The sequence below is a fragment of the Stenotrophomonas sp. Steno-C15 genome (assembly GCF_056393265.1).
Window position 1 is genome coordinate 1 of the sequence record NZ_JBWJPF010000026.1, and the last position, 50,952, is coordinate 50,952.

42 protein-coding genes and 1 riboswitch are annotated in these 50,952 nt (G+C 67.7%); of the genes, 16 read left to right on the plus strand and 26 right to left on the minus strand.

Features of this window, described 5'->3' with window-relative positions:
* The 4 genes from AC06FB_RS16225 to dusA form a co-directional block, all read right to left on the minus strand.
* The coding region (locus tag AC06FB_RS16225) for an ATP-binding protein (RefSeq protein WP_478053893.1) at positions 1–1,420 on the minus strand (1,420 nt) is incomplete at its 3' end.
* Positions 1,421–1,445: 25 nt separating this feature from the next.
* Positions 1,446–2,129 carry a response regulator transcription factor gene (locus AC06FB_RS16230; protein ID WP_053520384.1) on the minus strand — a complete coding sequence of 228 codons (684 nt, stop codon included), beginning with the start codon at positions 2,127–2,129 and terminating at the stop codon, positions 1,446–1,448.
* Between the two features lie 73 nt (positions 2,130–2,202).
* A complete protein-coding gene (locus AC06FB_RS16235; RefSeq protein ID WP_053520383.1) occupies positions 2,203–2,577 on the minus strand; it encodes a hypothetical protein in 375 nt (124 codons plus the stop codon).
* A 212-nt stretch (positions 2,578–2,789) separates the two neighbouring features.
* Entirely contained in the window at positions 2,790–3,821 is a 1,032-nt protein-coding gene (gene dusA / locus AC06FB_RS16240) for a tRNA dihydrouridine(20/20a) synthase DusA (protein WP_262218889.1), read from the minus strand.
* A gap of 159 nt (positions 3,822–3,980) precedes the next feature.
* On the opposite strand from dusA, the gene AC06FB_RS16245 reads away from it, so the two are divergent.
* Together AC06FB_RS16245 and AC06FB_RS16250 are read left to right on the plus strand one after the other, a co-directional pair.
* A complete protein-coding gene (locus tag AC06FB_RS16245; RefSeq protein ID WP_283219748.1) occupies positions 3,981–4,961 on the plus strand; it encodes a cation diffusion facilitator family transporter in 981 nt (326 codons plus the stop codon).
* Between the two features lie 110 nt (positions 4,962–5,071).
* Complete coding sequence (locus AC06FB_RS16250) at positions 5,072–5,497, plus strand: organic hydroperoxide resistance protein (protein WP_049464150.1); 426 nt, start codon at positions 5,072–5,074, stop codon at positions 5,495–5,497.
* Between the two features lie 202 nt (positions 5,498–5,699).
* Here AC06FB_RS16250 and mmsB read toward each other — a convergent pair whose 3' ends face one another.
* From mmsB to AC06FB_RS16275, 5 genes are read right to left on the minus strand one after another with little or no spacing between them, the layout of a single operon-like run.
* A complete protein-coding gene (gene mmsB / locus AC06FB_RS16255; RefSeq protein WP_065174196.1) occupies positions 5,700–6,590 on the minus strand; it encodes a 3-hydroxyisobutyrate dehydrogenase in 891 nt (296 codons plus the stop codon).
* On the minus strand, positions 6,587–7,756 hold the full coding sequence (locus AC06FB_RS16260) for an enoyl-CoA hydratase/isomerase family protein (RefSeq protein WP_065174195.1): 1,170 nt from the start codon (positions 7,754–7,756) through the stop codon (positions 6,587–6,589). Before AC06FB_RS16260 ends, mmsB begins: the two co-directional genes overlap by 4 nt.
* Entirely contained in the window at positions 7,753–8,550 is a 798-nt protein-coding gene (locus AC06FB_RS16265) for an enoyl-CoA hydratase (RefSeq protein WP_053520138.1), read from the minus strand. The genes AC06FB_RS16260 and AC06FB_RS16265 overlap by 4 nt, the downstream gene beginning before the upstream one ends.
* The gene (locus AC06FB_RS16270) at positions 8,547–9,701 is read right to left on the minus strand and encodes an acyl-CoA dehydrogenase family protein (RefSeq protein WP_440210885.1); all 1,155 of its coding nucleotides are present in this window, start codon (positions 9,699–9,701) and stop codon (positions 8,547–8,549) included. The genes AC06FB_RS16265 and AC06FB_RS16270 overlap by 4 nt, the downstream gene beginning before the upstream one ends.
* A gap of 26 nt (positions 9,702–9,727) precedes the next feature.
* Entirely contained in the window at positions 9,728–11,233 is a 1,506-nt protein-coding gene (locus AC06FB_RS16275; RefSeq protein ID WP_053520140.1) for a CoA-acylating methylmalonate-semialdehyde dehydrogenase, read from the minus strand.
* Positions 11,234–11,351: 118 nt separating this feature from the next.
* On the opposite strand from AC06FB_RS16275, the gene AC06FB_RS16280 reads away from it, so the two are divergent.
* Positions 11,352–12,713, plus strand: a complete 1,362-nt coding sequence (locus AC06FB_RS16280; protein ID WP_219631758.1) for a helix-turn-helix domain-containing protein — start codon at positions 11,352–11,354, stop codon at positions 12,711–12,713.
* 340 nt (positions 12,714–13,053) lie between these two features.
* On the opposite strand, the gene AC06FB_RS16285 is transcribed toward AC06FB_RS16280, so the two are convergent.
* Positions 13,054–14,901, minus strand: a complete 1,848-nt coding sequence (locus tag AC06FB_RS16285) for a patatin-like phospholipase family protein (protein WP_197600125.1) — start codon at positions 14,899–14,901, stop codon at positions 13,054–13,056.
* A 141-nt stretch (positions 14,902–15,042) separates the two neighbouring features.
* Positions 15,043–15,272, plus strand: a riboswitch (cobalamin riboswitch).
* Positions 15,273–15,491: 219 nt separating this feature from the next.
* Here AC06FB_RS16285 and metE point away from each other — a divergent pair.
* The 3 genes from metE to pncA all read left to right on the plus strand — a co-directional run bounded on the left by metE (position 15,492) and on the right by pncA (position 19,206).
* Positions 15,492–17,789, plus strand: coding sequence for a 5-methyltetrahydropteroyltriglutamate--homocysteine S-methyltransferase (gene metE / locus AC06FB_RS16290; RefSeq protein ID WP_065182035.1), 2,298 nt, complete (start codon positions 15,492–15,494; stop codon positions 17,787–17,789).
* A 63-nt stretch (positions 17,790–17,852) separates the two neighbouring features.
* Entirely contained in the window at positions 17,853–18,524 is a 672-nt protein-coding gene (locus AC06FB_RS16295) for an epoxyqueuosine reductase QueH (protein ID WP_053518569.1), read from the plus strand.
* Positions 18,525–18,579: 55 nt separating this feature from the next.
* Positions 18,580–19,206: a bifunctional nicotinamidase/pyrazinamidase gene (pncA, locus tag AC06FB_RS16300; protein WP_065174191.1), complete on the plus strand. Its 627-nt coding sequence runs from the start codon at positions 18,580–18,582 to the stop codon at positions 19,204–19,206.
* 22 nt (positions 19,207–19,228) lie between these two features.
* On the opposite strand, the gene purU is transcribed toward pncA, so the two are convergent.
* Positions 19,229–20,080 carry a formyltetrahydrofolate deformylase gene (gene purU, locus AC06FB_RS16305; protein ID WP_053518573.1) on the minus strand — a complete coding sequence of 284 codons (852 nt, stop codon included), beginning with the start codon at positions 20,078–20,080 and terminating at the stop codon, positions 19,229–19,231.
* 113 nt (positions 20,081–20,193) lie between these two features.
* Between purU and AC06FB_RS16310 the strand changes: the two genes are divergently transcribed.
* On the plus strand, positions 20,194–21,105 hold the full coding sequence (locus tag AC06FB_RS16310) for a LysR family transcriptional regulator (RefSeq protein ID WP_128987914.1): 912 nt from the start codon (positions 20,194–20,196) through the stop codon (positions 21,103–21,105).
* Positions 21,106–21,108: 3 nt separating this feature from the next.
* On the opposite strand, the gene AC06FB_RS16315 is transcribed toward AC06FB_RS16310, so the two are convergent.
* The 3 genes from AC06FB_RS16315 to AC06FB_RS16325 all read right to left on the minus strand — a co-directional run bounded on the left by AC06FB_RS16315 (position 21,109) and on the right by AC06FB_RS16325 (position 23,583).
* On the minus strand, positions 21,109–22,209 hold the full coding sequence (locus tag AC06FB_RS16315; protein WP_080375304.1) for an NADH:flavin oxidoreductase/NADH oxidase: 1,101 nt from the start codon (positions 22,207–22,209) through the stop codon (positions 21,109–21,111).
* A 122-nt stretch (positions 22,210–22,331) separates the two neighbouring features.
* Positions 22,332–23,138, minus strand: coding sequence for an NAD-dependent protein deacetylase (locus AC06FB_RS16320; RefSeq protein ID WP_065174189.1), 807 nt, complete (start codon positions 23,136–23,138; stop codon positions 22,332–22,334).
* Positions 23,139–23,181: 43 nt separating this feature from the next.
* Complete coding sequence (locus AC06FB_RS16325) at positions 23,182–23,583, minus strand: acyl-CoA thioesterase (RefSeq protein ID WP_478053894.1); 402 nt, start codon at positions 23,581–23,583, stop codon at positions 23,182–23,184.
* A 91-nt stretch (positions 23,584–23,674) separates the two neighbouring features.
* Between AC06FB_RS16325 and AC06FB_RS16330 the strand changes: the two genes are divergently transcribed.
* Positions 23,675–24,310: a LysE family translocator gene (locus AC06FB_RS16330; RefSeq protein WP_322523068.1), complete on the plus strand. Its 636-nt coding sequence runs from the start codon at positions 23,675–23,677 to the stop codon at positions 24,308–24,310.
* Between the two features lie 144 nt (positions 24,311–24,454).
* On the opposite strand, the gene AC06FB_RS16335 is transcribed toward AC06FB_RS16330, so the two are convergent.
* A complete protein-coding gene (locus tag AC06FB_RS16335) occupies positions 24,455–25,474 on the minus strand; it encodes a ribonucleotide-diphosphate reductase subunit beta (RefSeq protein ID WP_005420683.1) in 1,020 nt (339 codons plus the stop codon).
* A gap of 106 nt (positions 25,475–25,580) precedes the next feature.
* Positions 25,581–27,983 (minus strand): ribonucleoside-diphosphate reductase subunit alpha, encoded by a 2,403-nt coding sequence (locus tag AC06FB_RS16340; RefSeq protein WP_065182038.1) that lies wholly within the window; start codon positions 27,981–27,983, stop codon positions 25,581–25,583.
* A gap of 560 nt (positions 27,984–28,543) precedes the next feature.
* Here AC06FB_RS16340 and AC06FB_RS16345 point away from each other — a divergent pair.
* Positions 28,544–29,353, plus strand: coding sequence for a DUF2884 family protein (locus AC06FB_RS16345; protein WP_065174187.1), 810 nt, complete (start codon positions 28,544–28,546; stop codon positions 29,351–29,353).
* A 67-nt stretch (positions 29,354–29,420) separates the two neighbouring features.
* Here the strand turns inward: AC06FB_RS16345 and zapE are convergent, their stop codons facing one another.
* Together zapE and AC06FB_RS16355 are read right to left on the minus strand one after the other, a co-directional pair.
* A complete protein-coding gene (zapE, locus tag AC06FB_RS16350) occupies positions 29,421–30,521 on the minus strand; it encodes a cell division protein ZapE (protein ID WP_053518589.1) in 1,101 nt (366 codons plus the stop codon).
* Positions 30,518–31,189, minus strand: coding sequence for an alpha/beta hydrolase (locus AC06FB_RS16355; protein WP_053518591.1), 672 nt, complete (start codon positions 31,187–31,189; stop codon positions 30,518–30,520). The genes zapE and AC06FB_RS16355 overlap by 4 nt, the downstream gene beginning before the upstream one ends.
* A gap of 43 nt (positions 31,190–31,232) precedes the next feature.
* Between AC06FB_RS16355 and AC06FB_RS16360 the strand changes: the two genes are divergently transcribed.
* Complete coding sequence (locus AC06FB_RS16360) at positions 31,233–32,090, plus strand: EamA family transporter (protein WP_053518593.1); 858 nt, start codon at positions 31,233–31,235, stop codon at positions 32,088–32,090.
* Positions 32,091–32,227: 137 nt separating this feature from the next.
* Here AC06FB_RS16360 and AC06FB_RS16365 read toward each other — a convergent pair whose 3' ends face one another.
* The 3 genes from AC06FB_RS16365 to AC06FB_RS16375 form a co-directional block, all read right to left on the minus strand.
* Positions 32,228–33,673, minus strand: coding sequence for an ExeM/NucH family extracellular endonuclease (locus AC06FB_RS16365; RefSeq protein ID WP_065174184.1), 1,446 nt, complete (start codon positions 33,671–33,673; stop codon positions 32,228–32,230).
* A 200-nt stretch (positions 33,674–33,873) separates the two neighbouring features.
* A complete protein-coding gene (locus tag AC06FB_RS16370) occupies positions 33,874–34,392 on the minus strand; it encodes a c-type cytochrome (protein ID WP_053518595.1) in 519 nt (172 codons plus the stop codon).
* Positions 34,393–34,591: 199 nt separating this feature from the next.
* Positions 34,592–35,209, minus strand: a complete 618-nt coding sequence (locus AC06FB_RS16375) for a TetR/AcrR family transcriptional regulator (protein ID WP_053518597.1) — start codon at positions 35,207–35,209, stop codon at positions 34,592–34,594.
* Between the two features lie 155 nt (positions 35,210–35,364).
* On the opposite strand from AC06FB_RS16375, the gene AC06FB_RS16380 reads away from it, so the two are divergent.
* Genes AC06FB_RS16380 through AC06FB_RS16390 form a run of 3 tightly spaced genes read left to right on the plus strand, consistent with a single transcriptional unit; the run spans position 35,365 to position 40,157 of the window.
* On the plus strand, positions 35,365–36,528 hold the full coding sequence (locus AC06FB_RS16380; RefSeq protein WP_053518598.1) for an isovaleryl-CoA dehydrogenase: 1,164 nt from the start codon (positions 35,365–35,367) through the stop codon (positions 36,526–36,528).
* Positions 36,529–36,537: 9 nt separating this feature from the next.
* A complete protein-coding gene (locus AC06FB_RS16385) occupies positions 36,538–38,148 on the plus strand; it encodes a carboxyl transferase domain-containing protein (RefSeq protein WP_164151115.1) in 1,611 nt (536 codons plus the stop codon).
* A gap of 26 nt (positions 38,149–38,174) precedes the next feature.
* Positions 38,175–40,157, plus strand: coding sequence for an acetyl/propionyl/methylcrotonyl-CoA carboxylase subunit alpha (locus AC06FB_RS16390; protein WP_322523066.1), 1,983 nt, complete (start codon positions 38,175–38,177; stop codon positions 40,155–40,157).
* Positions 40,158–40,163: 6 nt separating this feature from the next.
* Here the strand turns inward: AC06FB_RS16390 and AC06FB_RS16395 are convergent, their stop codons facing one another.
* On the minus strand, positions 40,164–41,333 hold the full coding sequence (locus AC06FB_RS16395) for a putative peptide maturation dehydrogenase (protein WP_478053895.1): 1,170 nt from the start codon (positions 41,331–41,333) through the stop codon (positions 40,164–40,166).
* Between the two features lie 118 nt (positions 41,334–41,451).
* On the opposite strand from AC06FB_RS16395, the gene AC06FB_RS16400 reads away from it, so the two are divergent.
* Positions 41,452–41,736 (plus strand): NHLP-related RiPP peptide, encoded by a 285-nt coding sequence (locus AC06FB_RS16400; protein ID WP_053518604.1) that lies wholly within the window; start codon positions 41,452–41,454, stop codon positions 41,734–41,736.
* A gap of 7 nt (positions 41,737–41,743) precedes the next feature.
* On the opposite strand, the gene AC06FB_RS16405 is transcribed toward AC06FB_RS16400, so the two are convergent.
* The 4 genes from AC06FB_RS16405 to aceB all read right to left on the minus strand — a co-directional run bounded on the left by AC06FB_RS16405 (position 41,744) and on the right by aceB (position 48,654).
* A complete protein-coding gene (locus AC06FB_RS16405; protein WP_478053896.1) occupies positions 41,744–44,260 on the minus strand; it encodes a putative peptide modification system cyclase in 2,517 nt (838 codons plus the stop codon).
* Positions 44,261–44,276: 16 nt separating this feature from the next.
* A complete protein-coding gene (locus AC06FB_RS16410; protein WP_478053897.1) occupies positions 44,277–45,317 on the minus strand; it encodes a GGDEF domain-containing protein in 1,041 nt (346 codons plus the stop codon).
* A 357-nt stretch (positions 45,318–45,674) separates the two neighbouring features.
* On the minus strand, positions 45,675–46,967 hold the full coding sequence (gene aceA / locus AC06FB_RS16415; RefSeq protein ID WP_053518608.1) for an isocitrate lyase: 1,293 nt from the start codon (positions 46,965–46,967) through the stop codon (positions 45,675–45,677).
* 64 nt (positions 46,968–47,031) lie between these two features.
* Positions 47,032–48,654: a malate synthase A gene (gene aceB / locus AC06FB_RS16420; RefSeq protein WP_053518609.1), complete on the minus strand. Its 1,623-nt coding sequence runs from the start codon at positions 48,652–48,654 to the stop codon at positions 47,032–47,034.
* 109 nt (positions 48,655–48,763) lie between these two features.
* On the opposite strand from aceB, the gene AC06FB_RS16425 reads away from it, so the two are divergent.
* Together AC06FB_RS16425 and AC06FB_RS16430 are read left to right on the plus strand one after the other, a co-directional pair.
* Positions 48,764–49,732 (plus strand): LysR family transcriptional regulator, encoded by a 969-nt coding sequence (locus tag AC06FB_RS16425; RefSeq protein WP_164151111.1) that lies wholly within the window; start codon positions 48,764–48,766, stop codon positions 49,730–49,732.
* A 308-nt stretch (positions 49,733–50,040) separates the two neighbouring features.
* Positions 50,041–50,949, plus strand: coding sequence for a LysR family transcriptional regulator (locus AC06FB_RS16430; protein ID WP_053520468.1), 909 nt, complete (start codon positions 50,041–50,043; stop codon positions 50,947–50,949).
* Positions 50,950–50,952 lie beyond the last annotated feature (3 nt).

Genomic DNA, 50,952 nt, shown 5'->3' on the forward strand with positions numbered 1-50,952 from the left:
GGCCCGGCGGCAGACGCACTTCGAAGCGGGCGCCTTCCAGTTCGCTGGAACGGCCGACCGCCAGTTCGCCGCGGTAATCCTTGATCAGGTCCTGCACGATCGACAGGCCGATGCCGTGGCCCTGCACGCGTTCGTCGCCACGTACGCCACGCTGCAGCACCTTGCCGATATCGTCCGGCGCGATACCGGGGCCGTCGTCGTCCACGGCCAGCAGCAGGCCGGCGCGGCGTGCATTCGGTGCCGGCAGGGGCTGCGCGGTCAGCAGGACACGGCGCTTGGCCCACTTGAAGGCGTTTTCCAGCAGATTGCCCAGCAGTTCCTGCAGGTCACCCGGCTCGCCATGGAAGCGCGCGGCCGGATCGATGTCGAACTCGCACAGCACGCCCTTGGCGGCATAGACCTTTTCCAGGCCCCGCACGATCTCTTCGGCGTTGGACTCGATCGGCAACGGTGCGGAGAACAGCTTGTGGCCCGACGACGCAGCGCGCGCCAGCTGATAGGACACCAGGTTGTTCATGCGTTGCAGCTGCACGTCCAGCTCTTCGCGCAGCGCGCCATCACCGGCACCGCTGTCCATCTGCGTGCGCAGCACCGCGATCGGCGTTTTCAGGCTGTGCGCAAGATCCGCCAGGGTGTTGCGCTGGCGTTCGAGGTTCTCGCGCTCACTCTCGATGAAGGCATTGATGCTGTCGGTCAGCGGTTCCAGCTCGCGTGGGTGGCGCTCGCTCATGCGCTCGGTCTCGCCGCGCTGCACCTTGGTCAGCTCGGTGATCACGCGACGCAGCGGACGCAGGCTCCACTGCAGGATGACCGTCTGCAGCAGCAGCAGGATCAGGCCGATGCCACCCAGGTAGAACCAGACACGGCTGCGGAACACCCGCAGCTGCGCACCGAGCGCGCGCGAGTCTTCCATCACGTAGATGGTGTACGGGAACTCGGTGGCGGGATCGGCATCGGCGTCCCACACCAGGCCCAGGCCGTAGCGGTACACCGAGCCCTGGCTGCCGTCGATCTGGATCATCGGCAGCGGGCCTTCGAACACCTCCTGGCGTGGCGCAAGCAGGCCGCCGCCGACGGTGGGCAGCATCGGGCCTTCGGCCGACATCGAATTGCCCTTGCCGTCCGGCATCACCACCTGCAGGTAGAGACCGCTGCCGGGCACGTCGAAGCGCGGGTCCGGTGGCTGCTCGCGGATGTACAGCGAACGGTCGCGGGTGAAGTCGATGCCGGCCGCATAGGCAGTGGCGTAGTTCTTCAGGCGCTCACGCAGGTTGGCCTTCGCCGTATCGGCGAAGGCGGCGTCGAGCGCGTAACCGGCCAGGGCCAGGAACGCGACCAGGCCCACGGACGCGGCGAACAGCTGGCGCGCCTGCAGGGAGCGCGGCCGCCAGCGTCGGAAGAACCACAGACGGCCGGACATCGTGCAATCGCCAGGGTGAGCCGGCTCAGCCCTCGTTGCGCGGGATCGCGAAACGGTAGCCGCGGCCGCGCACGGTCTCGATCGGCTTCAGTTCACCGTCCGGGTCCAGCTTCTTGCGCAGGCGGCCGATGAACACTTCCAGCACGTTCGAGTCGCGGTCGAAGTCCTGCTGGTAGATGTGCTCGGTGAGGTCGGCCTTGGAGACCAGTTCACCGGCATGCATCATCAGGTACTCCAGCACCTTGTACTCGTAACTGGTCAGGTCGACATTGCTGCCGGAGACGCTGACCGTCTGCGCGGCAAGATCCAGTGCGACCGGGCCGCATTCCAGCGTCGGCTTGCTCCAGCCGGCGGCGCGGCGCAGGAGCGCGTTGACGCGGGCCAGCAGCTCTTCGACGTGGAACGGCTTGACCAGGTAATCGTCGGCGCCCTGCTTCAGGCCCTCGACCTTGTCCTGCCAGCTCGACCGCGCGGTCAGGATCAGCACCGGGAACTTCTTGCCCTCGTCACGCAGCGCCTTGATCAGCTCCATGCCCGACATCTTGGGCAGGCCGAGGTCGATGATGCCGACGTCGAACGGGACTTCGCGCCCCATGTAGAGGCCTTCCTCGCCGTCCTGCGCAGCATCGACGGCAAAGCCTTCGCGCTTGAGCCGGGCTGCCAGGGTCTCACGCAGCGGGGCTTCGTCTTCGACCAGAAGGATACGCATGAACTCTCCCTAGTGTCCTGGGTGTGGCCCGGAGGCCAGTGGGGTACGGGTTGATAGCGACAACTATCCCTGTTCAGGGGTTATCGCCGCGTAGTGAAGACATATCCGACCGCGGCGTGCGCGGCTGTGAACGCGACGGGGCGGGGTCGTCCATGTAGCGGACCCGGCCCCGGTCGTCCATGTACTTGACCCGGTTGATGTCACGACCATCGAACGGCACCCGTTCGGCGCCCAGGATGTGGCCACCGGTGGTGCGCTGCACGCGGCGCACGGCATCGGACAGCGAGCGCTCGTCGCCACGGCCTCCCCGCTCGCTCCGCTCCATCATCTCCGCCCGGCCGTGTTCCGCACGCGGGGGCTGCTGTGCCATTGCCGACGACAGCGGCGCAGCCGCCAGCACCACGCAGGTGGCCAGGGCAATGCGGCAATGGAGGGGAGCGGAAGACATCGATGCGATCCTAGCCGAGCACGGCGATTCGTTCAAAAGTCGTAAATCCGGGAACCGGGTGCGGGACCCGGTCTTTACAATTCCTTTGCAAATTCTTGGTTTGGGGCAGTGAATCCGATCTGAACTTTTCCGGGCGAACCGCAGGTTTGTTCATCTAAGTGAACATTCGGGACGAATCGGCCGGCGTTGTCAAGTCAGGAATGTGACGGACGTCACGCAGCGGCACGGTCAGCGTCGCGCTCGGTGACGGCAAGGGCCTGTTCGACCAATGTCCAGTCGGCGCCTGGACGGTGCGCACCCTCGCTCAATACCTGGCGGAACGCGCGCCCACCGGGCTGCCCATGGAACAGGCCGAGCAGGTGACGGGTGATGTGCTTCAGGGCCATGCCCTCGCCTAGACGGGCCTCGACATACGGGCGCAGCGCGCGCAGCAGGTCCGCGCGCGACCGCAGCGGCGTACCGGTGTGCAGCGCTTCCAGCTGATGCAGCAGATAGGGATCGTGGTACGCGGCCCGGCCCAGCATCACGCCATCGACATGGCCGGCCTGGGCCTGCACGGCTTCGATGCTGGCCAGGCCACCGTTGAGCACCACCGGCAGTGCGGGCCGCTCCTGCTTCAGGCGGTAGGCCCAGTCGTACTTCAGCGGCGGAACCTCACGGTTCTCCTTGGGCGACAGGCCCTTCAGCCAGGCATTGCGCGCGTGCACCACCACCATCGCTGCACCGGCAGCGACCTGGCGATCGACGAAGCTGGCGAACGCCTCGTACTCGTTGTCCTCATCCACGCCCAGACGGCACTTCACGGTCACCGGGATGTCGACCGCATGGACCATCGCGGCCACGCATTCGGCCACCAGCACCGGCTCGCGCATCAGGCACGCGCCGAAGCGGCCCGCCTGCACGCGATCGGACGGGCAGCCGCAGTTGAGGTTGACCTCGTCGTAGCCCCAGTCCGCGGCGATGCGCGCGGCCTGCGCCAGCAGGGCCGGATCGCTGCCACCCAGCTGCAGGGCCAGCGGCTGTTCGCTGCGGTCGAAGCCGAGCAGGCGCTCGCGGTCACCATGGATGACCGCGTTGGCGTGCACCATCTCCGTGTACAGCCGCGCCCCGGGAGCCAGCACGCGGTGGAACACGCGGCAATGGCGGTCCGTCCAGTCCATCATCGGGGCGACGGACAGGCGCAGGGAATCGGCGTAACGGGCGGTGGCGGACGTCATCGGGGCGTTGATCGTGGAGACTGGCATTGCCAGTGAGATCAATAGTTTACACCGGGCTGCTGAATGGCACCGGAGATCAGCCGATCGGCGGATTCGCCCGCAGCGCCCGCCCTATCCACCCGCGGGTCAGGACCCGACGGTACGTACCAGACCCTCGCCGCGGCGAATCCGCGCACCGGACAGCGCATGGCTCCGCTCTACAATCGGGTCATGGCTACCGATCGCCCGCACTTCTTCGACCCCACCACCGAGCAGGGCGTGCTGCGCCTGTCGATCGCCGGCGCACTGCTGCTGGCGCTGACTGCGGTGGTGTTCGGCCTGCTGGCCAATTCCTCGCTCATCATCTTCGATGGCATCTACGGGCTGATCGATGTGGTGATGACCTGGCTGTCGCTGCTGGTCGCGCGCCTGATCGCGCTGTCGACCAGTACCGATGCGCTGCAGTCGCGCCTCAACCAGCGCTTCACAATGGGCTTCTGGCACCTGGAACCGATCGTGCTGGGCGTGAGCGGCACGCTGATGATCGGTGCGGCGCTGTATGCACTGGTCAATGCCGTGGACGCGCTGATGTCCGGCGGCCGCCACATCGCGCTGGGGCCGGCGATGATCTTCGCCGCGCTGTCCCTGCTGGCCGAGGCAGCGCTGGGCGTGTTCGTGCTGCGCGCCAACCGCCGCATCGGTTCGGAGTTCATCGCGCTGGACGCGAAAAACTGGATGATCGCGGCCAGCATGTCGGCCTGTTATCTGGTCGCCTTCCTGGGCGGCGCGCTGGTGCGTGGCACTGCGTGGGACTGGATCGGGCCGTACATCGACCCGGCCATCCTCGCCTTCGTCTGCGTACTGGTGATGATCGCGCCGCTGGGCACGGTGCGGCGGGCATTGGCCGGCATCCTGCTGGTGACCCCACCGGAGCTGCAGGCCCACGTGGACGCGGTGGCGCGCACGATCGTCGCCAGGCATGGCTTCGTCGAACACCGCAGCTATGTGGCGCAGGTGGGACGTGGCGAGCAGATCGAGCTGTTCTTCGTGGTCCCGGCCGATGATCCGCCGCGGCCCCTGCGGGAGTGGGACCAACTGCGTGACGAGATCGGCGATGCACTGGGCGAAGCCTCGCCGGACCGGTGGCTGACGATCATGTTCACCACCGATCGGGAATGGACGATCTAGACAGGCAGGACGATCGGTCAAATTTCTCAGACGGTCTGTCACCCATCGTCCTTGGAAAGCGGGCAAAGTAGGCTCCAACGCACTACCACCCACTGACCAGGAGCATCCCGATGTCCATCGAAAAGGTTCTGTACACCGCCCAGGCGACCTCCACCGGCGGCCGTGAAGGCCGTTCCGTCTCCTCCGACAACGTGCTCGACATCCAGCTGTCGACCCCGCGCGAGCTGGGCGGCGCGGGCGGCCCGGGCACCAACCCGGAGCAGCTGTTCGCCGCCGGCTACTCGGCCTGCTTCCTGGGCGCGCTGAAGTTCGTGGCCGGCCAGGCCAAGGTCGCGCTGCCGGCCGACACCACCGTGACCGGCAAGGTGGGCATCGGCCAGATCCCGACCGGCTTCGGCATCGAGGCCGAGCTGACCATCAACGTGCCGGGCGTGCCGCGCGAGCAGGTTGAAGCGCTTGTGCAGAAGGCGCACATCGTGTGCCCGTACTCGAATGCCACCCGCGGCAACATCGACGTGACGCTGATCGTCGCCTGATGAGGGCGGGGTCGGATCCCTTTGCAACGGCAAAGGGCTTCGACCCCAGCAGCTAAATGGGGTCAGATCCCTTTCGCGTTGCGAAAGGGATCTGACCCCGGGGCTCCAAGCGCAAAAAAAAATGGGCGGATGCCGGTCGAAACCAGGCATCCGCCCATCCCACCCCGGGTGGGCCCCGGCACGCGGCCGGGGACGCATTCGCTTACTTCTCGCTGGTGATGAGCTGTACGACGCTGGAGAAATCCAGCTTGCCGCGCCCGGCCTGGTGATTCATCGAATACAGGTTGCGGGCCACTTCACCCAGCGGGATCGAGGCACCGACACTCATCGCCGCTTCCACTGCCAGGCCCATGTCCTTGAGCATGAGGTCACTGCCGAAGCCGCCGCTGTAGCCACGCGAGGCCGGCGCATTCTCCAGCACGCCCGGCCACGGATTGCACACTTCGGTGGCCCAGCTGCGGCCGGTGCTCACCGCCATCATCTGCGACAGCACCTTCGGGTCCAGACCGTGCGCCACGCCCAGTGCGATGGCCTCGCCGGTGACGGCCATGATCACGCCCAGCGCCATGTTGTTGCACAGCTTGGCCACCTGGCCGGCACCACTGGCGCCAACGTGGAAGATGTTCCTGCCCATCGCCTGCAGCACCGGGCGCGCACGCTCCAGTGCATCCTCCTCACCACCGACGATGAAGGTGAGGGTGCCGGCCTGGGCACCGGCCGTGCCGCCGGAAACCGGCGCATCGATCATCTGCAGGCCGCGTGCGGCCGCCGCTTCGGACACCTTGCGGGCGCTGGCCGGAGCGATCGTGCTGCAATCGATGACCAGCGCGCCGGCCGGAATCGCGGCGAGAATGCCGTCATCGCCGAGGTACAGGCCTTCGACGTGGCGACTGGCCGGCAGCATCGAGATCACCACCTCGGCGTCGGCCAGGGTGTCACGTGCTGACGACGCGGCACCGGCACCGGCGTCGACGGCGGCCTGCACGGCGGCCGGCACCAGATCGAACACGCGCACGGTGTGGCCGTTCTTGACCAGATTGGCGGCCATCGGGCCACCCATGTTGCCCAACCCAATGAATGCAATGCGGCTCATGCCAGGCTCCTTTCAGCGGCAGGGGTACCCAGGTCGGCCAGCGGATGCGCGGCATCGGCCCAGGGCGAAGCGAAGAACGTATCGGCCCACAGGGCGCTGGCTTCGGCCAGCGTGGCCGGGTTCCACGACGGCGTGCGGTCCTTGTCGATCAGCAGCGCACGGATGCCTTCGGCGAAATCGCCGTGGGCAGCGCAGTGCAGGGCGACGATGTATTCCAGGCGGTAGACCGCAGCCAGATCCTGGCCCGCACTGCGGCGCTGCAGCTCGAACGCCAGCCGCGCCGAACCGGGCGCGCCGGCCGCGAGGGTCTTCTGGGCGGCCTGCAGCCAGGCATCCTCGGTCTGCAGGTGGGCGATGCCTTCGACGATGGCATCGAGGTCATCGCCGTCGCACAGTGCGTCGACCTTCGCCGCGTTGGCCAGCAGCGGACCGGTCGCGGCATCGCTGGCATACGATTGCAGCAGGTGGCCCAGGCGCTCGTGGTTGCTCGCGGCGTCGCGCGACCAGGCCACCTGCAGCAGTGCATCGAACACATCGCTGCGGCGCGCTTCGGCCACGTGCACGTCGGCCAGGCCGGCATAGATCGCATCGCCCGGGTTGAGCAGTGCACCGGTCAAGGCCAGGAACAGGCCACCCTTGCCCGGCACGCGCGGCAGCAGCCAGCTGCCACCCACGTCCGGGAACAGACCGACGGTGATCTCCGGGAACGCGAGCTTGGAGCGCTCGCTGACCACGCGGTGGCTGGCACCGGACATCAGGCCGATGCCCCCTCCCATGACGATGCCATGGCCCCAGCACAGGATCGGCTTGGCATAGGTGTGGATGAGGTAATCCACGCGGTACTCGACGTCGAAGAACTCGGCCGCGTAGTCGTTGTCGCGGATATCGCTGCGGCCGGCCTCGCGGAATGCACGCATGCTCTGGTACAGGCTGTGCAGGTCACCGCCGGCGCAGAACGCCTTTTCACCGGCGCCCTGCAGCACCACCATCGCGATGCCGTCGTCGTCGGCCCAGGCATTGAGCTGCTTCAGCAGCAGGTGCGCCATCGGCAGCGAGAAGCCATTGAGCGTGCGCGGCGCGTTCAGCGTGGCGATGCCGATGCGCGCGCCATTGCCGGCCACGCGCTCTTCGAACAGGACCGGCGCTTCGTCGGCGACCGTGGTCATGCGTTCTTCCACTGCGCGGCGCGCTTTTCCAGGAAGGCGTTCACGCCCTCGACCTGGTCGGCGGTATCGAACAGATCGACGAAGGCCTCGCGTTCGGCCACCAGCGCCGAGGCGTGGGTACCGGTGCGGGTGGACTGCACCAGCGTCTTGCAGGCCGCGATGCTGGTCGGGCTCTGCTTGCCGGCCTTCTTCGCCCATTCCAGCGCCAGCGCCTTGGACTCGCCCTTGCCGACCTTCTCCTCGGCCAGGCCGATGCGCAGCGCGGTCTCGGCATTGATGCGCTCGCCCAGCAGGATCATGCGCTTGGCCCAGCCCTCGCCCACCAGCCGTGGCAGGTTCTGGGTACCACCGGCGCACGGCAGCAGGCCGACGGTGGCCTCCGGCAGCGCGACCTGGGCGTGGTCTTCGATGATGCGCAGGTCGCAGGCCAGCGCGCATTCCAGCCCGCCGCCCATCGCATAGCCGTTGATTGCGGCGATCGACACGCCGCGGAAGCCGGACAGCGCCTCGAAGGCTTCGCCGAAGCGGCGTGCGGCCTCGCGCGCGGCGGCCTTGTCGCCGGAGGCGAACTGGTTCAGATCCGCGCCGGCGGAGAAGAACTTCTCGCCATCACCGGTGATCACCAGCGCGTAGATGTCTCGGTCCGCATTGAGCGCAGCCACCAGGTCGCGCAGCGCGGACAGGCTGTGCACGGTCCAGGTATGCGCCGGCGGGTTGTGCAGGGTGACCACGGCGGTGTGGCCATCGGCCTCGACCTTCAGGCCCACGTGCTCCTGGGTACGCCAATCCTTCATCGCAGTTCCTCTTCGGTGTTGAGCAGGTGACGGGCAACGATCACCCGCATGATCTCGTTGGTGCCTTCCAGGATCTGGTGCACGCGGCAGTCACGCAGCAGGCGTTCGATCGGGTATTCGCGGATGTAGCCGTAGCCGCCGTGGATCTGCAGCGCTTCGTTGCAGACAGTGAAACCGGCATCGGTGGCGAAGCGCTTGGCCATTGCGCACCACACGTTGGCGTCGCTGGCGCCAGCATCGAGCTTGCGCGCGGCGGTATGCACCATCTGCCGGGCGGCCACCAGCTGGGTGACCATGTCGGCCAGCTTGAACTGCAGTGCCTGGAACTCGGCCAGCGCCTTGCCGAACTGGCGACGCTCGCCCATGTAGCGGCGTGCGGCATCCAGCGCGCCCTGCGCGGCACCCAGCGAACAGGCGGCGATGTTGATGCGGCCGCCATCGAGTCCCTTCATCGCCAGCTTGAAGCCACCGCCTTCCTCTCCCAGAAGGTGGCTGACCGGCACGCGGACGTTCTCGAAGGTGATGCCACGGGTGGGCTGGCTGTTCCAGCCCATCTTCTCTTCCTTGCGGCCGAAGCTGATGCCCGGCAGGTCCGACGGCACCGCGATGGCGCTGACGCCGCCGGCACCGGCACCGCCGGTGCGCGCCATCACCACTAGCAGTTCGGTGGCGCCGGCGCCGGAGATGAAGGCCTTGGCGCCGTTCAGCACGAAGTGGTCGCCATCGCGCACGGCGGTGGTTTTCAGCGAGGCGGCATCGGAACCGGCGCCCGGTTCGGTCAGGCAGTACGAGGCCAGCTTGATGCCCGCCGCCAGATCGTTGCCCCACGCGTCGCGCAGTGCCGGCTGACCCCATTTGGACACCATCCACGAGGCCATGTTGTGGATGCTGATGTAGGCCGCCGTCGAGGGGTCGACACTGGCGAGCTCCTCGATGACGACGGCGGCGTCCAGCCGGCTCAGGCCGCTGCCGCCCACTTCCGGGTCCATGTACAGACCGCAGAAGCCCAGTTCACCGGCCTTGGCGATCGCCTCGCGCGGAAAGATGCCCTCCGCATCCCATCGCGCGGCGTGCGGCGCCAGTTCGGCCAGTGCGAAGTCGCGGGCGGCCTCGCGGTAGGCCTGCTGCGCTTCTTCTAGTTCCGTCGTCATCGAGTGGCTCATGGCTGCTCCTGCCGTTACTTCAGGCTGATCGTGGTGTTGACGCCGTGGCTCAGCGTCTCGTCATCGAACCAGCGCGCGGTGACGGTCTTGGTCTGGGTGTAGAACAGCACCACCTGCTTGCCGTACGGGCCCAGGTCACCCAGCTTGGAGGCGCGCGAACCGGTGAAGGAGAACAGCGGCACCGGCACCGGGATCGGCACGTTGATGCCGACCTGGCCGACGTCGATGTCTTCCTGGAACCTGCGCGCGGCGGCGCCGGACTGGGTGAACAGTGCGGTGCCGTTGCCGTTCGGGTTGCTGTTGACCATCGCGATGGCGTCTTCCAGCGTTTCCGCTTCCAGGATCACCAGCACCGGCCCGAAGATTTCTTCCTGGTAGATGCGCATGTCGGTGGTGACACCGGCAAAGATGGTCGGGCCGACGAAGTTGCCCTTCTCGAAGCCATCGACCTGCGGATTGCGGCCATCGAGCACCAGCTGCGCGCCCTGCTCCACGCCCGAGGCGATCAGGCCTTCCACGCGCTCGCGCGCGCTGCAGGAAATCACCGGGCCGACATCGGTACCGGACACGGTGCCACCGCTGACCTTCAGGGTCTTGGCCTTGGCCACCAGATCCTGCACCCAGCCGCGCGCTTCACCCACCAGCACCAGCGTAGAGGCCGCCATGCAGCGCTGGCCGGCGGCACCGAAGGCGGCACCGACCATCGCATTGAGGGTCTGCTCCTTGTTGGCATCCGGCAGCACCACGGCGTGGTTCTTGGCGCCCATCATGCACTGCACGCGCTTGCCGGCCAGCGACGCACGGTTGTACACGTGGGTACCCACGCGGGTGGAACCCACGAAGGAGACCGCCTTGATGTCCGGGTGGTCGCAGATCGCGTTGACTACTTCCTCGCCACCGTGGACCACATTCAGCACGCCCTTCGGAATGCCGGCTTCCAGCGCCAGTTCAACCAGGCGCATGGTGACCATCGGGTCCTGCTCGGACGGCTTGAGAATGAAGGTGTTGCCGGTGGCGATGGCCATCGGGAACATCCACAGCGGAATCATCGCCGGGAAGTTGAACGGGGTGATGCCGGCGCACACGCCCAGCGGCTGCATGATCGTGTAGGTATCCACGCCGTTGGCCACGTTGTTGGCCAGCTCGCCCAGCTGCAGGTTGCCGATGGCGGCGGCGTGCTCGACCACTTCCAGGCCGCGGAACACATCGCCTTCGGCATCCGGCAGGGTCTTGCCCTGTTCGGCGGTGAGGATGTGCGCCAGCTCGCTCATGTTCTCGCGGATCAGCTGCTGGTACTTCAGGAAGATGCGCGCACGGGTGCCGATCGGGGTCTTGCGCCAGGTCTTGAACGCTTCCTTGGCGGCGGCCACGGCAGCGTCCACTTCAGCGGTGGTGGCGAACGGGACCTGGGCCAGCACGTCCTGGGTGGCCGGGTTGATCACGTCCTGCCAGTGGGAGGTCGCCGATTCGACGAACTGGCCATCGATCAGCATGCGGATACGGGGCGCTGCAACAGTCATGACGACATCCAGGGGTGCGAAAGATGCTTGGCATTATTCACAGCCGCCGCCTCGATTTCCGGCCTGAATCCGCTTAATCTGGCCAACACCCCTCACGATTCCTGTTAATTCTGTGAATCTGCCGTCTTCACAGCGCCAGCTGGGCCTGCGCCTGCTGCGCCTGCGCGAGCAGCGCGGCTACAGCCAGATCGACCTGGCCCGCGCCCTGGGCCTGTCTGCCAGCTACCTGAACCAGATCGAGCGCAACAAGCGCCCGTTGACGCCCGCCGTGCAGAAGAAGCTGGGGGAGGTGTTGGGCGACGTTTCCGCCCTGTTCGACGAGGATGAACCCGCGGCATTGCAGGAATCATTGGCCGAAACCCTGCGGGACCTGGGGCTGGCCGACGTCAGTGCCACCGAGCTGCGGGCACTGGCCGGCAACCTGCCGCAGGTGAGCCGGGCGCTGCTGGACCTGCATCGCCGCCACCTGGCGTTGCGGGAACATGCCGCCGCACTGGAGTTCCAGCTGGGCGAACCCGGTGCCGGCAGCACCCTGCCGGCGGGCGACCAGGTGCGCGAGTTCTTCAACCGCATGCACAACCACATCCCGGAGCTGGATGAGCTGGCCGAGCGGTTGTTTGCCGAATGGGGACTGTCGCCGGGGCACGTCGCCCCGCGCCTGCGCCAGTTGCTGGCCGATCGCCACGGCGTGCTGGTGGAAGTGACTGCCTTGCAGGCCGGGCGCGAGAAGCGCCACTACGATGCCGGTGCCCGCCGGCTGTGGCTGCCGGACTACCTGGAGCCGGGCCAGCAGGCCTTCCAGATGGCCGCCGAACTGGCACTGCATGGCTACCTGCCGCAGATCGATGCGGTGATTGCCCGCGCCGGATTCAGCGACGAGGCGCGCATCGCGCAGGCGCGCATCGGCCTGTCGAACTATTTCGCCGGGGCCCTGGTAATGCCCTACCTGCGCTTCCTGCGTGCGGCCGAAGCCAGCAGCTACGACATCGAGCTGCTGGCGCACCAGTTCGGTGTCGGCTTCGAAGCAGTCTGCCACCGGCTGAGCACGCTGGCCCGCCGCAGCGCGCCCGGCCTGCCGTTCTTCTTCATCCGTGTGGACCGCGCCGGCAACGTCTCCAAGCGTCACTCGGCCACCGACTTCCACTTCTCGCAGGTGGGTGGCTCATGCCCGCTGTGGATCGTCTACGAGGCGTTCAACCAGCCCGGCCGCATCCTGACCCAGACCGCGCGCATGCCCGATGGGCGGCGCCACTTCTGGCTGGCACGGCAGGTCAGCAGCGGCCCGGTTGGTCACGGCCAACCACGCAAGACCTTCGCAGTAGCGCTGGGCTGCGACCTGCAGCATGCCGAGCGGCTGGTGTATTCGCTGGGGCTGGATGTGCAGAGCCCCGGCAATTCGGTGTCGATCGGCCCGGGTTGCCGGGTGTGCCCGCGCGAGGACTGCATGCAGCGCGCGTTCGCGCAGTTGCCGGGGCGATAGGGTTGGCTCGGCAGGGCTGCGCCCTGCACCTGCACAGGCCTAAGCAACGGCAACGGCAAAAGCTGGCATTCCGTGGGATGGCGGGGCGGGTCCGGTTGCGGGGGACGGCGCAAGTACGTCCATGTAGCCTCGGTCGCGCCATCCATGGCGCTCACGCCCCCGCAACCGGACCCACCCCGCCTTCGACAGATCTCCGCAAGCTGTCAGAACGACGCATTGCCCTGGTGGGTGTCGACCTTGGTCGACACGGTTGAATCCTGGCGATGAGCCACCGCAGGGATCAGATCGTGCCGACCAAGGTCGGCACCCGCCGGAACAGTTCAATCGGCTGCGGCAGCGGTCAGTAGATCGGCGTCACCTTCATCTGCGGCAGCGGCCGTGGTGCGCCGTCGGTGAGGTCCGGGCCGAGATCCTCCCAGCTGCGGCCCTGCTCCACCATCAGCCCCCACAACTGCTGTGACGCCAGCCGCTTGTCCTCCGAGCCCAGCTTGTACGACGGTGGCGACGGCACGCCGGCAGCCACCATCGTGTACGCCGCCCGATAGGCCAGCACCTGCTGCGCGGGATCGTCGGTACGCGCCACTTCCAGCGTGTAACGCTGGTAGGCCGAGGCCAGGTTGCGCCAGCGGATCCAGTAGTGATTCTCGAAGGAGAACGCGCAGAAGCGCGCACCGGCCAGGCTGCCCTTGTCGGCGATGCGGGTCAGCACCTCCTGCGGCATGTCCAGGTTCATGCCGCCCTCATCACCCTGCAGGGTCACGTGCACGATGCGGTCGCGATAGCCCGGAGCACGCGCCTGCAGCAGGTCGCGCCAGTTCTGCATGGTTGCCACCACCGCGAACAGGAAACGGCCAAGCTCGCCGGCGGCCACCGGCGCGGCGATGGACTGGTAGGTGCGTTGCCAGCCATGACGGTTTTCGCTGGGCAGGAACACCGATCGCTCCAGCGCCTGCCGTGCATTGCCGCCGGAGCTGACCTCCTCCGCATGCTGTGGATAGACCAGGTTGATGGCGAAGGTCGGCCAGCGCGGAAGCGCCGCGTCGAACAGATGGATCGGGAAGTTGCTGCTGATGCCCCCATCGGAGAACCAGCAGATCCGGAAGGCGGTGATCACCGGGCCGCAGGCCTGGCCGGCACTGGTCAGCCCCTCCATGCTGTCGGCCACGTTGTGTTCCGGATCGGAGGCGGTCGCTCCAGGCTCGCAGCGGCGCTCGCGGCGCGAGGGCTCATGCAGCGGCACTGCGCTGATCAGCAACGGGAAACTCAGGCTCATCCGCGTTGCCACCAGTACCGGCAGCTGCGGCCCCTGCGGCAGGCGGTAATAGAGTCGTCCATCCACGCCCAGCGGCGGACCCGCATGGTTGACCAGCCACTGCACCACGCTGGCCGGGAACAGCTGGTCGAACTCTTCGCGCAGGAACCAGAACTGCGCGCCGCCCAGCGGCAGCGTGCGGGGTTCGTTGTGCGATACGCAGGTGGTGATCATCTGCAGGGTGATGGCATGCGGGCTGTCCGGCTCGTCGGCATAGCGCGGCGCATCGTGCAGGTCGGCAAAGGTAAGCGGCACATCGGCCGGCTTGCCTGACAGCTGCTGCAGGCAGCCGTGCAGCCATTCCGTCAACGCCGGCCGGCGCGCGTCGCTGCCGAGGCCGCTGCACAGGCCCAGCAGATTGCGTCGTGCCACCCGCGCGACCCGCAGCGCGGCCCCGGCCACGCCAGCGCCGTAGGCGCACAGCAGGGACGGCAGCAACGTTGCCGCCACTCCACTCCAGCCGCCGCCCCACGCGCCCAGCGCAAGCAGCAATGCCAGCGACACCAGCACTTCCAGCGGCGCGATCTGGAACACGGCGATGGCCAGGCACAGCTGCTTGCGGGGCCAGCCTGCATTGCCGGTCAGCACCACCAGCAGCCGATAGGCTGCACGCGCGCCGCGCGCCGGCTGGAACAGACCGTAGATGAACCCGCGCCGCGACAGCTGCGCCGACACCGCCGACAATCCACCGTACCCGGCATCGCCGGGCAGCGACTCGCCCGCCTGCTGGCGGCGATCACCATAGGCCGCCGCCGCCGCCACCGCGGCGGCGATGGCGCCTGCCGAGGTGCCACCGATGCTCTTGAAGCGATACTCGCGCGCCAGCGCCAGTACCGCATTGGGGTACACGATGCCGCTGGTGATGCCACCTTTCATGACCAGATCGCAGTACTTCGCCGCCACACGTCACCTCCCGTCCGTCGGTTGCCAGTATCGCAAGCCGGCCTCTCACTGCCTGAGAAAGGTGCCACATCCCGGTGGTGTGATGCCGGGCCTTGACCATTGCTGCCAACCGGCCTACCTTGTGCACGCCGAAGGTATTCATCTCTTCATGCGAATGAAGGGATGAATTTAAACGGGAATCCGGTGAAGGCGCTTCGCGCGCCCATTCCGGAGCTGCCCCGCAGCGGTGAATGGAAACGAATCCTGCCAACAGCACTGGGCTCGCGCCTGGGAAGCGGCAGGTAGTAGGTGGGCTGCGGCCCGCGTCCAACAGCCCGAATACCGGCCCCGGCCGGGGGACACGACCGTCCCCTGACTCGACCTGGAATCTCCGCGGGGAGGTTGCCGGGGCCGTCGTCGTCCTGCGCCTGCAGGGTGCGCGGCCACGTGCGTCCTTTTCACGGCATCCGGTTCGCCCGCGGGGGCGAAGGTCGCTGGCAAGACGCCCGTGGGCCGGCAACGGCACGCGTCGTCCTGCGGTTCCTTCGTTCCTCAATGCCGACATGCAATGAGGACACGCTGCAATGACCACTGTTACCAACCTGGGCTTTCCCCGCATCGGCGCCAAGCGCGAACTGAAGCGGGCGCTCGAACGCCACTGGGCCGGCGAGGACGACGCCGCCACCCTGCAGGCCACCGCCGCGGCGCTGCGTGCCCGGCACTGGCAGCTGCAGATCGAGGCCGGCGTCGATGTACCGCCGAGCAACGACTTCAGCCTGTACGACCAGGTGCTCGACACCGCATGGCTGTTCGATGCCATTCCCGAACGCTACCGCGAACTGGCCGCGCACGATCCACTGGCCGCCTACTTCGCCACGGCCCGTGGCCTGCAGCGCGATGGCATCGACCTGCGCGCGCTGGAGATGACCAAGTGGTTCGACACCAACTATCACTATCTGGTGCCGGAACTGCACGCGGGCCAGGCCTTCGCCCTGCGCGGTGACAAGCCGCTGGCCGAGTTCAACGAGGCCAGGGCGCTGGGCATCCACACCCGTCCGGTGCTGCTGGGGCCGGTGAGCTTCCTGCTGCTGTCCAAGACCACCGACGGCAGCGCCGCGCTGGACCTGCTGGATGCCCTGCTGCCGGCCTATGTGCAGCTGCTCGGCCAGCTGGCCGACGCCGGTGCGGACTGGGTGCAGCTGGATGAGCCGCTGCTGGTGCAGGATCTCGACGCCGGTGCGCAGGCAGCCTATGAGCGCGCCTATGCCCGGTTGGCCACGGCACGGCGTCCGAAACTGCTGGTCGCGACCTATTTCGGTGCGCTCGAGGACAACCTGGCGTTGGCCACCGGCCTGCCGGTGGACGGACTGCACGTGGACCTGGTGCGCGCGCCGGAGCAGCTGGACGCCGTGTTGAAGGCGCTGCCGGCCGAGCGCGTGCTGTCGGCCGGCCTGGTCAACGGCCGCAACATCTGGCGCACCCATCTGGACAACGCACTGATCCTGGCCCGGTTTGCCCAGGTGGACCGCGGCGCCGACCGGCTCTGGCTGGCACCGTCCTGTTCCCTGCTGCACACGCCCGTGGATCTTGCGCTGGAAAAGAAGCTGGATGACGAACTGAAGGGCTGGCTGGCGTTCTCCCGGCAGAAGCTTCAGGAACTGCGCCTGCTGGCCGACGCGCTCGATGGCAGGGCGGATGCGGAAGCAGGCCTGGCTGCCAACCGCGCTGCACTGGAGGGGCGTCGTCGCTCGCCACGCGTGCACAACCCGGCCGTGGCCGCACGCCTAGCCGCGCTGACCGTGGCCGATGCGCAGCGGCACACCGCCTACCCGCAGCGCCGCATCGCACAGCATGCGGCGCTGCAGCTGCCGCTGCTGCCCACCACCACGATCGGTTCCTTCCCGCAGACGCTGGAGGTGCGCGAGGCACGCGCCCGGCACAAGTCCGGCAAGCTGGGCCTGGCCGAGTACGAGGCCTTCCTGGAACAGCAGACCGCGCATGCGGTACGCGTGCAGGAAGCGCTGGGCCTGGACGTGCTGGTCCACGGCGAGTTCGAGCGCAACGACATGGTCGAGTACTTCGGCGAGCAGCTGGAAGGCTTCGCCTTTACCGGCAACGGCTGGGTGCAGAGCTATGGCTCGCGCTGCGTCAAACCGCCGGTGATCTTCGGCGACGTCAGCCGCCCGCAGCCGATGACGGTGCGCTGGTCCAGTTACGCGCAATCGCTCACCGACAAGCCGATGAAGGGCATGCTGACCGGTCCGGTGACGGTACTGCAGTGGTCGTTCGTGCGCGACGACCAGGAACGCGATGTGACCTGCCGGCAGATCGCGCTGGCCCTGCGGGACGAAGTGCAGGACCTGGAAGCAGCCGGCATCGGCGTGATCCAGGTGGACGAGCCGGCCATCCGCGAGGGGTTGCCGTTGCGCCGCGCCCACTGGCGCGCCTACCTGGACTGGGCGGTGGAATCGTTCCGCATCAGTACCAGCGGCGTGCGCGATGCCACCCAGATCCACACCCACATGTGCTATTCGGAGTTCAACGACATCATCCACTCGGTCGCAGCGATGGACGCGGACGTGATCTCGATCGAGACCTCACGCTCGCGCATGGAACTGCTGGATGCCTTCGTGAAGTTCAACTATCCCAACGAGATCGGCCCGGGCGTGTATGACATCCACTCCCCCCGCGTGCCGGACAAGGCGGAGATGGTGGACCTGCTGCGCAAGGCGCTGGCCGTGCTGAAGCCGGAGCAGCTGTGGGTCAACCCGGACTGCGGGCTGAAGACCCGTGGCTGGCCAGAAACCCGCGCTGCACTGCAGGCGCTGGTTGCCGCCGCAGTGGAACTGCGTGCCGAGCACACCGACGCCCGCGTCGCCTGACCTGTCTCTCCACCCCGATGCACGGGCCGCCGCCGTTGCCGGCGGTCCGTGCGGTACCTGACGATGACCGAGCTCCAACGCCCCACCCTGTCCCTGCCCGCCGACGGCAAGCGCCTGCTGCTGCATTCGTGCTGTGCGCCCTGCTCCGGCGAAGTGATGGAGGCGATCACCGCCTCCGGGATCGACTACGCGATCTTCTTCTACAACCCCAACATCCATCCGGTGAAGGAATACGAGCTCCGCAAGCAGGAGAACATCCGCTTCGCCGAGCAGCATGGCGTCCCCTTCATCGACTGCGACTACGACACCGACAACTGGTTCAGCCGCGCGCGCGGCATGGAGAACGAACCCGAGCGCGGAATCCGCTGCACGATGTGCTTCGACATGCGCTTCGAGCGCACGGCGCTGTACGCGCATGAGCACGGCTACGACACCATCAGCTCGTCGCTGGGCATCTCGCGCTGGAAGAACATGGCGCAGATCAATGACTGCGGCATCCGCGCCGCGGCGCGCTACGAGGGCCTGCAGTACTGGGATTACAACTGGCGCAAGGGCGGTGGTGCCAGCCGCATGATCGAGATCAGCAAGCGCGAGCGGTTCTACCAGCAGGAGTACTGTGGCTGCGTGTACTCGCTGCGCGATGCCAACCGGCACCGCCGGGAGACCGGCCGCGAGCGGATCCGGATCGGGCTGCTGTATTACGGCCAGGACAACGAAACGCCGCAGGGCGATTGACGTGTGGCGAGGGGGCGGCCACGCTGGTCGCCTCTTCCGCCGCGCTGGAACGTCCATGCCCACCCTGCCCGCCACTGTCGCCCTGCTGGTGATCGATCTGCAGCCGGACTTCATGCCCGGTGGCGCGCTGGCCTGCGACCGCGGCGATGCGCTGGTCGCGCCGATCGCGCAGCTGCTGGCGCAGCGCCGCTACCGCACCGTGGTGGCCACCCAGGACTGGCATCCCGCGGACCATGCTTCGTTCGCCAGCCAGCACCCCGGCCATCGTCCGTTCGAAACGATCCTGCTGCATGCGCAACCGCAGACCCTGTGGCCGGACCACTGCGTGCAGGGCAGCGCCGGTGCCGCCCTGCATCCGCAGGTGGACTGGAACATGGCCGACCTGATCCTGCGCAAGGGCACCCGCCAGCAGGTGGATTCCTACAGCGCCTTCCGCGAGAACCACGGCCCCGATGGCGGACGCCCCGCCACTGGCCTGGCCGGCTGGCTGCATGAGCGCGGCATCGACGAGGTGCACGTCTGTGGCCTGGCCCGCGACTACTGCGTGCTGTGGAGCGCGCAGGACGCAGCCACGTCCGGCTTCAGGGTGAAATTCCTCTGGGACCTGACCCGGCCGGTGACCGAGGCCAACGACGGGATGGTGCGCGAAGCACTGGGCACTGCGGGGATCGGGATCCTCTGACGCACGTCCGGCCGGGCAGGTATCAGCGGAACACCACCGTGCGGTGCCCGTTGAGCAGGATGCGGTGCTCCACATGGCGGCGCACGGCACGCGCCAGCACCTGCGATTCGGTATCGCTGCCCAGGCGTACCAGGTCGCGCGGCGTCATCGCATGATCGACCCGGGCCACGTCCTGTTCGATGATCGGACCTTCGTCCAGATCCTCGGTGACATAGTGCGCGGTGGCGCCGATGATCTTGACCCCGCGCGCGTGCGCCTGGTGATAGGGCTGCGCGCCCTTGAAGCTGGGCAGGAAGCTGTGATGGATGTTGATCGCCCGGCCGGCCAGCGCGCGGCACAGGGTGGGTGAAAGAATCTGCATGTAGCGCGCCAGCACCACCAGGTCGATACGCTCGTGTTCGACCAGATCGATGATCTGCTGCTCCTGCACCGCACGCGTATCCGCGTTCACCGGCAGATGGTGGAACGGCACGCCGTAGGACGCAGCCAGCGGTGCGAAATCGGCATGGTTGGACACCACTGCCGCGATATCCACTTTCAGTTGCCCGCTGTGCGCGCGGAACAGCAGGTCATTCAGGCAGTGGCCCTGCTTGCTGACCAGCACCAGCAGGCGCGCACGACGCCGACCGTCCTGCAGCTGCCAGTCCATGCCGAACTCGCGGGCCAGTGCTGCCATGGACGCATGTACCGTGTCCAGGGGCAGGCTGGCGTCGCGGTCGAAATGCACGCGCAGGAAGAACCGGCCGCTTTCCTCGTCGCCGAACTGCTGGGCGTCGAGGATGTTGCAGCCATGATCGAACAACAGGCCCGACACGCGGTAGACGATGCCGGTACGGTCGGGGCAGGACAGGGTGAGGATGGAATCGGGTCGCATCCTGCAAGTGTAGGGCAGCACCCCGCCCGCGTGATCCATTGTCACCGATGCAACGAACCACTTCGGACAGTTCCAAGTGATCGTGGCCGTCTTTCGTGGCACGCTGGCGGGTCATGAACCTGTTGCAGCTGATCCGCAGCTTCACCCGCACCGCAGACACCGGCAGCATTGCCGCTGCGGCCCGCAGCCTTGGCATCAGCGCCACCGCCGTCGGCCAGAACATCCATCGCCTGGAGGCACACCTGGGCGTGCGCCTGCTGAACCGCAGCACGCGCCAGCTGGCGCTGAGCGAGGCCGGTGCGCTGTACCTGGCGCAGGTGCGCCATATCGAAACCGATCTGGCGCGGGCGCAGGCCCTGGTTACCAGCGGTGACATCGAGCCGGCCGGGCCATTGCGCATCGCCAGCAGCCGCGCGTTCGGCCGCCACGTGCTGGCGCCCCTGCTGCCTTCACTGCAGCAACGCTATCCGCAGCTGCAGCTGGAACTGCGGCTGTCCGACCGGGCCGTGCAGCATGGTCCGGAGGCGGTCGATGCCAGCATCCGCATCGGTGCGCAGCTGGAGGACGGCGTCGTGGCGCGGCCGCTGGCACGCATTCCCTTCGTCTTCTGCGCCTCGCCTGCCTACCTGCAGGCGCATGGCTGGCCACAGGAGCCGTCCGATCTGCGCGGCCATCGGGGTGTGCTGCATCGTTTCCCCACCGATGGGCGGCCTCTGCGCTGGGGCCTGCGCAAGGGCGACCAGCGCGCGGATGCGCCGCTGCCGCCCGGCATGGTGTGCGATGACATCGACGCGCTGGCCGAACTGGCCGCGGCCGGTGCCGGCATCACCCGGCTGGCGGCCTTCGTGGCCGATCCCTTTCTGCGCGATGGCCGGTTGCAGGCGGTGTTCGGCGCGGACAGCGCATGGCGCCCGGAACCGATGGAGGTCTATTTCTGCGTCAGCGACCGCCGCGACTTCACCGCCAGGATCCGTGCGCTGTTCGATCACCTGCAGGCCGGCCTGCCGCCGGCCTGGCGGGCATGACCTTCAGCGCGGGGTGAACACGCCGCGTGCCTCACGCGGCTCGCAGCGCAGGTACTGCGCGGCCGGCACTACGCTGTCGCCCAGCGCGGCTGCCGCGTGCCAGGGCCAGCGCGGGTCGTAGAGGATGCCGCGGGCCAGGGCGATGGCATCGGCGTGGCGATGACGCAGGATCGATTCGGCCTGCTCCGGTTCGGTGATCATCCCCACCGCGATGACCGGCATGCGCACCTTGGCCTTGATCGCGGCCGCGAACGGCACCTGGTAGCCCGGCCCGACGCTGATCTTCTGGCGCTCATCCAGGCCGCCGCTGGAGACGTGCAGGAAATCGCAGCCACGCGCGTCCAGCACCTGGGACAGCGCTTCGCTCTGCAGCAGATCCCAGCCACCGTCGACCCAGTCGCTGGCGGAGATGCGCACGCCGACGGCCACCTTGTCGGACACTGCCGCGCGCACGGCATCGAATACCTCTACCAGCAGGCGCAGGCGATTGGGCAGCGAACCCCCGTAGCCATCGGTGCGCCGGTTGCTCAGCGGTGACAGGAACTGGTGCAGCAGATAGCCGTGCGCGGCATGCACTTCGATCAGTTCGAAGCCCAGGCGTTCGGCGCGCACCGCGCTGGCGGCGAAGGCAGCAACGATTCCCGCGATGCCCGCCTCATCCAGTTCCTGCGGCGCTGGATCGGCAGCATGGAACGGCAGCGCTGACGGCGCCACCGTGGTCCAGCCACGTGCATCATCGGCCGGCAGCTGGCCACCGCCGTCCCAGGGACGCTGTACCGAGGCCTTGCGGCCGGCATGGCCCAGCTGGATGCCCAGCGGCATCGGCGACCAGCGCCGCACGCTGGCCAGCACGTGTGCCAGCGCAGCTTCGGTACCGTCATCCCACAGGCCGAGGTCGGCCCAGCTGATGCGTCCACGCGGCTCAACCGCCGTCGCTTCCAGGATCAGCAGGCCGGCACCGGATTGCGCCAGGTTGCCCAGATGCATGGCATGCCAATCGCTGGCGCGCCCGTCTTCGGCGGAATACTGGCACATCGGCGCGATGACGATGCGGTTGGACAGGGTCAGGCGGCCGAAGGTGATCGGCGAGAACAGCTGGCTCACGAGGGGTGCAGGGACGGGCAGAGGGGGGTGCGTATTGCACCGCTGCAAGGGCGGCGAATCAACCATGTGGATGGATCGCTGTTTCGCGGTGGCGCTGCATGCTCGCCGGGCATGGCCTGGCGCTACCCGATGACGAACCCGGCCAGCGCTTCAGCGCAATCGCGCTCGTCCTTGAACTGCAGCAGGTCGTCGGCACGGGTGCGGCCACGGTTCACGGCAGCCACCGGCAATCCGGCCTTTGCTGCGGCCTGCACGAAACGAAAGCCGGAATAGACCATCAGCGAGGACCCCACCACCAGCACGGCATCGGCCTGCTGCAGGTGCTCATGCACTGCCGCCACGCGTTCACGCGGCACGTTCTCGCCGAAGAACACCACGTCCGGCTTCAGCAGGCCGCCACAGGACGGACAGTCGGGCACCACGAAGGAGGAAAAATCGGTCTCCAGATCAGCGTCGCCGTCGGGGGCGATGCCGGCCTCGAGCGTGTCCCAGCCGGGATTGGCGTCCAGCAGGCGCTGCTGGAACGCTTGGCGACCGCTGCGGCGCTCGCAGCCCATGCAGCGCACCAGGTCCAGCCGCCCATGCAGGTCGATCACGTTCCGGCTGCCGGCGCGCTGGTGCAGGCCATCCACGTTCTGGGTCAGCAGCAACTGCACCTTGCCTTGCTTCTCCAGCGCGGCCAGCGCCTGGTGGGTGCCGTTGGGCTGGGCCAGGCCGAAGCGCGGCCAGCCCAGCAGGCTGCGTGCCCAGTAGCGCTGGCGGGTGGCGGCCTCGCCCATGAATGCCTGGTAGGTGACCGGCGGCGTGCGTTTCCATTGGCCATCGGTATCCCGGTAATCGGGGATTCCCGAGGCCGTGCTGCAGCCAGCGCCGGTCAGCACGAACAGGCGCTGGGCGCGGTCGATGAAGTCGGTCAGCGGCGGGGTCATGCCACCCAGATGGGGGCAGCACGGCGCCCCCACAAGCGCCGGCTCAGGGCGCCGGCAGCGGCGGTACCGCGATCGGCTGGCCCGCCTCGTCCAGCGCGATCATCACGAAGTGGCCGCGCGTGCAGAGCCTGCGCTCGCCGCTGTGCAGGTCTTCGGCAATCAGTTCCACCTCGACCCTCATCGAGCTGCGGCCGACCTCGACGATGCGGCCGATCGTTTCCACCATCTGGCCGATGCGGATCGGCAGCTTGAAGTCTACCTGGTCGCTGCGCGCGGTGACCACGGTGCGGCGCGAGTAGCGGGCGGCGGCGAGGAAGGCGGCCTTGTCCATCCACGCCAGCGCCTGGCCACCAAACAGCGTGCCCATATGGTTGGTATGGTTGGGAAAGACGATTTCGGCCATGCGCACTTCGATCGGTGGCACGGTTTCAGGGATCGGGGTCATGGGTAGGGCTTCGGTGTGGGGTGCGGCAATGTTAAGCCAGGCCCCGTACAGGCAGCGCTACACTGCGCCACGCCCACTGCCAGGACTGCCCATGCCCGCGACCTCCGATCTGCTGGCGTTCGCCCTCATCTCGCTGGGCATGGTGCTCACGCCCGGGCCGAACATGATCTACCTGGTCTCGCGCTCGATCTGCCAGGGCCGCCGCGCCGGCCTGGTCTCGCTGGGTGGGGTGGTGCTGGGTTTCGTGTTCTACATGCTGTGCGCGGCGCTGGGCATCACCGCCCTGCTGATGACGGTGCCGTTCGCCTACGACGCGCTGCGCATCGGGGGGGCGTTGTACCTGCTGTACCTGGCCTGGCAGGCGCTCAAACCCGGTGGCCGCTCGCCGTTCGCGGTGCGCGACCTGCCGCAGGACACCCCACGCAGATTGTTTGCGATGGGCTTTCTGACCAATCTGCTGAACCCGAAGATCGCGGTGATGTACCTGTCCCTGCTGCCGCAGTTCCTGCATCCGGACGGACACGGCAGCGTGCTGATGCAGTCGCTGGTCCTGGGTGCTACCCAGATCGTGGTGAGCCTGAGCGTGAACGCGGTGATCGTGGTGCTGGCCGGCAGCATCGCGGCATTTCTCGCCGCGCGCCCGAGCTGGCAGGCGGCACAGCGCTGGCTGATGGGCACGGTCCTGGCCGGGCTGGCGGTGCGCATGGCGGTGGAAGGGCGGCGGTAGCGCCGGGCCATGCCCGGCGAAGGCGCAGCGCGGTCGACGCTGCGCGCAGCCCCGGACGGTACCCGCCGGGCATGGCCCGGCGCTACCCACAAAAAACCCCGGCATCGGCCGGGGTTTTCGCTGCGACAGGCCTGACCGGACGGGTCAGAAGTTCATGTCGAAGGCAACTTCGCCCTGCACGCCGACCTGGTAGGCCGAAACGCGGCGTTCGAAGAAGTTGGTCAGCTCCTGCACGTCCTGCAGTTCCATGAACGGCAGCGGGTTGCGCACGTTGTACTTCTTTTCCATGCCCAGCTTGGCGAAGTGCTGGTCGGCGCAGTGCTGCAGGTACTGGCGCATGTCGCGCGTGGAGATGCCCGCCACGCCGCCGGACAGCACGTCCTCGGCGAACTGCACTTCGCATTCGATCGCTTCGGCCAGCATGTCGTACACCTGCTGCTTCATCTCGTCATCGAACAGGTCCGGCTCTTCCTCGCGGACCACGCGCACCGACTCGAACGCGAACTCCATGTGGGCGCTTTCGTCGCGGAACACCCAGTTGGTGCCCGAGGCCAGGCCCGGCAGCAGGCCGCGCGAACGGAAGTAGTACACGTAGGCGAACGCAGCAAAGAAGAACAGGCCTTCGATGCAGGCGGCGAAGCAGATCTGGTTGAGCAGGAACTGGCGGCGCTGTTCGCGGGTCTCGATGCGGGTCAGGTCCTGGATCGAGTCGATCCACTTGAAGCAGAAATCGGCCTTCTTCTTGATCGAGTCGATGTTCTCCACCGCCGAGAACGCCTTGGCGCGCTCTTCCGGGTCCGGCAGGTAGTTGTCGAGCAGGGTCAGGTAGAACTGCACGTGCAGCGCTTCTTCATACAGCTGGCGCGACAGGTACATGCGCGCTTCCGGCGCATTGAGGTGCTGGTACAGGTTCAGCACCAGGTTGTTGGACACGATCGAATCGCCGGTGGCGAAGAACGCGACCAGGCGATGGATCAGGTGGCGCTCACCCGGCGACATCTTGCTGTGCAGGTCGGTGATGTCGATCTGGAAATTGATCTCTTCCACCGTCCAGGTGTTCTTGATCGCATTCCGGTACATGTCATAGAACTGCGGGTAGCGCATCGGGCGCAACGTCAGTTCAAAACCGGGATCGAGCAGCATCTGCTTGGGCTTGTCGGCCATGGGTGTTTCCTTGTCTTCTCGGGTCAAAACGCCGGGCATGGCCCGGCGCTACCTTGTCATTGCGCAGCCGGGCCGAGCCCGGCTCCATCTACGGCACAGCGCGCGATTACTGGCAGGCCTCGCAGGCTTCCGGGTTCTCCAGCGAGCAGGCGATGGCTTCGTCCGGGCTGAACACCTTGGCCGGGGCCGCGTTGCTGACCGTGGTCTTGGCGATCTTGGTGGCCGGACGCGAGCGCAGGTAGTAGGTGGTCTTGATGCCCTGCTTCCACGCGTACATGTACATGGACGACATCGCGCCGATGTTCGGGCTTTCCATGAACAGGTTGAGCGAGGCCGACTGGTCGATGAAGGCGCCACGCTCGGCGGCCATGTCGATCAGCGAACGCATCGGCAGTTCCCACGCGGTGCGGTAGACCTCACGCAGGGTTTCCGGAATCTGCGTCAGGCCGGCGATGGAACCTTCGGCCAGCTTGATGGCATCGCGCATGTCGGCGGTCCACAGGCCCAGCTTCTTCAGCTCGTTCACCAGGTAGCGGTTGACCTGCAGGAAGTCACCGGACAGGGTTTCGCGCTTGAACAGGTTGGACACCTGCGGCTCGACGCACTCGTAGCAGCCGGCGATGGAGGCGATGGTCGCGGTCGGGGCGATCGCGATCATCAGCGAGTTGCGCAGGCCGTGCTCCTTGATGCGGGCACGCAGGGCATCCCAGCGCGCGGTGTCTTCCGGCACCACGTTCCAGGCGTCGAACTGCAGTTCGCCACTGGCGGCACGGGTGTCGTTGAACGACGGGTGCTTGCCGCGTTCCTGGGCCAGCTCGGTCGAGGTTTCCAGCGCGTGGAAGTAGATCGTCTCGGCGATCTTCTTCGACAGGGCACGGGCTTCGGCGCTGTCGAACGGCAGGCGCTTGCGGAAGAACACGTCCTGCAGGCCCATGCAGCCCAGGCCGACCGGGCGCCAGCGCAGGTTGGCGCGGCGGGCGGTTTCGATCGGGTAGAAGTTCAGGTCGATGACACGGTCGAGCTGGCGCACGGCCAGGCGCACGGTCTCGGCCAGCTTCTCGAAGTCGAACTCGTTGTGCTCGTCGAAGTGGTTGCCCAGGTTGATCGAACCCAGGTTGCACACCGCGGTTTCATCGTTGGAGGTGACCTCCAGGATTTCCGTGCACAGGTTGGACAGGTGGATCACGTTGCCCGGACGCAGGGTCTGGTTGCTGGCGCGGTTGCACTTGTCCTTGAAGGTCATCCAGCCGTTGCCGGTCTCGGCCAGCGTACGCATCATGCGGGCGTACAGCTTGCGGGCGGAGATGGTGCGGTTGGCCTTGCCCTGGGCTTCGGCCTGCAGGTAGGCCTGCTCGAAGGCTTCGCCGAACAGATCGGTGAACTCCGGCACGACGCGCGGATCGAACAGCGACCATTCCTGGTCGGCCTCGACGCGCTTCATGAACAGGTCCGGCACCCAGTTGGCCAGGTTCAGGTTGTGGGTACGGCGGGCTTCGTCACCGGTGTTGTCACGCAGCTCGAGGAAATCCTCGATGTCGGCGTGCCAGGTTTCCAGATATACGCAGGCCGCGCCCTTGCGCTTGCCGCCCTGGTTCACCGCCGCCACGGACGAGTCCATGGTCTTCAGCCACGGCACGATGCCGTTGGAATGGCCGTTGGTGGACTTGATGAGCGAACCACGCGAACGCACGCGGGTGTAGCTGACGCCGATGCCGCCGGAGAACTTCGACAGCTGGGCGATATCGCCGTACTTGGCGTAGATCGACTCCAGCGAGTCCTGCGGCGAATCGAGCAGGAAGCACGAGGACAGCTGCTCGTGGGTGGTGCCGGAGTTGAACAGGGTCGGGCTGGACGGCAGGTAGTCCAGGTTGCCCATGCGCTTGTACAGCGCCAGGGTCTCGGACACGTCCTCGCTCAGCGCGCTGGCGATGCGCAGGAAGAACTGCTGCGGGGTCTCGATCACCTTGCGGGTGTGCGGATGGCGCAGCAGGTAGCGGTCGTACAGGGTACGCAGGCCGAAGTAATCGAAGTTCAGGTCCAGCGAGATGTCGATCGCATCGTTGAGCTTGCGCGCGTTGGTCTGCACGAAGTTCAGCAGGCGGTCGTTGATCAGGCCGACTTCATGGCCACGGCTGACCGACTGCGAGAAGGCATAGATTTCCTGGCCCGACACTTCCTTGGCGATGTAGTTGGCCAGCAGGCGCGCGGCCAGACGGCCGTACTCGGGTTCTTCACCGATCAGCAGGGCGGCGGTGCGGATGGACAGCTCGTCCAGTTCGCGGGTGGTGGCGCCGTTGTACAGGCCGGAAATGGTGCGGGTGGCCACGCGCATCGGATCGACGGCGTGCAGGCCTTCGGAGGAACGCTGCACCGCACGCACGATCTTGTTCAGATCCACCAGTTCGGTCGTGCCATTGCGCTTGGTCACACTCATCGCGTTGGCCGTCGGCGGCGACGTCAACAGGAACTCGCTTTCCTTTTCGATGGTGGCGCTGGTTTCGGTGGTCACGGCGTGTGTCCTCTTGGCGTGATGGGGTGGTTGCAGGTGCATCGGTGGCGCGGCCCAGGACATGACGGCCCAGGATGGCAGCTGGGCGTCGCAGGAGGTGAGACCTGCGCCTGCCGCTGCCGTGACGGTCGCCGACGGGTATCGCTGTGGACGGGGGTGCCGCGTGGCTCCCGCCTCTGCGCCTTCCCCGTTGTCCTTGCGACGTGGGGTCGCTGCGACCGATGGCCACAAGATAGTGGGGGTGGTGGGGTCCGTCAACGCCAAATGTAGTGAAATTCGGCAATCCCTTGCGCCGCAAGGATCGTGCCATCGGCGCCCGGATCGGACGCTTTGGACCTGCCGGAACGGGCCGCGCAGTCAAGACCGGAACGCGTCATTCCGGCGGTACAACGGCGTGCGGAAACAGAACAATGACAGCTTCACATGACAGTAACGGAATGACCAAGGGACAACCCTGTGGATAGAAGGTGGGCAGCCGGTGGACGGCGTGACTTTCGGCCGATGACGGACAGGCCGGAGAGGCGGACGCTGGGCTCTGGCGACTGGAAAAGGAATGTCCAATGGACCTGCGACTGCCTGCCCTGGCAGTGCTGTCGGCGCTGTGCATCATGCCGGCGCAGGCGGCCGACGCGCCGAAGCTGCACGCGGACCAGTGTGGCATCCGCACGGACTATGACGTGCTGGTGGACAGCGGCGGCATCTGGCTGCGACACGGCCCACAGGCGCCGCACGAGGTGGTGTTCCACGATGGTGTGCTGAGCCTGGATGACACGATCGTGCCGGTCAGCGACGCCGATGCCGCCCGCCTGCGCCAGCTGGAGGCCGGCGCGCGCCGGTTGATGCCCGCCGCCACGGCATTGGCGCGCGATGTCAGCCAGCTGAGCTTCGACGCGCTCGATGGCGTCTACGAGAGCCTGACCGGCACCGCCAACAGCCGCAAGGTCAGGCGCCTGCGGCGGCAGGCGGATGACTGGATCGAGGGGACGCTCGGAAAGGGCTACTGGGAACAGGCGACCTTCGGTCCCGGATTCGAGGCGAAGGTGCAGGACATGGCCGAGACGCTGTCCGGCTCGATCGCCCGCAGCGTGCTCTGGCAGGTCTTCACCGGCCGCAGCGACGCCATGGAGGAACGTGCCGAGCGCCTGGATGCCGAGCTGGACCGGCGCCTGGAAGCCGGTGCCCAGCGTGTGGAGGCCAGCGCGATGGCGTTGTGCCCGCTGGTGCGTGCGCTGGCCGATACCCACGATGCGCTGGAAGTGCGTTACCAGGGCCAGCCGCTGCGGCTGCTGGAGCGCAGCGACAACGGCCTGCAGGTGTCGACCGGGCCGGATGAGCGGCCGCAGGGCAACGCACTGGCGCCCAGCCGGTAACGTCGAGCTGCCGCTGCAGCGCCTGCGCGCGGCTGCCCTTCCGGCAGATCGTGCAGCTCCCGGGCCCTCACGCCCGGTGCGGGGTACCCAGGTATTCAGCGCTCTGCATCTCGATCAGGCGCGAGGCGGTGCGCTCGAACGCGCCCTGCAGGCGCTGGCCGGTGTACAGCTCGACCGGCGAGGTGCTGGCGGTGCAGACCAGGTTGACGTGGCGGTCGTACAGTTCGTCGATCAGGTTGACGAAGCGGCGCGCGGCGTCCTCGTTCAGGCGATCGAAGGCGGGAATGCCGCCCAGCAGCACCGTATTGAACTCGTGTGCGATCTCGATGTAGTCCGATGGGCCGCGCGGGCCTTCGCACAGGGCGGCGAAGTCGAACCAGGCGATGCTCTTGCCCCGGCCGCGGACCGGAATCTTGCGGCCTTCGATCTCGATGTTGCCGGCCTTGGCGGGCTGACCACCACTCAGTTCGTTCCAGCGCGTGGCGAGCCAGTCGTCGCTATCGGCGGCCAGCGGCGCGCGGTACACCGGCGAGCGGGTCAGCGCGCGCATCCGGTAATCCTCCGTGCCTTCGGCGTACAGCTCGACGCAGAAGCGCTGCAGCAGGCTGATGGCGGGCAGGAAGCTCTCGCGCTGCAGGCCATTGAGATACAGGTTCTCCACCGCCGTATTGGAGGTGGTGACCAGGGTCACGCCCTCGGCGAACAGGCGTTCGAGCAGGCGCGCCAGCAGCATGGCGTCGCCGATGTCGGTGACGAAGAATTCGTCCAGCACCAGCACGCGCAGGTTGCTGCGCCATTCCTGGGCGATCTTCGCCAACGGGTCGCTCTGGCCCTGGTGCTCGCGCAGGCGCTCGTGGACGCTGCGCATGAAACGATGGAAGTGGGTGCGGTACTTCTGCTTGATCGGCAGCCCGTCGTAGAACAGATCCACCAGGAAGGTCTTGCCGCGGCCGACACCCCCCCAGAAATACAGCCCCTTGACCGGCTCGGGCTTCTTCCAGAACGAGGACAACCGGTCCAGCCAGCCGTCGTCGGCGTTGTCCAGCAGGCCCACGTGGATGCGGTCCAGCTCGGCCAGCGCCGCGTGCTGGGCGGGGTCGTCCTGCCAGTCACCCCGGGCAACCCCGGCCGCATACCGCTGCGACGGGGTCAACTCGACTGCACTCATGCCGCTGCGCCCAGCCAGTGCTTGACGCCGTGGGTCAACGCACCACGCAGGTCGATCAGCTTGCGATGGAAGAAGTGGCTGGTGTCGGGCATCCGCACCAGCTCATGCGGAGCCTGCAGCGCGTCCAGCCACTGATAGACCGCCTGCGGGTCGACGATCTCGTCCTGCTCGCCCTGGATCACCAGCCAGCGGGCCGGTGGCTGCACGCCGTCGAAATCCCAGCGGCCGGCCGGCGGCGCGATCGAGATCAGCGCCTCTGGCTGCAGCGTGGCGGCTGCCTTCAGCGAAACGAACGCACCAAAGCTGAAGCCGGCCAGCCACAGGCGGTCGTCGGGGCGCTGGCTGCGCACCCAGGCGGTCACGGCCTTCAGGTCATCCTGCTCGCCCACGCCGCCATCGAAGGTGCCCGCCGAACCACCGACGCTGCGGAAGTTGAAGCGCACCGTGGCGATGCCCAGCTCGCGCAGGGTGCTGGCGGTCATGGTGACCACCTTGTTGTGCAGGGTGCCGCCCTCGGTGGACAGCGGATGGCAGACGATGGCCACGATCGGCTGCACCGGCACATCGGCCTTGGGCAGGTCGACGACCACTTCCAGCGGGCCGGCCGGGCCGTCCAGTTCGAGGCAGGTGGTTTCGCCAGGGGCGACGGGGAACGAAGGCTTGTGCATGGCACCATGATACCGTCCCCCGCCCCTGCCCTGTGCCCGCCCCATGCTCTACCTGTCTTTGGCCGTGATCTGCAGCGTGCTGGTTTCGGTGTTGTTGAAGGTGGCCGGACGCCGCCAACTGGATGTTGCGCAGATGGTCACCTGGAACTACCTGGTGGCCGCGACCCTGACCGCCGTGGTGCTGCAGCCGCCGCTGGACGCACTGCGCGCGCCGCATGCCCCGTGGCCGTCGCTGCTGGCGCTGGCGGTGGTGCTGCCCTCGATCTTCCTGGTGCTGGGCCGCGCGGTGGCGGTGGCCGGCATCGTCCGCAGCGACGTGGCGCAGCGGCTGTCGCTGCTGCTGTCACTGGCGGCGGCGTTCCTGTTCTTCGGCCAGACCGCCACGCCGTGGAAGCTGGCCGGGCTCGGCCTGGGCCTGCTGGCGATGGTGGCCATCAGCCTGCGCCCGCGCGGCCCGGCGGTGGCGTCCTCGCCGGGTGGCTGGGGCTGGCTGCTGGGCGTGTGGGGCGGCTTCGCGGTGGTGGACGTGCTGCTCAAGCAGGTGGCGCTGTCCGGCACGCCGTCGATGGCGGCGGTGCTGGCCAGCTTCAGCGTGGCCTTCGTACTGATGCTGGCATTGCAGCTGTGGCGGCACTTCAGCGGTCGCAGCCGGCTGGCCTGGCACAACCTCGGCGCGGGTGCGCTGCTGGGCCTGCTCAACGGCGGCAACATCCTGTTCTATGTGCACGCGCACCAGGCGATGCCGGACAGCCCGGCCACGGTGTTCGCCGGCATGAACATCGGTGTGGTGGTGCTGGGCGCGCTGGTGGGCGTGTTTGCCTTTGGCGAACCGACCACGAAGTGGAACCGGGCCGGCCTGGCGCTGGCAGTGCTGGCGATCGGATTGATCGCCTGGGGGTGAGTACGGCCCGAAAGGTCGGATCCCATTCCAACGGAATGGGCTCTGACCCCACGTGCGGCCCACGCGTTCATGGCCCGGCGATGCATCGGGGTCAGAGCCCATTCCGTTGGAATGGGATCCGACCCCGGCGTTGGGCATTACTTGTCGAAGCCCAGCAGCAGCGGGTCGTGGTCGGAACTGCGCCATGGGCCGGGCACATTGCGCCCCTGGTAGCCGCTGGCGTCCTGCTCGTCGGCATTGCTGTGCCATTCGGCGGCGCCCGCCAGGCGGCGGGCCATGGACGGACTCAGCAGGGCGTGGTCGAGGCGGCCGCTGTAGCCGTTGTAGACGTAGCTGTAGGGATGTTCGACCTTGGCCACCTTGAAGGCGTCCTGCCAGCCCAGCGTGTGCAGCGTGCGGATCGGATCCTCCATCGCATAGGCGTTGAAATCGCCCAGCATCACCACATCCTTCACCTTCAGGCGCGCGGCTTCGGCCTGCACCCACTGGTTGAGCTGGCGGGCCGATTCGACGCGCGTCGCATTCCAGCAGCCCTGGCCATCGTTGCGGTCGGCGTCGGCACCGCTGGCGTCGCGGCACCCCTTGGACTTGAAGTGGTTGGCGACCACCATGAACGGCGCGCCCTTGCCCTGGAAAGCCTGTGCCAGCGGTGCGCGGCTGTGCTCGGCAAACGGGCCATCAAGCTTGGTCAACGGCGGGCCCAATGTCTTGAACGCACCGCGCTTGTAGATGATGCCGACGCGGATGGGATTGGTGCCGGGGCCTTCGCCCGGATCGACCGCCACCCATGCGTCGTCCGGCCCGGCGTGCGGCCGGTCATTGAGCGCGGCCAGCAGTTCGGCAATGGCCGACTGCGGTCCGTAGCCATCGTTCTCCAGCTCCATCAGGGCGGCGATGTGGGTATCGAGTGCATTGATGGTGGCGACCAGCTTGGCTACCTGGGCCTTGTGCTCCTCGAGCGTGCGGGCACCGCGCAACGTCGGGAAGCCGCCGCCCTGGCCGTCGCCATTGAAGTAGTTTTCCAGGTTGAACGCCGCGATACGCAGGCTGCCAGGCACCTCCGGCACCGCCGGCCGCTGCAGTGCGGGCAGGCTCAGCGTGCCTTCGACCCGCAGCTGGGGGCGGCCCTGCGCGTCCACGCGGACAGTGCCTTCCACATTGCGCAGCAGCATGCCGGTGCGCAGCACCGGGTTGCCCGGCAGGTAGGCCACGCTGCCCGGATCACGCACGTCGCTGCCATCGTCCAGGACCAGGCGGCGGCGCAGGTTGTCAGCCATCACCTGTTCGATGCCGGCGGTGCCTGGCGCGGCCACTTCGGTCGGCTGCCACAGGCGACCGCCGAAGGCGACCGTCAGCTGGCCGGAGCGTTCCAGAGCGTCGGTGCCGGCCAGGGTCAGCGGCGCAGCGATGCGCACACGCTGGCCGTCCAGCGCGCGCCAGTCGGCCGGCGCGGTGGCCAGTACAACGGTGGAGTTGCGTGGGGTGGACGTCGCCGGGGCCGGCATGGCCTGCGGCTGGGCCTGGGCAAAGGCAGATGCCGGCAGCAGCAGGGACAGGACGAGAACAAGGGAACGGCGGCGCATCGACGGGCAGACTCCACGGAATGGGGGCACAGACTAACCCCGAAATACGAACGCCCGACTGCAGCCCGGCGATCTGCCCAGGTGGGCAAAGCCCCGGGGGCCGTCGACGACGGGATCGCAGCGCCGGGCCCATGCCCGGCAGCCGCCCATGCAGGTGGAGCAGAGGCTGCCGAGGGCAGGCCCGGCGCTGCGGAAAGGCCCTACTTCAGGTTGCCCAGCATCCAGTCCACGGTGGCGTGGATCTGTTCCTCGGTCAGCGCCGGGTTGCCGCCCTTGGGAGGCATGATGCCGCCGTCCGGGCCGGTGTAGCCCTCGATGGCGTGCTTGTAGAGCGTGTCCTTGCCCTGCGTGATGCGCTGGTCCCAGTGCGCGCGGTCCAGGGTCGGCGCCTGGCCCACCCCGGTGGTGTGGCAGGCGGTGCACAGGTTGTCGAAGATGACCTTGCCATCGGTGGTGCCGCCGTAGGCCACCTGCGAGGCGGCCTTGGCCAGCGCGGCCGCCTTGGCCGCCGCCTGCGCGGCTGCACCGGTACTGCCGGCGTACACCGCTCCGGTCGGCGCGATGCGCTGTTCGGTGCGTTTGGCCGCAGTGGGCGACACCTCGGGCGGAATCCGGGTGTGCAGGAAGGCGGCAAGGAAGATCAGACCCAGAGTGATGGCCATCAACAGCGCGATCACCATGGAGAAGCGTTTCAGGAACTCCAGATCGTAATTCCGCACTCTTCGTTACCCCTGGCTGGTAGTCGTTGGACCACGGCTGAGCGACTGCGTGATGGGCCGAGTATAGAACGCGTCCTGCGCGCGACAACAGGCGTCAATGCTGGTGCGGCGCAACATGCCGGGGGCTGGGGTCAGATCCCTTTTGCGCCGCAAAAGGGATCTGACCCCAGCAACACAAGCCACCGGGCATGGCCCGGCGCTACCGATTTACCGGTGCGCCGATGGCACGCAGGCAGAAGCTGCAGATGGCGTCGACCAGCGCATCCTCGTCGCGATGCGCTTCACGGCTGGGCGCGGTCGGGCCGACCATCGCTTCGGTGAAGGCACCGACCAGGCACGCGGCCGCCACATGCGCATCCTGCGCAGGCAGTTCGCCGGCGGCCACGCCTTCCTCCACCAGGCGCAGGAACACATCACCGAAGGCACGGCGGCCGCGCATGCGCTCGGCTTCCACGTCCGGATCGACCGGTTCGACGATGAAGGCGTGGGCCAGCCCCGGACCCGCCAGGGCGCGACGCACGAAGGCGGCGATGGCCAGCCGCAGGCGCTCGCTGGCCGCCTCCGGGCCGCTGGCGATGCGTTCCATGATCGCCACTTCATGGGCCACCGCCGCGTTGAGCACCTCCACGAACAGGTCGGCCTTGGAGGGGAAATGACGGTATATCAGGCCGGTGGAGACCCCCGCCTGGGTTGCCACGGCGGTCACCGGGGCGTTTCGCCAGCCGCCGGTGGCGACCCGTTCACGGGTTGCCAGCAGGATCCGCTCGCGGGCCCCGGCCAGGCGTTCTTCCATCAGTGCAGAGCGTTTGTAGGCCATGTTTTGATTCTGGTTTCAATTTTTGAATTTGTGTTCACTTCTTTCCCGAACCCCGTTACGCTGGGGCCTCGCCCGTGCCGGCGCGGTCCTGGAAACCATTGCCGGCAAGCCCTGGGTGCGTCCATCCCCCACTTTGCCGCCGTGGAGCCGCTGTAATGCACGTGCCATCCCTGAACTTCGATCTCGGTGAAGAGATCGACCTGCTGCGCCAGAGCGTGGCCCATTTTGCCGCCGCCGAGATCGCGCCGCTGGCGGCCGAGGCCGATGCGACCAACCAGTTCCCGCAGGCACTGTGGCCGAAACTGGGCGAACAGGGCCTGCTCGGCCTTACCGTCGAGGAAGAATACGGCGGTACCGGCATGGGCTACCTGGCCCACGTGGTGGCGATGGAAGAGGTCTCGCGCGCCTCCGGCGGCATCGGCCTGTCCTATGGCGCGCACTCCAACCTGTGCGTGAACCAGCTGCGCAAGAACGGCAGCGAGGCGCAGAAGCAGCGCTTCCTGCCCGACCTGTGCAGCGGCGCCAAGGTGGGCGCACTGGCGATGAGCGAACCCGGCGCCGGTTCGGACGTGGTATCGATGAAGCTGCGCGCCGACAAGCGTGGCGATCGCTATGTCCTCAACGGCAACAAGATGTGGATCACCAACGGCCCGGACGCCGATGTGCTGGTGGTCTATGCCAAAACCGACATGGACGCCGGCGCCAGGGGCATCACCGCCTTCCTGGTTGAAAAGGGCATGCCGGGTTTCTCCACCGCGCAGAAGCTGGACAAGCTGGGCATGCGCTCCTCGCCGACCTGCGAGCTGGTGTTCCAGGACTGCGAAATTCCCGAAGAGAACGTGCTCGGCAGCGTCGGCGGTGGCGTGCGCGTGCTGATGTCCGGCCTGGACTACGAGCGCGTGGTGCTGTCCGGCGGCCCGCTGGGGCTGATGGCTGCGGCCATGGACGTGGTGATGCCGTACGTGCACGAACGCCACCAGTTCGGCGAAGCGATCGGCAGCTTCCAGCTGATCCAGGCCAAGATCGCCGACATGTACGTGGGCCTGGGCGCCTGCCGCGCCTACGTGTACGCCGTGGCGCGCGCCTGCGACCAGGGCCGTACCACCCGCCAGGACGCGGCCGGTGCGATCCTGTACGCCGCCGAGAAGGCCACCTGGCTGACCGGGCAGGCGATCCAGATCCTCGGTGGCAACGGCTACATCAACGAGTACCCGACCGGCCGCCTGTGGCGCGACGCCAAGCTGTACGAGATCGGTGCGGGCACGTCGGAGATCCGCCGCATGCTGATCGGCCGTGAATTGTTCCAGCGCACTCTGTAAGGCCACCCCATGACCGTCCTGAACAGCCAGCTGCAACCGGGCAGCGACACGTTTGAAAGCAACCGCGCGGCGATGCAGGCCGTGGTCGACGATCTGCACGCCACCCTCGCCCGCACTGCCTTGGGCGGCAGCGAGGCGGCACGCGCCAAGCACACCGCGCGCGGCAAGCTGCTGGTACGCGACCGCATCGACGCCCTGCTCGATGCCGGCAGCGCATTCCTCGAAATCGCGCCGCTGGCTGCTCATGGCATGTATGACGATGCCGTGCCGGCAGCCGGCGTGGTCGCCGGCATCGGCCGGGTCAGCGGCGTGGAGTGCGTGATCGTGGCCAACGATGCCACGGTCAAGGGCGGCACCTATTACCCGATGACGGTGAAGAAGCACCTGCGTGCACAGGAGATCGCCGAGCAGAACCACCTGCCGTGCATCTATCTGGTCGACTCCGGTGGCGCCTTCCTGCCGCTGCAGGACGAGGTGTTCCCCGATCGCGACCACTTCGGCCGCATCTTCTACAACCAGGCCAACCTGTCCGCGCAGGGCATCCCGCAGATCGCCTGCGTCATGGGCAGCTGCACCGCCGGTGGCGCCTACGTGCCGGCGATGAGCGATGAAACGGTGATCGTGCGCGAGCAGGGCACCATCTTCCTCGGCGGCCCGCCGCTGGTGAAGGCGGCCACCGGTGAAGTGGTGACGGCCGAGGAACTGGGCGGCGCCGACGTGCACACGCGCATTTCCGGTGTGGCCGACCACATGGCCGACAACGACCTGCAGGCGCTGGCACGGGTCCGCGCGATCATCGCCCAGCTGAACTGGCGCAAGCCGGAACCGGCGATGGCGATGCAGCCGCCGGAGGAACCGTTGCTGCCGGCGCACGAACTGTACGGCGTGATCCCGGCCGACACGCGCAAGCCCTACGACGTGCGCGAGGTGATCGCACGCCTGGTCGATGGCTCGCGCTTCGATGAGTTCAAGCCGCGCTATGGCGCCACCCTGGTCACCGGCTTCGCCCATCTGAACGGCTACCCGATCGGCATCATCGCCAACAACGGCATCCTGTTCTCCGAGTCCGCGCTGAAGGGCGCGCACTTCATCGAGCTGTGCACCCAGCGCGGCATCCCGCTGCTGTTCCTGCAGAACATCACCGGCTTCATGGTCGGGCGCAAGTACGAACAGGGCGGTATCGCCAAGGACGGTGCCAAGCTGGTGATGGCGGTCGCCTGCGCGAAGGTGCCCAAGTTCACCGTGGTGATCGGCGGCTCGTTCGGCGCCGGCAACTACGGCATGTGTGGACGGGCCTATTCGCCGAACTTCCTGTGGATGTGGCCCAACGCACGCATCGGCGTGATGGGTGGCGAACAGGCCGCCAGCGTGCTGGCCACGGTACGTCGCGATGGCATCGAAGCCAAGGGCGGGCAATGGCCCGCCGAGGAAGAGGACGCGTTCAAGGCGCCGATCCGCGAGCAGTTCGAGCAGCAGGGCCACCCGTACTACGCCAGCGCGCGCCTGTGGGACGACGGCGTGATCGATCCGGCCGATACCCGCCGGGTATTGGCCCTGGCGCTGTCGGCCAGCCTCAACGCCGCCCCGCAGCAGACGCGCTTCGGCGTGTTCCGCATGTAACCCGCGCCATGACCGAGCCTGTCGCCATGTTCACCAAAGTCCTGATCGCCAACCGTGGCGAAATCGCCTGCCGCGTCATCGCCACGTGCCGCCGCCTCGGCATCGCCACCGTGGCGGTGTATTCCGATGCGGACCGCAATGCCCGCCACGTGCGCCTGGCCGACGAGGCCATCCACATCGGACCGGCCGCCGCACGCGAGAGCTATCTGCGCGGCGAGGCCCTGCTCGACGCCGCACGCCGCAGCGGCGCGCAGGCGATCCATCCCGGATACGGCTTCCTGTCCGAGAACGCCGACTTCGCCGATGCCTGTGCCGCCGCCGGCATCACCTTCATCGGGCCGCCGGCCAGCGCGATCCGCGCGATGGGTGACAAGAGCGCGGCCAAGGCCTTGATGGCCAAAGCCGGCGTGCCGCTGACGCCGGGTTATCACGGTGACCAGCAGGCGCCGGACTTCCTGCGCGCGCAGGCCGATACGATCGGCTATCCGGTGCTGATCAAGGCCAGCGCCGGCGGTGGCGGCAAGGGCATGCGCAAGGTCGAACGCAGCGAGGACTTCATCGATGCGCTGGCCAGCTGCCAGCGCGAGGCCGCCTCGGCGTTCGGCAACGACCACGTGCTGGTCGAGAAGTATGTCGAGCGACCGCGCCATATCGAGATCCAGGTGTTCGGCGACAGCCACGGTGATGCGGTCTACCTGTTCGAGCGTGACTGCTCGGTGCAACGCCGGCACCAGAAAGTGCTGGAAGAGGCCCCGGCACCGGGCATGAGTGCCGAGCGCCGCGCGGCGATGGGCCAGGCGGCGGTCGACGCTGCACGCGCCGTGGGCTACGTCGGCGCGGGCACGGTGGAGTTCATCGCCGGCCCGGACGGTGATTTCTACTTCATGGAAATGAACACCCGGCTGCAGGTCGAGCACCCGGTCACCGAGTTCATCACCGGTACCGACCTGGTGGAATGGCAGCTCCGCGTGGCCTGTGGCCAGCCACTGCCGCTGCGCCAGGACCAGCTGGCCATCCACGGCCACGCGATCGAAGCACGGCTGTACGCCGAAGATGCCGACCGCGGCTTCCTGCCGTCCACCGGTACCCTGCGCCGCCTGCGCCTGCCGGCTGCTTCGGCCAACGTGCGCGTGGATACCGGCGTGGAGGAAGGCGACGCCATCACGCCGTATTACGACCCGATGATCGCCAAGCTGATCGTCTGGGATGTGGACCGCGACAGCGCATTGCGCCGCATGAGCCAGGCGCTGGCTGACTGCCAGGTGGTGGGCGTGACCACCAATGCCGGTTTCCTGCGCCGGCTGGTCCACACCGATTCATTCGCGCACGCCCGGCTGGATACCGCACTGATCGAACGCGAGCAGGCCGCCCTGAGTGCCGTCGGTGACAGCGACGATGCACTGTGGCAGTTGGCCGCGGTCGCCGCGGTTGCCAGCACGGCCGACGCCGGCAGCGACCCGCGCGACCCCCATTCGCCTTGGCGCGCACAGGATGGCTGGCGCCTGGGTGCGCCCGCGCCCCGCGTGCTGCCGCTGCAGCAGGGAGAGCGCCGGCACGTGCTGAAGGTGTGGGCACAGGCCGATGGCTGGCGTGTGCAATGTGATGATGCGGCCCCGCAGTCGGTGCTCGGTCGCCTCGACAGCCAGCACCTGACGGTGCAGCTGGACGGCCGTCGCTGGTCACTGCAGCTGCTGCGCGAGGGTGACCAGCTGTATCTGTTCGGCGCCGATGGCCAGCACCGCTTCACCCTGCACGACCCGGTCGGCGAGTCGGAGCATGCGGTGGCCGATGCAGGCAGCCTGCTGGCGCCGATGCCCGGCAGGATCGTGGCCACGCTGGTCGAGGCCGGTGCCCAGGTCAAGCGCGGCACGCCGCTGGTGGTACTCGAGGCGATGAAGATGGAGCACACCCTGCAGGCACCGGCCGACGGCACAGTGAAGGGTTACCGGGCGAAGGCCGGCGACCAGGTCGGGGACGGCGCGGTGCTGGTCGACTTCGAAGCGACCTGAGCCACGCTACGGCGTGATCCTGGCGGGCCAGACACGGCCCGCCGGGTCCATCTCCGAGGTCTGCATCGTTGCCGCGCGCCAGCCGAAGCCGCATACCGCCAGCGCGCCTTCCGCCATCGGCTGCAGGGCAAGCGCGCGCGCGGCCTCGGCCTCGTTGATGGCCGCCGTGACGAACGCGCCCAGGCCCTGTGCGGTGGCCGCGCTGTAGAACGCCTGCGAGATGTGCCCGGCGTCGAGCATGACCGCACGGTAGGCCTTGGCGTGGTTGCGGTACTTCCAGAAGGTGCGCTCGAAGCGGCACACCAGTACCAGCAGCACGTGGGCATCGGCGAACCAGTGCTGGCCCGCCAGAAGGCGCAGGCGGAACCCTGCGGGATCGTCGGGCTGCACCGGCAGCGGGGCCAGTTCATGCGCGACTGCGTGGTAATGGTAGAGCCCCGGCGCCAGGCCCTGCACGTCGCGCACCATCAGATAGGCTTCCAGCGGATGCAGGCTGCCGGCCGAGGGCACGTTCTTCTTCAGGAACCGCACGTCCGGATCGGTTTCCACCTGTCCCTGCGCCATCAGCACCTGCTGCAGCAGCCGTGCCAGCAACGGCAGCGGCAGCGGGCGGGTCGCGTCGAAGTTCCGGCAGGTGGCACGCGCCTGCAGCAGTTCCTGCATCGGATCATCATCGCAGCGGGGCAGCGCAAGCGCGCCGGGCTGGCGTGGCGGCGCCTCCGGCGGCGGATTGCCGAAGCTGCGGACCAGGTCGCGCGCGGTCACCAGCTGCTGACGCTGCATGTCCGCGCTGCTGTCCACGCCATCCCAGCAGGATTGCTGGTAGTGCAGCGCCGACAGCGGCCACCAGTGGCTGTCGCGCACGCGCTGCTCGGCCGCACAGGCCTCGGCATGGGCCGGATCGTCGCTGACCAGCAGTCCCTGCTGCAGCAGCGCCAGTACGCGGCGGCGGCAGGCCGCATCCTCCGGCATCGGCTGCCAATGCTCGGCGCTGCAGGCCAACAGCCAGGCGCAGCTGTCTGCATCGATCTCGCATGCCGAAGGCAGGTGGGCGGTACGCACCTGCAGCCGCTGCTCGAAGGTCACCCCGGTGCCGCCGGCCATCAGGTCGGCCAATGCAAAGGCCGGGCGTTCGACCGGCTCGACGAACAGTGTCCGGCAACGGCGGAATCTCATCGGCGTGCAATCGAAAGGCCTGCGGGGGCGCCGATCATAGCGCGATGCACGTGCCTGCCATCAACTTCGCACGATCGCCGCCGATACTTCCATTTTCCCAGCCCGTCGGTTGCACGCCATGTCTTCTTCACCGCTTCCCACCCACGTCGTCCAGCAGCTGCTGGAACGCCTGTCCAGCGACGATGACTTCCGCAAGGCTTTCGCCGCTGATCCGGGCCAGGCACTGCTCGATCTGGGCGCCGATGAAGACTGCGTGCGCGCCTGCCATACGCCGCTGGCCACGCTGGGCAGCAAGGCCGAGTTCGCCAAGGCCGCTCCGCGCCTGCGGGAGCTGCTGGACGCGCGTGCCTCGTTCACCGTGCCGTTCCTGTTCGAGGATGGCCTGCCCGGCCTGGATCGATAGACCGGCCTCAGGGCGCGGCCACCGTGCCCTTGTCAGGCATCACTGCGGCGGCGCGGCCTGCCGCCAGCCGCTGCACATCCATCGCGTTCAGCGGCAACAGAGCGTAGTCACCGGTGTCTTCAGCAAATGCCAGGCCGGCGTGGCGCTGCAGCCACGCCGCCTGCCGTGCGACCGCGGCCTGGTCGCCGCGCGCGGTCACCAGATCCAGCTGCAGCACCCGCCACTGGAACAGGTTCGCCGACGGCTGCTGCGCCAGCAGGTCCTGCGCCTGGTCCAGGTTACCCTGGTCGAAGGCCATGCGGGCACGCAGCAGGTTCCAGAGCTCGCGCAGACGCGGATCCGCGTCGCGCTCGGGCAGGGCCTGCAGCGGGTCCCTGCGCTGCATCACCACCGATGCGTGGCCTGCGCGCGCGGCATGATAGGCCGCCGCCAGGGCGATGAATGCATTGCGGCGCGCTGGTGCAGGATGGCGGCGGTCGACCGCGGCCAGCGCCCGGTCCAGCACACGCAGGTATTCCTGCGCCGTCACGTGGTCGCCTTCCTGTTCGCGCCAGGCCAGTGCCTGCAGCGCGTAGATGTCGCACAGCCCACCAACCGTCGTGCACTGGGCAGCCACCTGCCGCATGTCGGTGGCTGCCTCGTGCGCGCGCTCCTGCATGGCCAGTACCGCCGCGCGCAGCATGCGCGTCCCCGGTCCCGATACGGGCATCGCCGCAAAGCCGGCATTGGCGGCCTCGAAATCACCGGCCAGCGCGGCGATCACCGGCTCCATGCCATCGCCATTCCAGCCCGGATGAAGGCGTGCGCCACGCAGCGCCGCTTCGGCTGCGGCGACTTCGCCACGGGCCAGCTGCACCCGCGCCACGAACACCAGCACCAGCGCACGCCGTGAATGCTGGCGGGCCAGCAGCGGCTGCGTTGCGGCCAGGGCACCGTCATAGTCGCCCTGGGTGTACAGGATCTTGGCGTAGTTCATCCAACCGGCCGGGTCGTCCGGGTACAGCTCGGTCAGCAGGCGCCACTTGTCGGCGATGCGCATGGGCGGTGCGCCTGCGAAATCCGCTGCCCACGCGTCCAGGTACAGCTGGTCGCGTGCGGTCAGGTGGGCACGCTGGCTGACCGCCTTGCGGTACAGCGCAGCGGCCTGCTCCAGGTTGCCCTTGGCGTGCTGGATGGTCATCTGCCCCACATAGGCAAAGGCGAATGCGGGATCGAGCCGGGTGGCCTGCTCGTAGAACATCAGTGCGTCGTCGTAGCGGGCGGCCGCCGTGGCATCGACGCCCTTGGCGTAGGCATGCAGGGCATCGAGATTGGCCGTCGCCACGGTGGGCAGCGGTCGCTGATCGCGACCGACATCACGCAACGCTTCGCCCAGGTCGGCGCGCAGCGCCGCCACCACGTGGTCGGTGGAGGTCAGGATCGATTCCAGGCCTCGACCATCGGCGTAGCGCGTATACACGGTCTGCCCGCTGCGCGGATCGACCACTTCGACACTGACCCGCACCTTGCCGTTGAGCTCGAGCACGCTCGGTACCAGCACCGCGCGCGCGCCGTCGCGCAGGGCCACCTCGATGGCCAGGCCTCGGTCCAGCCGTGCCTGTGGCGAGCGCTGCATCAGCTGCAGGGTGTCGCGCACCTTCAACTCGCTGAGGATGTTGACGAAGCGTGACTGACCCAGGCTGATGTACAGCGCCTGCTCCAGGCTGCTGTCCAGCTGCGGATAGGCGGTGGTGTTCTGCACCGCGGCCAGGATCACCCAGTCCCGTTCGGCGAAGGCGATGGCCGGCGCCGGGCGCAGCAGCATCCACAGCAGCACGCCCAGCGTCACCGCCAGCGCGGCCTCGGTGACCACAGCCGCGGGACGCCGCCACAAGGGTAGATCGCGCCATGCCTTCTCGCCCGAGCGCGGTCGACGCAGCGGCGCACTGCCACGCAGGCCGATCTCGAACACATCCTGGCGCTCGGTGATGCCCTTGAAGCGCCAGCGCCCATGGTGCTTCCAGCGCAGCGCCTCGCTGGCCCAGGGCAGCGTGGAGGTAGCGCGCCGTGCCATGTGCTCGGCGGTGGCCGACAGCAACACCTGGCCCGGCCAGGCCAGCTGCATCAGCCGCGCCGCCATCGGCTTGGCCAGGCCCTCCACCTCCACCGGCTTGGCGCCATGGGCCATTGCTTCGGCACTGTTGTTCCACAACAGCACGTCGCCGACATGCAGGCCCGCACGCGCGCGCAGCACGATGCCGCGCTCACGCCCCAGCGCCTCCACCGCAGTCTGGTAGGCCAGGGCAAAACCGACGCCATCGATGGTGCGCTCGAACAGTACGAACAGGCCGTCGGAACGGTCGATCAGCTGCCCGTTCCAGCGCTGCTGCAGACCCAGCACCAGACGGTCATGCTGCTGGAACAGCTCGGCCGCCGCCACATCACCGATCCGCTCAACCAGCTGCAGCGAATCGCACAGGTCGGTGAACAGCAGCGCGCGCAGCTGCTGGTTGTGTGGCGCCGACGTTCCTTTGTCGCCCTTCATCACCGGTGTCTCCGCTCTAGTGCCCGTCCGGCACGTCCACCCAGCGCAGGCAGTTGCCGCCATCGCGCTTGGCCTGGTACAGCGCGCGGTCCGCGCGCGCATACCACTCGCTCCAGTCCGCATCCGGCGCCAGCAGGCTGGCGCCGATGCTCACCAGGCTCACATGGGGCGTGCCATGGCTGCGTTCGAGCAGGCCATGCACCGCGCTGAGGATGAACTCGGCGGCATGCTGCACGATTTCGTGGGTGCCGCGCCGCAGGATGAGGCAGAACTCATCGCCGCCCAGGCGGCAGGCCAGGTCGTGCTCGCCGGCCATCGAGCGCAGGATGTTGCCCATGCTCTGCAGCACCCGGTCGCCGGCCTGGTGGCCGTGCCGGTCGTTGATCTGCTTGAAGCGATCACAGTCGATCAGCAGCAGGCCCTGCGGTGCGCCCCGCCCATCGGCCCGGCACTCCTGCAGGTACAGGGTCAGCCCGCGGCGGTTGTGCAGCCCGGTCAGCTCGTCGGTACGCACCAGCTCGCGGGTGTGCGTGAGCTGGTGGGTGGTGATGTACAGATTGTCGAGCGCCGTTTCCAGATCGTGGTTGCGGCGCCGAAGCTGGCTGATCAGGGCCTGCTCGTTGGTCAGCACGCGCATGATCGTACGGCGCAGGAAGTAGGCCACCAGCCCTGGATCGGCATCGACCAGGCGCTGGAAATCGGCCGGCCCCAGTTCCAGCACCTGGCAATCGACCAGCGCACGTGCACCGGCACTGCGCAGGTGATCGCCGACCAGCAGGCCCAGCTCGCCGAAGAACTCCTGGTGGCCGAGGACCTTGATCACCAGATCCTCGCCGAAATCCAGTTCGATCCGGCCTTCCAGGATCACGTACATGCGCTCGCCACGATGGCCGCGCTGGAACAGCCACTGCCCGGCTTCGAGCCGGCGCGGCCGGCCGAATCTGGCGAACAATGCGACCTCGGCATCGGACAGCAGCGCATGCACGATCTCGGCCATCGCCACATGGGCGATACCGGTCGTTGCATCAGTGTTCTCGGCCGCACCCCTGCCGGTCATTCCCTGCACCCGCCGCCAGCGTCCCCTGGTGAGCCGCGGAGCATAGCACCGCTTTAAAGTGTGCGCCCTATCTCATTTTTACGAATCGACAGCCGGTAGGTGCGTGGAGACCGGGGGCTGCACCTTGGGAGCACGACTGTCCGTAAAAATTCCTGCCGGATCAAGCTGATGCCCGTCTTCACAGGGTTTGGGCCAAGTTTCATGGCGAGGCGTGCGCCCGATTGACGCGGATGCCATGCGGGACCGGGCCGAGGGGATACAACAACGCCGGCAGGTCCCCCGACCGGCCGGCGTTGTCTGGCCCTTCCCTGGCCACCCTGAGCGGTGTCGGCAGCCGATCGCACGGCCACCGTTGGATCAGGCCGCGCGTTCGCTGTGGAACTGCTCTTCTTCGGTCGAACCGGTCAGCGCGGTGGTGGAGGACTGTCCCTGCTGGATCGCCTGGGTGACCGCGTCGAAGTAACCGGTGCCGACCTCGCGCTGGTGCTTGACCGCGGTGAAGCCGCGTTCGGCCGCTTCGAACTCCGCCTCCTGCAGCTCGACGAAGGCGCTCATCTGCCGGCGCGCGTAACCGTGTGCCAGGTTGAACATGCCGTAGTTCAGCGCGTGGAAGCCGGCCAGAGTGATGAACTGGAACTTGTAGCCATAGCTGCCCAGCTCCTTCTGGAACTTGGCGATGGTGGCGTCGTCCAGGTTCTTCTTCCAGTTGAAGCTCGGCGAGCAGTTGTAGGCCAGCAGCTTGCCGGGGAACTTCGCATGAATGGCTTCGGCGAACCTGCGCGCGAACTCCAGGTCCGGCTTGCCGGTCTCGCACCACACCAGATCGGCATACGGTGCATAGGCCAGGCCGCGGCTGATGGCCTGTTCCAGGCCGTTGCGGGTCTTGTAGAAGCCTTCGACGGTGCGCTCGCCGGTGGTGAACGGCTTATCGTTGCCGTCGATGTCACTGGTCAGCAGGTCGGCCGCTTCGGCGTCGGTGCGCGCCACCAGCAGGGTCGGCACACCCAGCACATCGGCCGCCAGCCGCGCCGCGTTGAGCTTCTCGATGGCCTCGCGGGTCGGCACCAGCACCTTGCCGCCCATGTGGCCGCACTTCTTCACCGATGCCAGCTGGTCCTCGAAATGCACGCCCGCGGCGCCGGCTTCGATCATCGCCTTCATCAGTTCGAACGCATTGAGCACGCCACCGAAGCCGGCCTCGGCATCGGCTACGATCGGCTGCAGGAAATCGATGTCGTCCTTGCCTTCAGCGTGATGCAGCTGGTCGGCGCGCAGCAGCGTGTTGTTGATGCGCTTGACCACCGCAGGCACAGAATCGGCCGGATACAGCGACTGGTCCGGATACATCTGCCCGGCCAGGTTGGCATCGGCCGCCACCTGCCAGCCGGACAGGTAGATCGCCTTCAGGCCGGCCTTGACCTGCTGCATGGCCTGGTTGCCGGTCAGTGCGCCCAGCGCGTTGACGAACTCGCGCTCGTGCAGCGATTTCCACAGCTTCTCCGCGCCCAGCCGGGCCAGCGAATGCTCGATATGGACAGTGCCGCGCAGGCGCACCACGTCGGCGGCGCTGTAGTTGCGCTGGATGCCTTCCCAGCGCGGGTTGGTATCCCAGTCGTGCTGGATCTGTTCGGCAGTGGGCAGGGTGCTCATGTCTATCTCCAGTTCAGTGGTGCGTGCAGCGGGAAGGGAAGCGGCGTGGAAACGGGCGCGGGGATCAGTCGATGCGCGCGTAGGCCGGCAGGGTCAGGAAGTCGGTCAGTTCATCGTTGCGGCTCAGTTCGCCAAGCAGGGCGATGGCTTCGCCGATGCGCGCGCCGCCGGGCAGCGCCGTGGTATCACCCAGGCGCGCGGGCAGCTGCGCCAGGGTGGTGTCGAGCAGTGCCAGGTCGATGGCAGTGCCGTCGTCCAGCTGCTGGCCCGGGGTATGCAGCCACTGCCACAACTGGCTGCGGCTGATCTCGGCGGTGGCCGCGTCTTCCATCAGGTGATGGATGGGCACGCAGCCGTTGCCGTCCAGCCACGCGGCCAGGTAGCGCACGCAGACTTCGACATTGCCCTCGAAGCCGGCGCGGGTGATGGTGCCCGGCGGACGCGCGATCAGTTCGTCGCGGCCCACGCGCACGTCCTGACGCAGGACGTGGTGCTGGTTGGGCGCAGGCATGTGCTCGTCGAAGATCGCCATCGCCACCGGAATCAGCGCCGGATGCGCGACCCAGGTGCCGTCATGGCCTGCACTCACCTCGCGCAGCTTGTCGGCACGCACACGCGCCATCGCCTGCTCGTTGGCAGCGGCGTCGTTGTTGATCGGAATCTGCGCCGCCATGCCGCCCATCGCATGTGCCCCCCGGCGGTGGCACGTCTGGATCAGCAGTTCCGAATACGCCTTCAGGAACGGCTGGGTCATGGTCACCTGGCCGCGCTCGGGCAGCACGCGGTCGGCGTGGCGGCGGAAGGTCTTCAGGTAAGAGAAGATGTAGTCCCAGCGCCCGCAGTTCAGGCCGACGATGCGGTCGCGCAGCGCGTGCAGGATCTCGTCCATCTCGAACACCGCCGGCAGCGTTTCGATCAGCACGGTCACCTTGATCTGCCCGTGCGGCAGGCCCAGCATGCCTTCGATGTGCGACAGCGCGGTCTCCCACAGAGCCGCCTCTTCCATGCTCTGCAGCTTGGGCAGGTAGAAGTACGGGCCACGATCCTTGCGCTGCAGCGTGCGGGCGTTGTGGAAGGCGAACACCGCCGCGTCGAACAGCCCACCGGCCAGGAACTGGCCATCGATGCGGACGTGCTTCTCGTCCAGATGCCAGCCACGCGGGCGCACGATCAGCACGGCCTGCTCGTCGTACGGGCGCAGGGTGTAGTGCTTGCCGTTGGCCGCGGTGTACTCCAGGTCACCACGCACCGCAGCGGCCAGCGACTGCTGCCCGGCCAGCAGGTTGCGCCAGGTCGGCGAGGTCGAATCCTCGAAGTCGGCCATGAACACCTTGGCGCCGGAGTTCAGCGCGTTGATGACCATCTTCGGATCGGTCGGGCCGGTGATCTCGACGCGGCGGTCCTGCAGCGCGGCCGGCAGCGGCGCGACGGTCCAGTCGCCGCTGCGGATCGCGGCGGTGTCCTCACGGAAGTCCGGCAGGCCGCCGCGGTCGAAGAACGCCTGGCGCTCACGGCGAGCCTGCAGCCGCGCCTGCCGGCCCGGCTCCACCGCCCGGTGCAGCGACACCAGCAGGGCCAGCAGCGGCGCCGGCAGCAGGGTGTCCTGGCCGGCCACCCGGGTCGCCAGGGCGATGCCGGGCGTGGCCTTTGCGGCGGGGGAGGGAACAGCGGAAGCGACGGCGGACATGGGACGACTCCAGCAGTGGGGAACGTCTCCACCGTGCCGCTGGCGCTCAGTATTTGGCAAAACAGTTTTTGCAATGCTTTACATAAATTGTGCTAATACTCGTTACGCCATGACCACGCGCAGCTCGCCAAGTCCTCGTTTTTCCTACAAATCCGACCGCCTGAAGCCCTTGCGTGCGTTCTGCCAGACCGTGCGTCTGGGTTCAGTCTCACGGGCGGCTGAGGCGCTTTTCGTCAGCCAGCCGGCCATCAGCCTGCAATTGCAGGCGCTGGAGCGGGAGCTGGGCGTACCGCTGTTCGAGCGCAGCGGCCGCCGCCTGGTGCCCAGCCGCGAGGGCCAGCTGCTGTACGAAATGGCGCAACCGCTGGTGGAGAGCCTGGACGGGCTGGAGGCGCGCTTCCGCGACAAGGTGCGCGGGCTGGATGCGGGCGAACTGAACATCGCGGCCAACAGTTCGACCATCCTGTACCTGCTGCCGAAGATCGTCGAGCGCTTCCGCATGCATCACCCGGACGTGCGCCTGACCCTGCACAACGCGATCAGCGCGGACGGCACCGACCTGCTGCGCGAGGACGCCGCTGACCTGGCCATCGGCTCGATGACCGACGTGCCCGCCGACCTCAGCTACGCCCCGGCCTATCGTTTCGAGCAGGTGCTGATCGCCCCGCATGACCATCCGCTGGCCCGGGGCGCGGAGCTGGAGCTGGCCGACATCGCCCGCTATCCGCTGGTGCTGCCGCCGAAGCGGCAGATCACCTACCGTCTGGTCGACCAGGTGTTCCAGCGCCATCGCATCGCGTACACCGTCGCCCTCGAGGTGGGCGGCTGGGAAGTAATCAAGCAGTACGTGGCGATGGGCATGGGTATTTCCATCGTGCCGGCGCTGTGCCTGAACGAGGCCGACCACGAGCGGCTGGCGGCGCGGTCGATGAAGCGCTGGTTCCCGGAGCGCAGCTATGGCGTGATCGTGCGCCGCGGCAAGGCGTTGTCGGCGCAGGCACGAGCGTTCATCGAGCTGATCCAGCCGGAACTGTTCAGCCCGCGCGATTACGACCAGAGCGGGCATTCCGAGCGGTGAGGGGGTTCTGGTTTGCAGGGCTGCCGCCCTGCATCTGCCGAAGCCTCAAGCCGAAGCAACGGCAACAGCTGGCCATGTGTGGGACGGCGGGATGGGTCCGGTTGCGGGGGGCGCCGTAAACCCGTCCATGGGGGCTTGGTCGCGGCATCCATGCCGCTCACACCCCCGCAACCGGACACACCCCGCCTTCGACAGTTTCCCTCTGCTGTTTAGTGCCAGCTGCTGTTGGCGGGTGCCGACCGTTGGTCGGCACGGGGTCGGATCCAACCTCTGATTCATTTCCGGCTGGCGATGAATAGACTGGGCGCATGTCCATCGAACTGCGCCACCTGCGCTATTTCCTTGCCGTTGCCGAGACCCTGCACTTCGGCCAGGCGGCCGAGCGGCTGGGCATGTCGCAGCCGCCGCTCAGCCAGCAGATCCGCCAGCTGGAGGACCTGATCGGGGCGCGCCTGTTCGTGCGCAGCCATCGCCGCGTGCAGCTGACGCCTGCCGGTGAACTGCTGCAGGAGCGCGCGCGGGCCATCGTGCAGCAGGTGGAGACGGCAGTGGACGAGGTGCAGCGCGCACAGCGCGGCGAGCAGGGTGAGCTGCATATCGGGCTGACCCGGGCCACACCGCTGTCGCCGCAGATTCCGCGCTCGATCCTGCGCTACCGCCAGCAGTATCCGCAGGTGCGGCTGCAGCTGAGCGAGATGAACACGCTGCAGCAGATCGACGCCCTGCTCGACGGTTCACTGGACGTGGGCATCATCCGCAAGCGCGCGCTGCCGCCGGAACTGGTTGCGCACAGCCTGTTCGTCGATCCGCTGGCGTTGATCGTGCATGCCGACCACCCTGCCCTGCGCCGGCTCCCGGAACAGGGCACGCTGTCGCTGCGTGCGTTCGCGCAGGAACCGTTCGTGGCCTTTCGACGCAGTGCCGGCGCCGGCATCCATGACCACATGATCGCGCTGTGCGCGGCTGCCGGATTCACTCCACGCATCGTGCAGGAAGCCGGTGAGGCGTCCACGCTGATCAGCCTGGCGGCGGCTGGCCTGGGTGCGGCGATCCTGCCGTCCTCGTGCGACCACATCCGGGTGGAAGGCGCGCGCTTTGTCGCGCTGGCCGATGCCGGCGCGCACTCGGAGGTGCAGCTGGCATGGCGCCGTGAGGGGGTGACGCCGCTGATCCGCAACTTCGCCGGCCTGCTGCGCGGCGCGTTCGCCGAAGAGTGAAGC

Bases quoted from the DNA above. Each gene is read 5' to 3' on its own strand.
- AC06FB_RS16230 (WP_053520384.1), bottom strand. From the start codon at position 2,129: ATGCGTATCCTTCTGGTCGAAGACGAAGCCCCGCTGCGTGAGACCCTG.
- AC06FB_RS16235 (WP_053520383.1), bottom strand. From the start codon at position 2,577: ATGTCTTCCGCTCCCCTCCATTGCCGCATTGCCCTGGCCACCTGCGTG.
- dusA (WP_262218889.1), bottom strand. From the start codon at position 3,821: ATGCCAGTCTCCACGATCAACGCCCCGATGACGTCCGCCACCGCCCGT.
- AC06FB_RS16245 (WP_283219748.1), top strand. From the start codon at position 3,981: ATGGCTCCGCTCTACAATCGGGTCATGGCTACCGATCGCCCGCACTTC.
- AC06FB_RS16250 (WP_049464150.1), top strand. From the start codon at position 5,072: ATGTCCATCGAAAAGGTTCTGTACACCGCCCAGGCGACCTCCACCGGC.
- mmsB (WP_065174196.1), bottom strand. From the start codon at position 6,590: ATGAGCCGCATTGCATTCATTGGGTTGGGCAACATGGGTGGCCCGATG.
- AC06FB_RS16260 (WP_065174195.1), bottom strand. From the start codon at position 7,756: ATGACCACGGTCGCCGACGAAGCGCCGGTCCTGTTCGAAGAGCGCGTG.
- AC06FB_RS16265 (WP_053520138.1), bottom strand. From the start codon at position 8,550: ATGAAGGATTGGCGTACCCAGGAGCACGTGGGCCTGAAGGTCGAGGCC.
- AC06FB_RS16270 (WP_440210885.1), bottom strand. From the start codon at position 9,701: ATGACGACGGAACTAGAAGAAGCGCAGCAGGCCTACCGCGAGGCCGCC.
- AC06FB_RS16275 (WP_053520140.1), bottom strand. From the start codon at position 11,233: ATGACTGTTGCAGCGCCCCGTATCCGCATGCTGATCGATGGCCAGTTC.
- AC06FB_RS16285 (WP_197600125.1), bottom strand. From the start codon at position 14,901: ATGAAAGGTGGCATCACCAGCGGCATCGTGTACCCCAATGCGGTACTG.
- metE (WP_065182035.1), top strand. From the start codon at position 15,492: ATGACCACTGTTACCAACCTGGGCTTTCCCCGCATCGGCGCCAAGCGC.
- AC06FB_RS16295 (WP_053518569.1), top strand. From the start codon at position 17,853: ATGACCGAGCTCCAACGCCCCACCCTGTCCCTGCCCGCCGACGGCAAG.
- pncA (WP_065174191.1), top strand. From the start codon at position 18,580: ATGCCCACCCTGCCCGCCACTGTCGCCCTGCTGGTGATCGATCTGCAG.
- purU (WP_053518573.1), bottom strand. From the start codon at position 20,080: ATGCGACCCGATTCCATCCTCACCCTGTCCTGCCCCGACCGTACCGGC.
- AC06FB_RS16310 (WP_128987914.1), top strand. From the start codon at position 20,194: ATGAACCTGTTGCAGCTGATCCGCAGCTTCACCCGCACCGCAGACACC.
- AC06FB_RS16320 (WP_065174189.1), bottom strand. From the start codon at position 23,138: ATGACCCCGCCGCTGACCGACTTCATCGACCGCGCCCAGCGCCTGTTC.
- AC06FB_RS16325 (WP_478053894.1), bottom strand. From the start codon at position 23,583: ATGACCCCGATCCCTGAAACCGTGCCACCGATCGAAGTGCGCATGGCC.
- AC06FB_RS16330 (WP_322523068.1), top strand. From the start codon at position 23,675: ATGCCCGCGACCTCCGATCTGCTGGCGTTCGCCCTCATCTCGCTGGGC.
- AC06FB_RS16335 (WP_005420683.1), bottom strand. From the start codon at position 25,474: ATGGCCGACAAGCCCAAGCAGATGCTGCTCGATCCCGGTTTTGAACTG.
- AC06FB_RS16345 (WP_065174187.1), top strand. From the start codon at position 28,544: ATGGACCTGCGACTGCCTGCCCTGGCAGTGCTGTCGGCGCTGTGCATC.
- zapE (WP_053518589.1), bottom strand. From the start codon at position 30,521: ATGAGTGCAGTCGAGTTGACCCCGTCGCAGCGGTATGCGGCCGGGGTT.
- AC06FB_RS16355 (WP_053518591.1), bottom strand. From the start codon at position 31,189: ATGCACAAGCCTTCGTTCCCCGTCGCCCCTGGCGAAACCACCTGCCTC.
- AC06FB_RS16360 (WP_053518593.1), top strand. From the start codon at position 31,233: ATGCTCTACCTGTCTTTGGCCGTGATCTGCAGCGTGCTGGTTTCGGTG.
- AC06FB_RS16365 (WP_065174184.1), bottom strand. From the start codon at position 33,673: ATGCGCCGCCGTTCCCTTGTTCTCGTCCTGTCCCTGCTGCTGCCGGCA.
- AC06FB_RS16375 (WP_053518597.1), bottom strand. From the start codon at position 35,209: ATGGCCTACAAACGCTCTGCACTGATGGAAGAACGCCTGGCCGGGGCC.
- AC06FB_RS16380 (WP_053518598.1), top strand. From the start codon at position 35,365: ATGCACGTGCCATCCCTGAACTTCGATCTCGGTGAAGAGATCGACCTG.
- AC06FB_RS16385 (WP_164151115.1), top strand. From the start codon at position 36,538: ATGACCGTCCTGAACAGCCAGCTGCAACCGGGCAGCGACACGTTTGAA.
- AC06FB_RS16390 (WP_322523066.1), top strand. From the start codon at position 38,175: ATGTTCACCAAAGTCCTGATCGCCAACCGTGGCGAAATCGCCTGCCGC.
- AC06FB_RS16395 (WP_478053895.1), bottom strand. From the start codon at position 41,333: ATGAGATTCCGCCGTTGCCGGACACTGTTCGTCGAGCCGGTCGAACGC.
- AC06FB_RS16400 (WP_053518604.1), top strand. From the start codon at position 41,452: ATGTCTTCTTCACCGCTTCCCACCCACGTCGTCCAGCAGCTGCTGGAA.
- AC06FB_RS16405 (WP_478053896.1), bottom strand. From the start codon at position 44,260: ATGAAGGGCGACAAAGGAACGTCGGCGCCACACAACCAGCAGCTGCGC.
- AC06FB_RS16410 (WP_478053897.1), bottom strand. From the start codon at position 45,317: ATGACCGGCAGGGGTGCGGCCGAGAACACTGATGCAACGACCGGTATC.
- aceA (WP_053518608.1), bottom strand. From the start codon at position 46,967: ATGAGCACCCTGCCCACTGCCGAACAGATCCAGCACGACTGGGATACC.
- aceB (WP_053518609.1), bottom strand. From the start codon at position 48,654: ATGTCCGCCGTCGCTTCCGCTGTTCCCTCCCCCGCCGCAAAGGCCACG.
- AC06FB_RS16425 (WP_164151111.1), top strand. From the start codon at position 48,764: ATGACCACGCGCAGCTCGCCAAGTCCTCGTTTTTCCTACAAATCCGAC.
- AC06FB_RS16430 (WP_053520468.1), top strand. From the start codon at position 50,041: ATGTCCATCGAACTGCGCCACCTGCGCTATTTCCTTGCCGTTGCCGAG.